Here is a 54,149-nt window from a genome sequence, read left to right on the forward strand (position 1 = left end):
GCGGATCCGGCGCTGCGCCGGTCAGCGCCGGCGTGCCAGGAGGCGCCCGACGCCCGTGGCGAACGAGCCGAGCAGCAGCACGAGCCCCAGCTGGGAGGCCGCGCCGACCGCGAGGTAGAGGTAGTTGTAGAGCGCGACCGGCAGCGGGGTGAGGAGGCCGCCGTCGTAGGCGACCGCGTCCCCGCCCGCGGGCGCGACCCCGATGACGAGCCCCGCCAGCAGCACCAGGGCGAGCCCGGCCAGGCCCGTCCAGAGCAGTCGGCGTCCGCGCCGCAGCTGGTGCCGGATCAGCGCGGCGGCGATGCAGAACAGCCCGGCGACGAACACGAGCGTCGCGACGACGAGCAGCAGGTCGAAGGCCGGCGGCAGCAGGAACCAGACCAGCACGAGCCTCGGCAGCATCAGGGCGACCCCGACGACCAGCAGCCGCCGGACGGTGCGCGCACCCGCGACCGGCGGCTCCCCGACCGCGGTCACGGGTTCGGGGCCAGGGCGAGGCGCGCGCGCACGACCTCGGCCAACGACTCCGCCACGGTCTGCGCGGTCGCGTGCTCGGCGGCCTCCACCATCACGCGGACCATCTGCTCGGTGCCCGACGCGCGCACGAGGACCCGCCCGGAGTCGCCGAGCGAGGCCTCCGCCTCCGCGATCGCGGCGAGCAGCTGCTCGTCCGACGTCCGGGTCCGGTCGACCTCCCGCACGTTCACCAGCACCTGCGGGAAGATGGCGATCTCGCCGGCCAGCGCCGCGAGCGAGCGCCCCGACCTCGCCACCTCCGCGGCGATGTGCAGGCCGGTGAGCAGGCCGTCGCCCGTCGTCGCGAAGTCGCTCATGATGACGTGGCCGGACTGCTCGCCGCCGAGGGAGAGCCCCCGCGCACCGAGCTCCTCGAGCACGTAGCGGTCGCCGACCCGGGTCTGCACGACCTCGATGCCCGCGCCGCGCATCGCCCGGTGCAGCCCGATGTTGCTCATCACGGTGGTCACGAGGGTCGACTGCCGCAGCACGCCGCGCTGCAGCATCGACTTCGCGAGGATCGCCATGATGCGGTCGCCGTCGACCACCTGCCCGGTGCCGTCGACCGCGAGGCAGCGATCGGCGTCCCCGTCGTGCGCGATGCCGAGGTCCGCGCCCTCCGCGAGCACCGCCGCCTGCAGCGGGCCGAGGTGCGTGGAGCCGACTCCGTCGTTGATGTTCACGCCGTCGGGGTCGTTGCCGATGGTGACCACTTCCGCGCCCGCGAGGTGGAACGCCTCCGGCGACACGCCTGCGGCGGCCCCGTTCGCGCAGTCGAGCACGATGCGCAGGCCGTCGAGGCGGTGCGGCAGCGTCTCGACGAGATGGACGACGTAGCGGTCCTCGGCGTCGGCGAACCGCTGGATGCGCCCCACCTCGGCCCCGGTCGGCGCGAGCGGAGGCAGCGCCATCGCCGCCTCGATCCGGTCCTCGACCTCGTCCGGCAGCTTCCTGCCGCCGCGGGCGAAGATCTTGATCCCGTTGTCCGGGGCGGGGTTGTGCGAGGCGCTGATCATCACCCCGAAGTCGGCGCCGATGTCCGCGATCAGGTACGCGGCCGCGGGGGTCGGGATGACGCCCGCGTCGTAGACGTCGACGCCCGAGGCGGCGAGCCCCGCCGCCGTCGCCGAGGCGATGAAGTCCCCCGAGATCCGCGGGTCGCGGGCGAGGACGGCGAGCGGCCTGCGCCCCTCCCCCCTCGGCTCGGCGCCGAGGACATGGGCCGCGGCCTGCGCGAGCGAGAGGGCGAGGGCGGGCGTGACCTCGCGGTTCGCGAGGCCACGCACGCCGTCGGTGCCGAAGAGCCGGGCCATCGATCAGGTGGTGCCGGCGCGGATCAGCGCTTGGAGAACTGCGGCGCCTTGCGGGCCTTCTTGAGGCCGGCCTTCTTGCGCTCCTTGACGCGCGCGTCGCGGCTGAGGAAGCCGGCCTTCTTCAGGCCCGGACGGTTGTTCTCCGCGTCGATCTCGTTCAGCGCCCGCGAGATGCCGAGGCGCAGCGCACCGGCCTGGCCGGAGGGGCCGCCGCCCGAGATCTTCGCGATCACGTCGTATGCGCCGCCGAGCTGCAGGACGGTGAACGGGTCGTTGATCAGCTGCTGGTGCAGCTTGTTCGGGAAGTAGTCCTCGAACGTGCGGCCGTTCACGGTGATCGTGCCGGCGCCCGGGATCAGGCGGACGCGGGCGATCGCCTGCTTGCGGCGACCGACGGCCGCGCCGGGGACCGTCAGCGGCGGGCGCTCGACGGTGGTCGCGGGCGCCTCGGAGGCCGTGCTGAAGGTCGCGGGGGTGTCGATGGAGTCTGCGATGCGTGCCATGTTCGTGTCTGTCCTGTCCGGCGCTCTACTGGGCGACCTGGTCGAGCGTGTACGGCGTGGGCTGCTGGGCGGCGTGCGGGTGCTCGGCCCCGGCGTACACCTTCAGCTTCTTGATCTGCGCACGGCCGAGCGAGTTCTTCGGCAGCATGCCGCGGATGGCCTTCTCGACCGTGCGGGCCGGCTGCTTCTCCAGCAGCTCCGAGTAGCTGGTCGCCTTCAGGCCGCCCGGGTAGCCCGAGTGGCGGTAGGCCATCTTCTTCTCGTTCTTCGAGCCGGTGAGCGCGACCTTGTCGGCGTTCACGATGATGACGAAGTCGCCGCTGTCGAGGTGCGGGGCGAAGGTCGCCTTGTGCTTGCCGCGGAGCAGGGCGGCGGCGTGGCTGGCGAGGCGGCCGAGCACGACGTCGGTCGCGTCGATGACGACCCAGTCGTGGGTGATCTCGGCAGCCTTGGGGCTGTAGGTGCGCGTCACGGTGTCACGCTTTCTGTCGAGGTGGTCGTGGATCCCGCTCCGATGCCCGTTCCATGCCCCTGCCGGAGCGGAACGAGCGGGTGGAGGGCTCGAGCCCGTGCGCGAGCGTCCGCAACACGAGCCGTACCAGGGTAGCGGATGTCAGGCGCGTCGTGCGCGGGCGCGGTCCGCCTGCGCCGCGAGCCCCTCATCGGGCGGGTAGCCGACCTCGACGAGCGTGAGGCCGTGCGGCGGCGCGAGCGCGAACTCGTTCGATCGCGCGGTCGCGGCGAGCAGCTCGCCGATGCGGGCGGGTTGCAGGCGCCCGCCCCCGACCGCGAGCCCGGCGCCGACGAGGGCGCGGACCATGTTGTGGCAGAAGGCGTCGGCCAGCACCTCCGCGACGAGCACGCCCTCCTCGCGCCGCCAGGTGAAGGACCGCAGGTCGCGGATGGTCGTCGCGCCGGGGCGCGGCTTGCAGAAGGCCGCGAAGTCGTGCAGCCCGGCGACGTCGGCGAAGGCCTCGGCGATCGCCCCGTCGTCCAGCCGCCGCGGGTGGTGGAGGGTGCGCCCGCGCTGCAGCGGGTCCTGCAGCGGCAGCGAGTCGGCGATGCGGTAGCGGTAGCGGCGGAACGACGCCGAGAAGCGCGCGTCGAAGCCGGCGGGGGCGAGCGAGGACCGGTGGACGACGACGTCGCCGTCGGTCATGCCGGTGAGGCGTGCGGCGATCGCGTCGATCCCGCCGCGACGGCCCGCGAGCGCCGCCGCCTCCGCCGGCGCGAGGTCGACGTGCGCCACCTGACCGGTCGCGTGCACCCCGGCGTCGGTGCGGCCCGCGACGGTCAGTCGCGGCGGGTCGCCCTCGGCGCGGGACGCGATCGCGAGCGCCGCCTCGAGCACGCCCTGCACCGTGCGCAGGCCGGGCTGCGCCGCCCAGCCCGAGAACGCGGTGCCGTCGTACGCGAGGTCGAGCCGCACCCGCATCCGGTCCTCGCCCACGCCTCCATGGTGTCGGACTCGCGGCAGGATGTGCGCGTGGTCACCGTCGACGCGTCCCTGGAGCCGATGCTCGCGAAGGCGGTGACCGGCGTGCCCGCGACCGCGCCCGGCGGCGGCGCGCTGCTCTACGAGCCGAAGTGGGACGGGTTCCGGGGCGTCGTCGCCTGGGACGGGGAGCGCCTCGAGATCGGCAGCCGCGGCGGCAAGTCGCTGACCCGGTACTTCCCCGAGCTCGTCGAGGGGCTCGCCGCGGCGCTGCCGGGGCCGTGCGTGCTCGACGGCGAGGTCGTCGTGCCGGCCGGCGACCCCGGGGACCAGCGGCTCGACTGGGAGGCCCTGTCGCAGCGCATCCACCCCGCGGCCTCGCGCGTCGCGCGGCTGGCGGAGGAGACCCCGGCGCGCTTCGTCGCCTTCGACCTGCTGGCGGACGGCGACGAGTCCCTGCTCGACGTGCCGTTCGGCGAGCGCCGGCGCCGCCTCGAGGCGCTGCTGCCCGCGCCGTCGGGCCCGCTGTCGGTGACGCGGGTGACCGACGACCCCTCGCTCGCGGAGCGCTGGCTTGCCGAGTTCGAGGGCGCAGGGCTCGACGGCGTGGTCGCGAAGCCGGTCGACGCCGTGTACGAGCCCGGGAAGCGGACGATGCTGAAGGTGAAGCACCACCGCACCGCCGACGTGATCGTGACGGGGTACCGGATCCACAGGAGCGGCCGCGGCGTCGGCTCCCTGCTCGTGTCGCTCTTCGACGCCGACGGCGGGCTGCGCCAGATCGGCGGCATCTCGGCGTTCACGACGCGGAAGCGCGACGAGCTGATCGACGAGCTCGCGCCGGTGGTGCTGCGCGGCGACGACGGCGAGGCCATGACCGGGGAGAGCGACCGCAACCGCTTCTCGTCGAACAAGGACACCTCGTTCGTGCGCCTCCGTCCGGAGCGCGTCGTCGAGGTGCGGTACGACCAGATGGAGGGCGACCGCTTCCGGCACACCGTCCAGTTCGAGCGCTGGCGCCCGGACCGCGAGGCGCGCTCCTGCACCTTCGCGCAGCTGGAGGTCCCCCACGCGTACGACCTCGGAGCGATCCTGACCTGATCGCGCCGCTCCCCGGTCCCGGCCAGGCGGCGGCCGGTAGACCGGAGGCATGGACGGTGGACGGGCTCTGGTGCTGGGCGGCGGCGGAGTCGCCGGGATCGCGTGGGAGACCGGGATGCTCGTCGGCCTCGCGGAGGCGGGCGTCGACCTCGGCTCGGCCGACCGCGTGATCGGCACCTCGGCCGGCTCGGTCGCGGGCGCCCTGCTGCGGTCGGGCGCGAGCGCGGCGGCGTGGCAGGCGGCGATCAGCGAGGACGAGCCCGTCGAGTCGTCGGCGCTCGGCGCGTCCCCCGACACCGACCGGTTCATGCAGGCGGCGGCCGAGGCGCTCGCCTCCCCCGCCGCGTCGCCCGAGGAGGCCCGCTCCCGCCTCGGCGCGCTCGCCCGACGGGTCTCCGCAGACGGGCAGGCGGAACGCGTCGCGGTGTTCGCCGGGCTCATCGGCGGCACCGAGTGGCCGGAGGGCGACCTGCGGGTGACCGCCGTCGACGCCGAGGACGGCGCCTTCCGCGTCTTCGACCGCGGCTCCGGCGTGCCGCTCGCGGCCGCGGTCGCGGCGAGCTGCGCCGTCCCGGTCGTCTACCCGACCGTCGAGATCGACGGGCGCCGGTGGATGGACGGCGGCATGCGCTCGGCGACCAACGCCGACCTCGCCCGCGGCGCGGAGCGCGTCGTCGTCCTGGCCTGCGGGCCCGAGATCCCGGGGAACCCGCTCGGCCCGGGGCTCGAGGACGCGGTCGCCGAGCTGCGCCGCGACGCCGAGGTCGTCGTCGTCCTGCCCGACGCGGCGTCGGCGGCGGCCTTCGGCACGAACTCCCTCGCGCAGGCGTCCCGCCGGCCCGCCGCGCTCGCCGGCCGCGCGCAGGCGGCGTCGGTCGCCGAGCGCGTGCGCGCCGTCTGGGGGTAGCGGCGCGCGGTCAGGGGACGCGGTTGCCGTCGCCGTCCCAGTGGTCCGCGACCTTCTTCGACGGCTGCACCCGGGGCGGCTCCCCCGGCATCTTCGGGTAGTCCGGCGGGAAGTTCAGCTCGCCGCCCGGCAGCGTCTCCCACAGCTCCAGCAGCGCATCGATCGAGTGGTGGACGTCGTCCATCGACGCCCACGGGTCGCCGGCCGCCAGGTGGTCGCCGACGGTGAACAGGTTGAAGTCCCGCGGGTCGTCGGCGACCTCGAGCTGCTCCCACGTCAGCGGCGTCGAGACGGGCGCACCCGGGCGCGGCCGCAGGCTCCAGGCGGAGGCGATGGTGCGGTCCCGGTTGTTCTGGTTGAAGTCGACGAACAGCCGCTCGCCACGCTCCTCCTTCCACCACGCCGTCGTGACGCCCGGGTCGCGGCGCTCCAGCTCGCGGCCCAGGCCGATCGCCGCGTGGCGCACCTCCTCGAACGTCCAGCGCGGCTCGATGCGGACGTAGACGTGGACGCCGCGGTTGCCGCTCGTCTTCACGAACGGCTCGACGCCGACCTCCTGCAGCACGGCGCGGGCGAGGAACGCCACGCGCTTCGCCTCGGCGAACCCGGTGCCCGGCTGCGGGTCGAGGTCGATGCGCAGCTCGTCGGGGTGCTCGACGTCGTCCGCGCGGACCGCCCACGGGTGGAGCGTGAGCGTCCCCATCTGCGCCGCCCACACCGCGGCGGCGGGCTCGGACAGCCGCAGCTCGTCGATCGGCCGGCCGTTCGGGCTGGACACCCGGGTGGTCGCCACCCAGTCCGGCGCACCCTTCGGCAGCCGCTTGGAGTAGAAGCCCTCCCCGTTCTGCGGCTGGCCGTTCACCGCCGTCGACAGCGTCATCCCCTCGCGCCACCCGCCCGGCCAGCGCTCGAGCGCGGTCGGCCGGTCCCGGCAGGCGTGCATCAGCGCGTCGCCGACGGAGGCGAAGTACTCGCACACCTGCCGCTTGGTGACCTCGGGCGTGCGCTCGGTCGCCTCGTACACGACGCGGTCGGGGCTCGTGACGCGGACCTCGCGGTCCCCGACGCGGACGGTGGTAGCGGGCGCGGCCATGGCCTTCATCTTGTAGGCAGATCGCGGTTCGAGACCGAGATCTGCCTACAAGATGAAAAGGGCCGCGCACCGAGCGGTGCGCGGCCCTCTCGAAGGGTCGATCGTTAGCGGGTGACGGTCGGCGGGGCGTCGTCGTCCGGGGCGGGCTCGCCCTCGGCGGGGCCCTCGGCCGGCTCCGTGCCCTCGGCGGTCTCGGCCGCCTCGGACTCGACCTCGGTCGCGGCCGGCGTCTCCGCCTCGGACTCGACGGGAGCTGACTCCTCGATCGTGTTCGTGTCCTCGACAGGCACGTCGCTCGCGGCGGGCGCGGAGGCCGACGGCGAGGTGGTGCGGGACGCGCGGCGCTGACCGGCGACCGGCTCGAGCACGAGCTCGATGACGGCCATCGGCGCGTTGTCGCCCTTGCGGAAGCCGGTCTTCACGATCCGGGTGTAGCCGCCCTGGCGCTCCGCGACGAGCGGGGCGATCTCGGTGAAGAGCTCGTGCACGACGGTCTTGTCGTTGATCGTGCGCATCACGCGACGACGCGCGTGCAGGTCGCCGCGCTTCGCGAACGTGACGAGCCGCTCGGCGACGGGGCGCAGACGCTTGGCCTTCGCCTCGGTCGTCTGGATGGACCGGTGCTCGAACAGCTGCGAGGCGAGCTGACCGAGCAGCATGCGCTCGTGCGCGGGACCGCCACCGAGGCGGGGACCCTTGGCGGGCTTCGGCATGATCAGTTCTCCTCGTCGTCGTAGCCGGAGTAGAAGTGGGTGCCGTCGAAGCCGGGCACGGCGTCCTTCAGCGACAGGCCGAGCTCGACGAGCTTGTCCTTCACCTCGTCGACGGACTTCTGCCCGAAGTTGCGGATGTTCATCAGCTGCGTCTCCGACAGCGAGACGAGCTCGCTGACGGTGTTGATGCCCTCGCGCTTCAGGCAGTTGTAGGAGCGGACCGACAGGTCCAGGTCCTCGATCGGCATCGACAGCTCGGAGGACGGCACCTGGTCGAGCGGAGCGGGGCCGATCTCGATGCCCTCGGCCGCGCTGTTCAGCTCGCGGGCGAGGCCGAACAGCTCGGTCAGCGTGCGGCCGGCGGACGCGATCGCGTCGCGCGGGCTGATCGCCGGCTTCGTCTCGACGTCGACGACCAGGCGGTCGAAGTCGGTGCGCTCACCGGCGCGCGTCGCCTCAACGCGGTAGGTGACCTTGAGGACGGGCGAGTAGATCGAGTCGACCGGGATCTGGCCGGCCTCGCTGAACTCGCTGCGGTTCTGCGTCGCGGAGACGTAGCCGCGGCCGCGCTCGACCGTCAGCTCGAGGTCGAAGCGGGCCGACTCGTTCAGCGTCGCGATCAGCAGGTCGGGGTTGTGGATCTCCACGCCGGCCGGCGCCGAGATGTCGGCGGCCGTGACGGGGCCCTCGCTCTGCTTGCGCAGGTAGGCGGTAATGGGCTCGTCGTGCTCGGACGACACGACCAGCTGCTTGATGTTCAGGATGATCTCGGTGACGTCCTCCTTCACACCGGGGATCGTCGTGAACTCGTGCTGCACGCCCTCGATGCGGATGGACGTGACGGCCGCGCCCGGGATGGACGAGAGCAGGGTGCGGCGGAGGGAGTTGCCGAGCGTGTAGCCGAAGCCCGGCTCGAGCGGCTCGATGACGAACCGCGAGCGGAACTCGCTGATCGGCTCCTCGGCGAGGGTGGGGCGCTGTGCGATGAGCACGGTTGGTGTCCTTTCGCGTCCGCTATATGACGCTTCGAGGTGGGTTGGAGAGGGTCCCGCGGATCAGGAGTCCCTCGCGCCGGAGGCGAGGGGCTCCTGATCCGCGGAGGGAGGCGTCAGACGCGGCGGCGCTTCGGCGGGCGGACGCCGTTGTGGGCCTGCGGCGTCACGTCGTTGATCGACCCGACCTCGAGGCCGGCGGCCTGGAGCGAGCGGATCGCGGTCTCGCGGCCCGAGCCCGGGCCCTTGACGAAGACGTCGACCTTCTTCATGCCGTGCTCCTGCGCCTGACGCGCGGCGGACTCGGCGGCCAGCTGCGCGGCGAAGGGCGTCGACTTGCGCGAGCCCTTGAAGCCCACGCCGCCGGAGGAGGCCCAGCTGATCACGGCACCGGTGGTGTCGGTGATCGAGACGATCGTGTTGTTGAACGTCGACTTGATGTGCGCCTGGCCGATGGCGACGTTCTTCTTCTCCTTGCGGCGCGGCTTGCGCGCGGCGCTCTTGGGGGTAGCCATGTGTGTCTCCTCGTCCGCGAGCGCTTACTTGCGCCCGGCCTTCTTCTTGCCGGCCACGGTGCGCTTCGGGCCCTTGCGGGTGCGCGCGTTGGTCTTCGTGCGCTGACCGCGCACCGGCAGGCCGCGGCGGTGACGCAGGCCCTCGTACGAGCCGATCTCGACCTTGCGGCGGATGTCGGCGGCGACCTCGCGGCGGAGGTCGCCCTCCACCTTGTACGTGCCCTCGATGTGGTCGCGCAGCGCCACGAGCTCGTCGTCGGTGAGGTTGCGGACGCGGGTGTCCGGGCTCACGCCCGTCGCCTTCAGCGTCTCAGCGGCACGGGTGCGCCCCACGCCGTAGATGTAGGTGAGTGCGACCTCCACGCGCTTCTCGCGCGGGATGTCGACGCCGGCGAGTCTCGCCATGCGGATCTCCTGTCGGGATCACGGAGGTGTGGAGCGGTGCCGGTGCCCGGGCCTCCGTGCCCGGGGTGTCCCCCGCCGGCCGCAAGGACCGGCGGGTTCTGGTTCCGCCTGTACGTGTTCAGTTGTCGGCGGGACCCTCGCGGGGTCCCGGGTCAGCCCTGGCGCTGCTTGTGACGGACGTTCACCGAGCAGATGACCATGACCCGGCCGTGGCGGCGGATCACGCGGCAGTGCTCGCAGATGGGCTTGACGGAAGGCGCGACCTTCATGGGATTTCCTCTTCTCGCTGTCCTCGTACCGCGCAGCACCGTGCGGTGCGGCGCGGCCGTTACTTCCCAGCGGCGGCGACGAGGCCGGGGTCTACTTGTAGCGGTAGACGATCCGGCCGCGGGTCAGGTCGTACGGGCTCAGCTCGACGATGACGCGGTCCTCGGGCAGGATGCGGATGTAGTGCTGTCGCATCTTCCCCGAGATGTGGGCGAGCACCTTGTGCCCGTTGCTCAGCTCCACGCGGAACATCGCATTGGGCAGTGCTTCGACCACTGCGCCCTCGATCTCGATGACACCGTCCTTCTTGGCCATGGCCTCACTTCGTCACTGCGGTCGGGCCGCGGCTCAGCGCCGCGGCGCACGACCGATCACTGGTCATGCGGGGATGATGACGTCCTGAGGGACCGGGCCGGGCCCGGAGCCTGCGCATGCCACGAGGACATGCGACGACGCCAACGGGCCACGATACCAGTCTTTCGGCGCCCGCCCTGCCGCGTCCGGCACCGCCGGCCCCGGTCGCGATCGGGGCGGCTCAGCCGATGACGCGGCCGCCGATGGCGGTGAGGATGCGCTCGGTGACCTCGTCCGGGTCCCCCACCGCGTCGACGCTCACGAGCAGTCCGCGGTCGGCGTAGACCGCGACCAGCGGGTGCGTCTGCTCGCGGTAGACCTCGAGGCGGGTCCGGATCACGTCCTCCGTGTCGTCGCTGCGGCCCTGCAGCTCGGCGCGCTTCAGCAGGCGCGTCACGACCTCGTCGGACTCCGCGACGAGCTGCACGACGGCGTCGAGCGCCCCGCCCTGCTCGGCGAGGCAGTCGTCCAGCGTCGACACCTGCGGCAGCGTGCGGGGGAAGCCGTCGAGCAGGAAGCCGCTCGCGGTGTCGTCCTGCGCGAGCCGGTCGAGCACGAGGGCGTTCGTGAGCTCGTCGGGCACGTACGCGCCGCGATCCATGAAGTCCTTCGCCTGCCGCCCGAGCGGGGTGCCCTGCGACACGTTCGCGCGGAAGATGTCGCCGGTCGAGATCGCCGGGATGCCGTACCGCCCGGCGATGCGCTCGGCCTGCGTGCCCTTGCCGGCCCCGGGAGGGCCGATCACCAGCATCCGCATCAGCGGAGCAGGCCTTCGTAGTGCCGCTGCTGCAGCTGCGAGTCGATCTGCTTCACGGTCTCGAGCCCGACGCCGACGATGATCAGCAGGGAAGCGCCGCCGAACGGGAAGTTCTGGTTCGCGCCGATCAGCACGAAGGCGATGAGCGGGATCAGCGCGAGCAGCCCCAGGTAGATCGCCCCGGGCAGCGTCACGCGGGTCAGCACGTAGTCGAGGTACTCGGCCGTGGGGCGCCCGGCGCGGATGCCGGGGATGAACCCGCCGTACTTCTTCATGTTGTCGGCGACCTCCTCCGGGTTGAAGGTGATCGCGACGTAGAAGTAGGTGAACCCGACGATGAGCAGGAAGTAGAGGGCCATGTACAGGGGGTGGTTCCCCTGCGTCAGGTAGTTCTGGATCCAGGTCACCCAGGCCGCAGGCGGCTGGCCGTTGCGCGGCTGGTTGAACTGCGCGATCAGCGCAGGCAGGTACAGCAGGCTCGAGGCGAAGATGACCGGCACGACGCCCGCCATGTTCACCTTGATCGGGATGTAGGTGTTGTTGCCGCCGTAGGTGCGGCGACCGACCATCCGCTTCGCGTACTCCACGGGGATGCGCCGCTGCGACTGCTCGACGTAGACCACGAGGCCGACGATCACGACGCCGATCGCGACGACCAGGACGGCCACCTCGATGCTCTGCGCCTGGCCGATCGCGATGATCGACTGCGGGAAGCGGGCCGCGATGGCGGTGAAGATCAGCAGCGACATGCCGTTGCCGACGCCGCGCTCGGTGATCAGCTCGCCCATCCACATGATGAGGCCGGTGCCGGCGGTCATGGTCAGCACCATCAGGACCGTGGCCCACGGGGCCGCGTTGGTGATGAGGTTCGTGCACGCCGCGGAATCGGTCGTGCCGAACAGCGCGCCGCTGCGCGCGACGGTGATCAGCGTCGTGGACTGCAGGACGCCGAGCGCGATGGTCAGGTAGCGCGTGTACTGGGTGAGCTTCGCCTGCCCCTCCTGGCCCTCCTTGTACAGGGCCTCGAAGCGGGGGATGACCACGCGCAGCAGCTGCACGATGATCGAGCTCGTGATGTAGGGCATGATGCCCAGCGCGAAGATCGACAGCTGCAGCAGCGCACCGCCGCTGAACAGGTTGACCAGCTCGTAGAGGCCGCTCGTGCCCGCCTGCTGGCTGCTGAGGCAGGCCTGCACGTTCGCGAAGCTGACGAACGGCGCCGGCACGAACGAGCCGAGCCGGAAGATCGCGATGATGCCGAGGGTGAACAGCACCTTGCGGCGCAGGTCGGGCGTGCGGAATATCCGCGCGACAGCACTGAGCACTGGCTTCCACCTTCCGTGGCCCGGTTCATGGGTACCCGGCGCGCTCGCCGGACATGGAACGGGGCCCCTGCTCTCCAGCAGAGGCCCCGATCGTTCAGGTGGTCAGGCGACCGAGCCGCCCGCGGCCAGGATCTTCTGCTGCGCCGACTCGGACACCTTGTCCACGGCGACAGTCAGACTAACCGCGATCTCGCCGGTCCCGAGGACCTTCACCTTCTCGTTCTTGCGCACCGCGCCCTTGGCCACGAGATCGGCGACCGTCACGTCGCCGCCCTCGGGGTAGAGGACCGCCAGCTTGTCCAGGTTCACGACCTGGTACTCGACGCGGAACGGGTTCTTGAACCCCTTCAGCTTCGGGCTGCGCATCACGAAGTTGAGGTTGCCGCCCTCCAGGCCCGGGCGGACCTGGTAGCGGGCCTTCGTGCCCTTGCCGCCGCGACCGGCGGTCTTGCCCTTCGAGCCCTCACCGCGGCCGACGCGGGTGCGGTCCTTCTTCGCACCCGGAGCCGGGCGGAGGTGGTGCACCTTCAGCAGCGAGACCTTCTCGGCCCGCTCGTTCTTCTCATCACTCATCAGTCGATCTCCTCGACCTTCACGAGGTGGGCGACGGTGCGGACGTAGCCGCGCGTCTGCGGGGTGTCCTCGCGCTCGACCGACTGGCCGATGCGCTTGAGGCCCAGCGAACGCAGCGTGTCGCGCTGGTTCTGCTTCTCGCTCACCTTGGACTTGATCTGGGTCACACGCAGGGTGGCCATCAGGCACTCGCCTTCTGGACGCGCTGCGCAGCGGCCTGCTCGCGGAGCAGGCGGGCCGGGACGACCGCGTCGATGTCGAGCCCACGACGGCCGGCGACGGCACTCGGCTCCTCGAGCTGCTTCAGGGCCGCCACGGTCGCGTGGACGATGTTGATCGTGTTCGACGAGCCGAGGCTCTTCGACAGCACGTCGTGGATGCCCGCGCACTCCAGCACGGCGCGGACGGGACCGCCCGCGATGACGCCGGTACCGGCGGCGGCGGGACGCAGCAGCACGACGCCGGCCGCGGCCTCGCCCTGGACGGGGTGCGGGATGGTCGCGGCGACGCGGGGGACGCGGAAGAAGTTCTTCTTCGCCTCCTCGACGCCCTTGCTGATGGCCGTCGGGACCTCGCGGGCCTTGCCGTAGCCGACCCCGACGGTGCCGTTGCCGTCGCCCACGATCACGAGGGCGGTGAAGCTGAAGCGACGACCGCCCTTCACGACCTTGGAGACGCGGTTGATCGTGACGACGCGCTCGAGGAAGTTGCTGTCCCCGCCGCGGTTGTCGCGACCGCCGCGACCGCCGCCGTCACGGCCGCCCCGGCCGCCGCCGCTGCGGTCGCCCTGACCGCCGCGACCGCGCGAGAGGCGGTTGTCGCGGCTGATCGAGTCGGTCCCCGCAGCGGTCTCGACGGGTGCTTCGGCGAGGGCGTCGCCCGCACCGGTCCCGGTGTTCTTGGTGTCGGTCACAGGCTCAGCCCTCCTTCACGGGCGCCGTCCGCGATGGCCGCGACGCGGCCCGCGTACTTGTTGCCGCCGCGGTCGAACACGGCGGAGTCGATGCCGGCGGCCTTCGCGCGCTGGGCGAGCAGCTCGCCGACCCGCTTGGCCTTCGCGGTCTTGTCGTCGTCGGACCCGCGCAGGTCGGCCTCCATGGTGGAGGCGTAGGCGAGGGTCCTGCCGACCGTGTCGTCGACCAGCTGGACGAAGACGTGACGGGCCGAGCGGTTCACCACGAGGCGCGGCGTGCTGCCGGTGCCGGAGATGCGCTTGCGCAGCCGGGCGTGACGCTTGTCACGCGCGGCGCTGCGAGACGTGTTCGCCATGACTACTTCCCACTCTTCCCGGCCTTGCGGCGCACGTTCTCGCCGGCGTACCGGACGCCCTTGCCCTTGTAGGGCTCGGGCTTGCGGATCTTGCGGATGTTCGCGGCGGTCTCGCCGACGGCCTGCTTGTCGATCCCCGACACGGTGAGGCGGTTGTTGCCCTCGACCGTGAAGGTGATGCCGGCCGGCGGCTCGACGACGACGGGGTGGCTGAAGCCGAGCGCGAACTCGATGTTCGCGCCGCGCGCCTGCACCCGGTAGCCGGTGCCGACGACCTCGAGGCCCTTGCTGTAGCCCTGCGTCACGCCCAGGATCTGGTTCGCGATCAGGGTGCGGGTGAGGCCGTGCAGCGACTTGGAGCGGCGCTCGTCGTCGGGGCGCGACACCACGACGCGGCCGTCCTCGACCGCCGCCGTGAGCGGAGCGGGCACGACGTGCGCGAGCTGGCCGCGGGGGCCCTTCACCGTCACGGTGCTGCCGTTGACGGTCACGTCGACGCCGGAGGGGATGTCGATGGGGAGTCGTCCGATTCGGGACATGTCAGATCACCACACGTAGGCGAGTACTTCCCCGCCCACGCCCTTCTCGGTCGCCTGCCGGTCGGTCAGCAGACCGGAGGAGGTGGACAGGATCGCGACGCCGAGGCCGCCGAGCACCTTGGGGATCTCGGTCGACTTCGCGTACACGCGGAGGCCGGGCTTCGACACGCGCTTGATGCCGGCGATCGACCGCTCGCGGTTCGGGCCGTACTTCAGGGACACGTTCAGGGTCTTGCCGACGCGGGCGTCCTCGACGCTCCAGTCGGTGATGTAGCCCTCGGCCTTCAGGATCTCGGCGATGTTCGCCTTGAGCTTGGAGTGCGGCAGGCTGATCTGCTCGTGGAACGCCGAGTTGGCGTTGCGCACGCGGGTCAGCATGTCCGCGACCGGGTCGGTCATCGTCATGGGTGTGCTTCTTTCGTCGGGTTTCCGGCCGATCGGCCGGACCTGCTACGGAGCCCCGCGCGCCTCAGGAGGCGGCGCGGAACGGGAAACCGAGGGCGCGCAGCAGGGCGCGGCCCTCGTCGTCGGTCTTCGCGGTCGTCACCACGGTGATGTCGAAGCCGCGGACGCGGTCGATGCGGTCCTGGTCGATCTCGTGGAAGACGGACTGCTCGGTGAGGCCGAACGTGTAGTTGCCGTTGCCGTCGAACTGGCGGTCCGACAGGCCGCGGAAGTCGCGGATGCGGGGCAGCGCCAGGGACAGCAGGCGGTCGAGGAACTCCCACGCCCGGTCGCCGCGAAGCGTGACGTGCGCGCCGATGGGCTGGCCCTCGCGCAGCTTGAACTGGGCGATGGACTTGCGGGCCTTGGTGACCTGCGGCTTCTGACCGGTGATCTTGGTCAGGTCCGCCACGGCGCCGTCGATGATCTTGCCGTCGCGGGCGGCCTCGCCGACGCCGGTGTTCACGACGACCTTGACCAGGCCGGGGACCTGGTGGACGTTCGCGAACCCGAACTCCTGCTTGAGGTTCGGCAGGATCTCGTCGCGGTACTTCTGCTTCAGGCGCGGCTGAACTTTCTCAGCCGGCGCAACAGTCGTGTCGCTCATGTCTCTACAGGTCCTTCCCGGACTTCTTCGCGTAGCGGACGCGCACCGTCTTGGTGACGCCGTCCTTCTCGACCTGCTCGACGCGGTGACCGACGCGAGTCGGCTTCTTCGTCTCGGGGTCGACCAGCGCGACGTTGGAGATGTGGATGGGGGCCTCGACGGTCTCGATGCCGCCCTCGCGGGAGCCGCGCGCCGACTGGCCGACGCGGGTGTGCTTCGTGACGAAGTTGACGCCCTCGACGACGACCCGGTCGCTGTCCTTCAGGACCTCGAGCACGGTGCCCTGCTTGCCGCGGTCGCCGCCGCGGTCCTGCTTGGCGCCGGTGATCACCTGGACGAGATCGCCCTTCTTGATCTTGGCCATGTTCAAATCACCTCCGGGGCGAGCGAAATGATCTTCATGAAGCGCTTGTCGCGCAGCTCGCGGCCGACCGGGCCGAAGATGCGGGTCCCGCGCGGGTCCCCGTCGTTCTTCAGGATCACGGCGGCGTTCTCGTCGAACTTGATGTAGGAGCCGTCGGGGCGACGGACCTCCTTGCGGGTGCGGACGACGACCGCCTTGACGACGTCGCCCTTCTTCACGTTGCCGCCCGGGATCGCGTCCTTGACCGTGGCGACGATCACGTCGCCGAGGCCCGCGTAGCGACGACCGGAGCCGCCCATGACACGGATGGTCAGCAGCTCCTTGGCGCCCGTGTTGTCGGCGACCTTGAGGCGGGACTCCTGCTGGATCACTTGGCCTTCTCCAGGACCTCGACGAGGCGCCAGCGCTTCGTGGCGGACAGGGGGCGCGTCTCGCTGATCACGACGAGGTCGCCGACGCCGGCGGTGCCGGCCTCGTCGTGCGCCTTCACCTTGCTGGTGCGGCGGATGACCTTGCCGTACAGCGGGTGCTTCACGCGGTCCTCGACCTCGACCACGATCGTCTTCTGCATCTTGTCGCTGACCACGTAGCCGCGGCGGACCTTGCGGTAGCCGCGCGCGCTGTCGTCGCGGACGTCGTGCGCCGCGTGCTCGTGACCGGCAGCGGCGGTCTCGTCGACCTTCGCCATCAGTTCGTCTCCTCAGTCGCCGTCTCGGCGGCGGTGTCGTCGGCCTTCTTGCGCGACCGCTTCGGCTTCGCCTCCGGGAGGGCGGCGGGAGCCGGCGTCGCGCGGATGCCGAGCTCGCGCTCGCGCATCACCGTGTAGATGCGGGCGATGTCGCGCTTGACCGCGCGCACCCGCCCGTGGCCCTCGAGCTGGCCGGTCGCGGACTGGAAGCGCAGGTTGAACAGCTCCTCCTTCGCGCGACGGAGCTCGTCCGTCAGCCGCGAGTCCTCGAACGAGTCCAGCTCGGCGGGCGCCAGGTTCTTCGATCCGATCGCCATGTCAGGCGTCACCCTCCTCGCGCGCGATGATCCGCGCCTTGAGCGGAAGCTTGTGGATGGCCCGGGTGAGCGCGCCGCGGGCGAGCTCCTCGTTCACGCCGGCGACCTCGAAGAGGACGCGGCCGGGCTTGACGTTCGCAACCCACCACTCCGGCGAACCCTTCCCGGAACCCATGCGGGTCTCGGCGGGCTTCTTGGTCAGCGGGCGGTCCGGGTAGATGTTGATCCAGACCTTGCCGCCGCGCTTGATGTGCCGGGTCATGGCGATACGGGCGGACTCGATCTGCCGGTTCGTCACGTACGCGGGGGTGAGCGCCTGGATGCCCCACTCGCCGAACGACACCTTGGTGCCGCCGGTCGCCTGGCCGCTGCGGCCCGGGTGGTGCTGCTTGCGGTGCTTGACGCGCCTCGGGATCAGCATCAGGCGTTCGCTCCTTCCAGAGCCTCGTTGCGGCGGCCGCCGCGGCGGTCGCCGCGCTCGGGCCGACGGCCGGGCTGGCTCGCCTGCTCGCGCGCCAGCTCCTTGTTCGTGATGTCGCCCTTGTAGATCCAGACCTTCACGCCGATGCGGCCGAACGTCGTGCGGGCCTCGTAGAAGCCGTAGTCGATGTTCGCGCGGAGCGTGTGCAGGGGCACGCGGCCCTCGCGGTAGAACTCGCTGCGGCTCATCTCCGCGCCGCCGAGGCGGCCGGAGACCTGCACGCGGACGCCCTTGGCGCCGGCGCGCTGCGCGCTCTGCAGGCCCTTGCGCATCGCGCGGCGGAACGCCACGCGGGCCGAGAGCTGCTCGGCGATGCCCTGGGCGACCAGCTGCGCCTCGGCCTCGGGGTTCTTGACCTCGAGGATGTTCAGCTGGATCTGCTTCTTCGTCAGCTTCTCGAGCTCGGCGCGGATGCGCTCCGCCTCGGCGCCGCGACGGCCGATCACGATGCCCGGGCGGGCCGTGTGGATGTCGACGCGGACGCGGTCGCGGGTGCGCTCGATCTCGATCTTCGCGACACCGGCGCGGTCCAGCGTCTTCAGCAGCAGCTGGCGGATCTTCACGTCCTCGGCCACGAAGTCCTTGTAGCGCTGACCCTCCTTCTGCGAGTCCGAGAACCAGCGCGAGGTGTGGTCGGTCGTGATGCCGAGGCGGAATCCGTACGGGTTGACCTTCTGGCCCATCAGCGGTTCCCCTTCTTGTCGGTGTCGACCGCCGGGGTCGACACGACGACGGTGATGTGCGAGGTGCGCTTGTTGATGCGGAACGCACGGCCCTGCGCTCGCGGCTGGAACCGCTTGAGCGTGGTGCCCTCGTCCACGAACACGCGCTGGACGAACAGGTCCTGCTCGTCGAGGTAGGTGTTCTCGGCGTCCGCCTTCACCTTCGCGTTCGCCATCGCCGAGGCGAGCAGCTTGTACACGTCGGTCGCCGCGGACTGCGGCGAGAACTTGAGGATCGCGAGGGCCTCCGCGGCCTGCTTGCCGCGGATGAGGTCGACGACGCGACGGGCCTTCTGCGGGGTGATGCGGACCTGCCGCAGCCGCGCGGTGGCTTCCACCATGACTGTCTCTCCTAACGCCACCGCGGTCAGCGGCGGCGGCCCTTCCGGTCGTCCTTCTCGTGCCCGCGGAACGTGCGGGTCGGGGCGAACTCGCCGAGCTTGTGCCCGACCATCGCCTCCGTCACGAAGACGGGGATGTGCTTGCGTCCGTCGTGCACGGCGATGGTGTGGCCGAGCATCGCGGGGATGATCATCGAGCGGCGCGACCAGGTCCGGATGACCTGCTTCGAGCTGTTCGCGTTGGCGTTCTGCACCTTCGTCAGCAGGTGGTCGTCGACGAAGGGGCCCTTCTTGAGGCTGCGAGGCATCTCGACCTACTCCTACTTGCGCTTCTTGCCGGCGGTGCGGCGGCGGACGATGAGCTTGTCGCTCTCCTTGTTCGGGTGCCGGGTGCGCCCCTCGGCCTGACCCCACGGGCTGACCGGGTGGCGGCCGCCGGAGGTCTTGCCCTCGCCACCGCCGTGCGGGTGGTCGATCGGGTTCATCGCGACGCCGCGGACGGTCGGGCGGACGCCCTTCCAGCGCTTGCGGCCGGCCTTGCCCCAGTTGATGTTCGACTGCTCGGCGTTGCCGACCTCGCCGATCGTCGCGCGGCAGCGCGCGTCGACGTTGCGGACCTCGCCCGACGGCAGACGCAGCTGCGCGTAGGGGCCGTCCTTCGCGACCAGGCGGACCGAGGCGCCGGCGGAGCGCGCCATCTTGGCGCCGCCGCCCGGCTTCAGCTCGATCGCGTGCACGACCGTGCCGACGGGGATGTTCTTCAGCGGCAGGTTGTTGCCCGGCTTGATGTCCGACCCCGGGCCCGTCTCGACGACGTCGCCCTGGCCCAAGCGGTTCGGCGCCAGGATGTAGCGCTTCTCGCCGTCCACGAAGTGCAGCAGCGCGATCCGCGCGGTGCGGTTCGGGTCGTACTCGATGTGCGCGACGCGGGCGTTCACGCCGTCCTTGTCGGAGCGACGGAAGTCGATCACGCGGTACTGGCGCTTGTGGCCGCCGCCGATGTGGCGGGTCGTGATCCGGCCCTGCGCGTTGCGGCCGCCGGTCTTCGGCAGCGGGCGCAGCAGGCTCTTCTCGGGGGTCGACCGGGTGATCTCGGCGAAGTCGGCGACGGAGGAGCCGCGACGACCGGGAGTGGTCGGCTTGTAGTTGCGGATAGCCATGGTGTGTCCCTTCCGCCCGTCAGCTCGCGGCCGTGAAGATGTCGATGGAGCCCGACTTCAGCGACACGATGGCGCGCTTGGTGTCCTTGCGCTTGCCGGTGCCGAAGCGGGTGCGACGGGTCTTGCCCTGCCGGTTCGCCGTGGTGATCGAGGCGACCTTGACGTCGAAGATCTTCTCGATGGCGAGCTTGATCTCGGTCTTGTTCGCGCGGGGGTCCACGAGGAACGTGTACTTGCCCTCGTCGATCAGGCTGTAGCTCTTCTCGGAGACCACCGGGCGGATGATGATGTCGCGCGGGTCCTTGTAGTCGATGGCGCTCATTCGGCGGCCTCCTCGGTGCTCCCCGTCTTCGCCTCGATGAAGGACGACAGGGCGGTGGGGGTGAAGACGACGTCGTCGGCGAGCAGCACGTCGTAGGCGTTCAGCTGGTCGACGAACAGCACGTCCACGCCGGTGAGGTTGCGGACGCTCTTGATCGCGACGGTCTCGTCGCGGGCGAGGACGACCAGCTGGCGCTTGCCGCTCTTCGCCTCGGCGAGCGCGGCCGCCGCCTGCTTCGTCGACGGGGCGCCGTCGATGCCGAGGGTCACCTCGTGGATGCGGCCCGCGCGGGCGCGGTCCGAGAGGGCGCCGAGCAGCGCCGCCGCGATCATCTTCTTCGGGGTGCGCTGGCCGTAGTCGCGCGGCTGCGGGCCGTGGACCGTGCCGCCGCCGCGGTGCTCCGGGGCGCGGACCGAGCCCTGGCGGGACCGGCCGGTGCCCTTCTGCTTGAACGGCTTGACGCCCGAGCCGGAGACCTCGCCCCGGTTCTTGGTCTTGTGCGTGCCCTGGCGCGCGGCGGCGAGCTGCGCGGTGACCACCTGGTGGAGCAGCGGGACGTTGGTCGGCACGTCGAACAGCTCGACGGGCAGGATCTGCGGCTGAGCCATGGTCAGTTCCCCTTCACGGCGTCGCGGACGAAGACGAGCCGGCCGCGGGCGCCGGGGACGGCGCCCTTGACCAGCAGGAGGCCGCGCTCGGCGTCGACCGAGTGGACCGTCAGGCCGAGCACGGTGACGCGCTCGTTGCCCATGCGGCCGGCCATGCGCATGCCCTTGAAGACGCGCGACGGCGTCGAGGAGGCGCCGATCGAGCCGGGCTTGCGGTGGTTGCGGTGCGAGCCGTGGCTGGCCGAGACGCCCTTGAAGTTGTGGCGCTTCATGACACCGGCGGTGCCCTTGCCCTTGCTGGTGCCGACGACGTCGACCTTCTTGCCGGCCTCGAACACGTCGACGGCGAGCTCCTGGCCGAGCGAGTACTCGGCGGCGTTCGCGGTGCGCACCTCGGTGAGGTGGCGGCGCGGGGTGACGCCGGCGGCGGAGAAGTGGCCGGCGGTGGGCTTGTCGGCCTTGCGCGGGTCGATGGCGCCGGCGGCGATCTGGACGGCCTCGTAGCCGTCCTTCTCCGCGGTGCGGATCTGGGTGACGACGTTCGGGGTCACCTGGATGACGGTGACCGGGACCAGGCGGTTGCCCTCGCCCCAGACCTGCGTCATGCCGAGCTTGGTGCCGAGGAGGCCCGAGAACGTGCGGGTCGCGGTGGACATGTCGTTCCCCTTCCTCAGAGCTTGATCTCGATGTTGACGTCCGCCGGCAGGTCGAGCCGCATGAGCGAGTCGACGGCCTTCGGCGTCGGGTCGATGATGTCGATGAGCCGCTTGTGGGTGCGCATCTCGAAGTGCTCGCGGCTGTCCTTGTACTTGTGCGGCGAGCGGATGACGACGACCACGTTCTTCTCCGTGGGCAGCGGCACCGGGCCGACGACCTGGGCGCCCGCGCGGGTGACCGTGTCGACGATCTTCCGCGCGGAGCTGTCGAGCCCCGCGTGGTCGTACGACTTCAGTCGGATGCGGATCTTCTGTCCCGCCATGGATTCCTCGTTCCTTGCGCGCTCGCGCGCGCGAGCAAGTGGGTGGCCTTCCGGTCGAGCCGCTCCGCGCCTCCGGTGAAGGAGGGCGGCGCGATCCGCACCGCTGTTCTGCTGTGGGTGCCGGCGGCTCCGGTGCAGCGGGCGCACGGCATGCACGTCATGCGGATCCCGTCCGCCGCGCACCCGCGCGCTCGCACGACCTCGAGGGCCGATGGCGTGAGCGCCGAGCTGTTCTGCTGCCCGCGGCCCGACCCTGCGGTCGTGCACTGCCTGGCAGTGATCCGGGGCCGCGCACTCGGCGCACCACCCGAAATGTGGAACCCCGACATCTTGCCATGCCCCACAACGGGCTGCAACCCGGGCGTGTCGCGCTCGCGCGGTTCTCCCGCCACCTCGCGCGGTGGTTCGGCCTCCGCGCGGTGGGTGCACCCACCGCGCGGAGGCCGGAGTACCGCGCGGGTGAAGGCGGACGGCACGGAGGCGTGAGGGCGAGCACGCGGAGCATCGACGACACCGCTCCTCCCCAGGCGCGATCTCGCCGGATCCTCGTCTTGGGAGCGTGAGCGCCGTGCTCGGGGCCCGCGAGAGGGCCATCGTCCCCGGCATGAGCACCGATCACCTCTTCCGTCGATCCGAGCTGGAGGGAACCGGCCTCCGCCCTGAGCGCGATCCCTCCCTGTCCCGCGAGCGGAGGTCGGTCTACGCGTCGTCGGCCGACCTCGAGGAGGGCGCCACCGCGCGGTACCTGCGCAAGGTCCGCGCCTCGCACCTGACCTTGACCGGCGCGCACGTCTGCTCCCACGAGTCGGCTGCCGCGCTCCTCGGTCTGCCGATGCTCGGAGCCTGGCCGGACCGGGTCCACCTGATCGACGAGCGGAGGACCGGCGGCCGGTCGCAGCTCGACGTCGTTCGCCACTGCGTGGGGCTCGAGCACGTCGATCCCGTCGTCGTCGACGGGATGCTGGTCACGTCGCCGGCGCGGACGGCGTTCGACCTCGCGCTGAGCCGCCCCTTCGAGCTGGGGGTCGTCGTGGCCGACGCCGTGATCCGCGACTGGCCTGGCGCCGCGGAGGAGCTGCGGGCGCTCGCGGACGCGTACGGGCGGCGTCGGGGGTGGCAGAGGCTCGGCCGCGTCCTCGCCTTCATGGACGCCCGCAGCGGTTCCGCGGGAGAGTCCCTCAGCCGCTGCCGCATCGACGCGCTGGGCTTCATCCGGCCTGAGCTGCAGGTGCCGATCACGACCGACGGCCGCACGGAGTTCGGCGACTTCGGCTGGGAGGAGGTGCTCGGCCTCGGGGAGTTCGACGGCGAGGTGAAGTACAGGCTGGACCGGTACCGGCAAGGGGGCAGCGTCGAGGACGTCGTGATCCGCGAGAAGAGCCGCGAGAACCGGCTGCGACGGCAGCGGCCCCGGTTCGCCCGCTGGGACTGGACCGACCTCCTGCGGGACCGGCTGGAGTCGATCCTGGTCGCTGCGGGCATCCCGAAGCGCTCTCGCGGCGCACGTCGACCCGTGCCGGTCGGCACGCGTTGATCCCACGACGCGGTGGCACGACCCGTACGCGGTGGGTGGACCCACCGCGCGATGGTGCGGGTACCGCGCGAGCGGGGCGGTGCTCAGGTCGGAGCGGGAGGCTGCCGGGATGAGCGCGGAGCAGGCCGAGGACCTCGTCGAGCAGCGGGTCGGGGAGGTGGTCGATCGGCTCCGGGCGACGCATCGCCGCGGCGTGACGAAGCCGCTCGCCTGGCGGCACGCGCAGCTCGACGCGCTGGCGGCGCTGCTGCTCGAGCAGCGGGACACCCTCTACGCGGCGCTGAAGGCGGACCTCGGCAAGTCCGCGGACGAGTCCCTCGTCACCGAGGTCGGGCTGCTGCAGCGCGAGGTCGCGCACACCCGGAGGCGCCTGAGGGGCTGGCTGCGCCCCTCCCCCGCCGTCGTCCCGCTCCCGGTGCAGCCGGGCACGGCCGCCACCGTGCTCGAGCCGCTCGGCGTCACGCTGATCATCGCGCCGTGGAACTACCCGCTGCTGCTCGCGCTCAGCCCGCTGATCGGCGCGATCGCGGCCGGCGACGCCGCGGTCGTGAAGCCGAGCGAGCTCGCGCCCGCGACCTCCCGCACGATCGCGGACCTGCTGCCGCGGTACCTCGACGCCCGTGCCTTCGCCGTGGTGCAGGGCGACGCGGAGACGACCTCCGCACTGCTCGAGCAGCGCTTCGACCTCGTCTTCTACACCGGCGGCGAGCACGTCGCCCGGATCGTCATGCGGGCCGCCGCGGAGCACCTGACCCCCGTGGTGCTCGAGCTGGGCGGCAAGTGCCCGGTCTACGTCGACGAGTCGGCGGACCTCGACGTCGCGGCGGACCGGATCGCCTGGGGCAAGTGGATGAACGCGGGCCAGACCTGCGTGGCGCCCGACCACGTGCTCGCGACCCGGCGCACCGCGGAGGCGCTCGCGCCGAGGCTCGCCGCCGCGGCCCGCCGCATGTTCGGCGACGACCCGCTGCGGAACGACGCCTACTGCCGGATCGTCAGCGAGCGGCACTTCGACCGCCTGCACGGCCTGCTCGACCCCGCGAAGACGGCGTCCGGCGGCGGAGCGGATCGGCCCGCGCTCCGCATCGAGCCGACCGTGCTGACGCGGGTCGGCGACGCCGACCCCGTGATGCAGCAGGAGGTCTTCGGCCCGATCCTGCCGATCGTCGAGGTCGCGAGCGAGCGCGAGGCGATCGAGCGCGTGGCGGACGGCCCGAAGCCGCTCGCGCTCTACGTCTTCACGAGGCGCTCGTCGCGCCGCGCCTGGACCACCGGGACGAGCAGCGGCTCCATCGGCTTCGGCGTGCCGCTGCTGCAGCTGGCGGTGCCGGGCATCCCCTTCGGCGGGGTCGGCGCGTCGGGGATGGGCGCGTACCACGGGCGCCGCAGCCTCACGGCCTTCAGCCACGAGAAGGCGCTGCTGACGAAACCGACCCGGCCGGACACGGTGCGGCTGCTGTCGCCGCCGTTCACCGAGCTGAAGCGGCGCGTGCTCGCGCGGTTCACCGGGTAGCGGGCCGCGGGCGGGGGTGGTCTCGAGGCTCGCTGGGCTCGCACCTCGACCGGCGGCGAGCCACCGCTGCGCGGACGGAGCGGCCGGGTGTCAGGCGTCGGCGGCGGCGGCGGCGTAGGCCTCGAGCTCGGCGAGGAAGGCGTCGCGGCGGAACGGCGCCAGCCACGACACCGCGAAGGCGTTGCGCTGCAGCTGCACCAGCTCGTCCGGCGTCAGCCCGGCGGCACGGGTGAGGGCGACGAGGTTCTCCGCGACGTACCCGCCGAAGTAGGCCGGGTCGTCGGAGGCGACGGTGACGCGGACGCCGGACCGCAGCAGCGACGCGATCTCCGTCGCCTTCATGTCGTCGGTGACGAAGCCGTTCGAGATCGGGCAGCAGGTCAGGCCGATGCCCCTCTCCCGCAGCAGGTCGACGAGATCGGGCGCCTCCACGACGTTCGTGCCGTGGTCCACGCGGTCGACCTCGATCTCCGTGAGCGCCGTGCGGATGTTCTCGATCGAGCCGGGCTGATCGATGTCGCAGTGCATCGTGAGCAGGAAGCCCTCCGCGCGGGCCCGGGCGAAGACCGCCGCGAACTTCTGCGGCGGGTTGTCCCGCTCGTCGCTGTCGAGGCCGACGCCGACGATCCAGTCGCGGTACGGCAGCGCCTCCATCAGCGTCGACATCGCGTGCTCGGCGGACAGGTCCCGCAGGAAGCAGAGGATCAGGTCCGCGTGCACCCCCAGCTCGCGCTCCGCCCGGACGATCGCCCGGCGGTAGCCCGCGACGACGGTCGGGAACGGGACGCCGCGGCCGGTGTGCGCCTGCGGGTCGAAGAACAGCTCCGCGTGGCGGACCCGCTGCGCGGCGGCCCGCTCCAGGTAGCCCCAGGCGAGGTCGAAGAAGTCCTGCTCGGTGACGAGCGCCCGCATCGCCGGGTAGTACTGCGCGAGGAAGCTCGTGAGGTCGGTGAACCCGCCCTCGGGCAGGGGCACGTCGACGCCGTTGCGCTCGGCGAGCCGGATCAGCAGATCGCGCTCGAGCGTGCCCTCCAGGTGCACGTGCAGCTCGGCCTTGGGCATGTCCGCGACGAAGCGCTCGAGATCCATGGCCCGATCATGCCGGTTCGGATGTTTCGTCCGCGGGTCGGAGCTCGTCGGCGGCCTCCTCGAGCACCTCGCCGTCGTCGGGCTCGCTGAGCGGCTCGTCCGGCGACTCGAACAGCAGCGACCGCACCTCGGCCTCGGCGGAGGCGACGCGGGCCGGGTCGATCGTCTCCCCCGCGCGGTACCGGTCGACGACGCGCGGGTCGACGTAGCTCGCCTTCGCGACCGTCGGCGTGTTCGACAGATCCTCCGCGGCGTCGCGCATCGCCTGCGCGATGGCCCGCTTCTGCGCGCCCTTCTTCTGCTCCGGCCCGTGCTTCGCGAGGCTCACCGCCGCGCTGACGGTCCCGCGCAGCGTCCGGAAGTCCTTCGCGGAGAACTTGCCGTGGAGCCGCTTGCGCACGTACTTGTTCACGTCCGACGGGGACAGCGTGTGCCAGTGCCCGTCCTGCTCGTACGCGAGCAGCCGCTCCCCGTCCCCGCGGCCCTGCAGCTCGCGCACCAGGGCGGCGAGGTCCGCGTCGCGCATCGTCGAGTCCCACACCTTGTGGCTCTTCGCCGGGAAGCAGAGCCGGACCGAGTCGCCGTCGACCGTCGCGTGCTCGCAGTGCAGCGTGGTCAGCCCGTAGCTGCCGTTCTCCTCCTCGTACACGCTCGACCCGATGCGGAGGCCGCCGAGGTCGAGCATGCGGAAGGCGCCGGCGAGCACACGACGCCGCGTCAGCCCCTCGTCCCGCAGATGCCGGCGCACCGTGCCGCGCGCGCCCGGCAGCGACTCGGCGAGCAGCAGCATGCGCGCGTACTTGCGCTTGTCGTTCCGCTCGCGCCAGGTCGGGTGGTAGATGTACTGCTTCCGACTGGCGGCGTCGTAGCCGACCGCCTGGATGTGCCCGTTGTCGTACGGCGCGATCCACACGTCGGTCCAGGCCGGCGGGATGCCGAGCGCGTCGAAGCGCCCCCGCAGCTCACGGTCCGTGACGGTCGAGCCGTCCGGCGCCTTGTAGCTGTAGCCCTTGCCGCTCCTGACCCGGTGGTACCCCTTGCCGAGGGGGTTGCTCTTGCGCAGGCGGACCTTCTCGGCGACGGGTGCGGGCATGCGGGGAGTGTAGAAGCGCTCGGCTGGAGCCCAGGTGCTCCTCAGTCCGTGCCGAGGCGACGCGCAGCAGAGGCGGGCTCCCGGGCACGGACGCGCGTCGGGCTCAGCCGTCCGCCCCGTCCGATCGACGTGCGCCCGCGCCACGACGAGGGGCCGCCGAACGCGGCGGCTGCCGGTGCATGTGTGCACGCACCCGACCGAGGACGTCGGCCAGCGCGCGGACGTCCTGATCCGACATCGGATCGAGCAGCAGACGCTGCAGGGCCTCGAGGTGCCCGGGGAAGACGGCGGCCAGCCGGGCACGCCCCGCCTCCGTGATCGTCACCATCGTGCTGCGCTCGTCGTCCTCCGCGGGCCCGCGGGCGACGAGACCGGCCCGCTCGAGCAGCCCGGCCTGGTAGGTGATGCCGCTCCTCGAGTAGACGACGCCGTCGGCGAGGTCCGTCATCCGGGCGCGGCCGTCGGGGCGGTCGCCCAGCGTCGCCAGCAGCTGGAACTGGACGTAGCTGAGCGAGCCGGCGTCGCGCAGCTGCTGCTCGATCGCGTGGCGCAGGAGGCTGCTCACCTCGATCAGCGCGAAGTAGGCCTTGAGCCGGACCGGGTCGATCCCCGGGGCGCCGTCCGTCATCTGCGCAGCCTAGCCGTGGATCAGGCGCTTGCTTCGAATTCAAACGAGGTGTATCGTCCGTCAAGCACTTCGATTTCGAAGCATCAGTGGAGAGGACGACATCATGAAGGCAGTGCGGTTCGAGCGGACGGGAGGACCCGAGGTCCTCCAGGTCGTCGAGATCCCGGTCCCGGCGCCGACGGCCGGGACGGTGCGGCTGCGGGTCGCCGCGTCCGCCTACAACGCGGCGGACGCGGGGATGCGGGCGGGGAATCTGCCCATCCCGGTCGTGCTGCCCCACGTGCCGGGCTACGACGTCTCGGGCGTCGTCGACGCCGTCGGCGAGGGCGTCGACGGCCTGTCGGTCGGCGACGAGGTCGTCGGCTTCCTGCCGATGGAGCGCGACGGCGGTGCCGCCGAGCAGGTGATCGCCCCCGCGGACGCGGTCGTGCGCGCACCCGTGTCCATCGCGCTGCCCGACGCCGCGGCCCTCCCCTCGGTCGCGCTGACCGCCTGGCAGGCCCTCTTCGACCTCGGCCGCCTGCGCGCCGGGCAGCGGGTGCTCGTCGTCGGGGCCGGCGGCGTCGTGGGCAAGTACGCCGTCCGGCTGGCGAAGCGCGCCGGGGCCGACGTCGTCGCGACGGCCAGCCCGCGCAGCGCCGACGCCGTGCGGGCCGCGGGCGCCGACGTCGTCGTCGACCACACCCGCCAGGACCTGCTCGGGACGGTCGAGGGGCAGGTGGACCTGGTGCTGAACCTCGCGCCGCTCGAGCCCGAGCGCTTCGCCGCGCTGGTCCCCCTCGTCCGCGACGGCGGCGCCGTGGTGAGCACGACCGCCTGGATCCCGACGCCGGGCGATCCCGATCGCGGCGTGCGCGCAGAGACGGTCTTCGTGCTGCCGGACCGGGACCGGCTGCAGGAGCTCGTCCGGCTCGTCGACGCCGCCGAGCTCCAGGTCGAGGTGACCCGCCGGATCCGGCTCGACGAGCTGCCGGCGCTGCACGCCGAAGCCGCGGAGCGCGGGATCGCGGGCAAGGTCGTCGTCCTGCCGGCGTGACGCCCGCCCCCGAGGGGCTGCGGCGTCAGATCCGGCGCAGCCCCTTCTCGGCGGCCGCCCGCGCCTTCTCGACCGTGCTCGCGTGCTTGCTGCCGGTCGCGCGGTTCGCCGCGTCCGCCGCCCTGCCGAGGGCCGCCCGGCTCATCCGCTGCCCGCGCTCCGAGCGCAGGAACCGACGGATGATCGGCAGGACGGCGAGCAGGCGGCGCATCCGCCGACCATAGCCGCGGCCGTGCGGGTCAGCGCTGGAGGTCGCGCGACTCCGCGGCCTCGTACCCCGCCTCGCGGAGCGCGGCGCGGGCCTCCCGGCGCGCGGAGTAGTCGGTGCGCACGCCGCGGATGTCCCGGTAGTTCTGGTGGCCGGGTCCCGCCCAGAGGATGGCGTCGCCGGGCTCGACCAGCGAGACGGCGAGCCGGATGGCCTTCTCCGGCTGCCCCTCCTCGTAGAGCGGGTGGTCGGGCGCGACCTCCCGCGCCGCTGCGAGGAGGGTCGCGCGGATGCTCGCCGGGTCCTCGAAGCGCGGGTGGTGGTCGGTGATCACGAGCACGTCGCTGCCCTCGACCGCGGCGCGCGACATGTCGGCGCGCTTGGTCGCGTCGCGATCGCCGTCCGCGCCGAAGAGCATCAGCACCTTGCCCGGCGTCACGGCCCGCACGGCGGCGAGCGTCTCCTGGAACGCGTGCGGCGAGTGGCCGAAGTCGACGTACACGGCGGGAGCGCCGGCGCCGGAGACGAGCTCGGTGCGGCCGGGCAGGGTCACGGCCATGCCGCGCGGCCCCTCGACGGCTCGGCGGATCCGCTCGACGTCGTAGCCGGCCTCGAGCAGCATCACGATCGCGAGCCCGGCGTTCGCCGCCATGTGGGCGCCGAGCACCGGGATCCGGGTCTCGAACCGGAGTCCGCCCGGGCCGGTCAGCACGAAGGCGGTGTGCGCCTGGGTCTCCTCGACGACCACGACGTGCCAGTCGGCCTCACGGGCCTCTCCCTGGACGATCGTCGCCACCGGGACTCGGGCGTCGGCGACGACGCGGTCGCCCCACGCGGTATCGAGGGACACGACCGCGCGGGCCGTCCGGTCCGGCTGGAAGAGCACCGCCTTGGCCCGGTAGTACTCCTCCATGTCGGCGTAGTCGTCGAGATGGTCGTGGCTCAGGTTCGTGAAACCGGCCACGTCGAAGTGCACGCCGTCGAGCCGGTGCCGGCTGAGCCCCTGGGCGCTCACCTCGACCGCCGCGGCCTCGACGCCGGCCTCGCGCATGCGTGCGACCAGCGCGTGCAGCTCGGTCGCCTCCGGCGTCGTGAGCCCGGCGACGCGGCGCTCCTCCCCCACCCGGCGCTCGGCGGTGGAGCTGAGGCCGTTGGGCACGTCGAGCAGGTCCAGCAGGCCCGCCAGCAGGTGCACGGTCGAGGTCTTGCCGTTGGTGCCGGTGACGCCGAGCAGCAGCGGGTGGTCGTCGCGCGTGCCGTAGAGGGCCGCGGCGAGGTCGCCCAGGACGTTGCGGGGCTCGGCGGTCACGAGCACCGGGAGGCCCGCCGCTTCGGCGCGCTCACGCCCGGCCTCGTCCGTCAGGATCGCGGCAGCACCGGCGTCGGCCGCCTGCTGCGCGTAGTCGGCGCCGTGCCCCCGGACGCCCTGCAGCGCGACGAAGAGGTCGCCGGGCCGGACGGCGGCGGTACCGAGGCTGATGCCGGTGACCTCCGCGTCGCCCGCGTCGCCCTCGAAGCCGAAGCGCTCGGCGAGATCGGCGAGCCGCACGGGCGTCGGATGCTCGGGCAGGAACGGCGACGGCACAGGCGCTGGCATGACCGGCTCAGCCTACGCGGGCTTCATTTCGTAGGCAGTTCTGCCGCTCCGCGGGAGAACTGCCTACAAGATGCAGAAGGGGCCGGGTGCGTCAGCACCCGGCCCCCTCGGTCAGCAGCGAAGGACTACTTGATGATCTTCGTCACCGTGCCGGCGCCGACGGTGCGGCCGCCCTCGCGGATCGCGAAGCGCAGGCCCTCCTCCATGGCGACGGGCTGGATCAGCTCGACCGACATCTCCGTGGTGTCGCCGGGCATGACCATCTCGGTGCCCTCGGGCAGCGAGATGACGCCGGTGACGTCGGTGGTGCGGAAGTAGAACTGCGGGCGGTAGTTCGCGTAGAACGGGTTGTGACGCCCGCCCTCGTCCTTGGACAGGATGTACGCGTTCGCCTCGAACTGGGTGTGCGGCGTGACCGAGCCCGGCTTCACGACGACCTGGCCGCGCTCGACCTCCTCGCGCTTGGTGCCGCGGAGCAGCAGGCCGACGTTCTCGCCCGCGCGGGCCTCGTCGAGCAGCTTGCGGAACATCTCGACGCCGGTGACCGTGGTCTTGATGCTGGTCGGCTTGATGCCGACGATCTCGACCTCGGAGTTGACCTTGAGGACACCGCGCTCGACGCGGCCGGTGATGACCGTGCCGCGACCGGTGATGGTGAAGACGTCCTCGATCGGCATCAGGAACGGACGGTCGACGTCGCGCTCCGGCTCCGGCACGAACTCGTCGACCTTGTCCATCAGGTCCGCGACCGTGGCGCCCCACTTCTCGTCGCCCTCGAGCGCCTGCAGCGCCGAGACGCGGACGATCGGCGCGTCGTCACCGTCGAACTCCTGGCTGGAGAGGAGCTCGCGGACCTCGAGCTCGACGAGCTCCAGGATCTCCTCGTCGTCCACCACGTCGCTCTTGTTCAGCGCGACGACGATGTAGGGCACGCCGACCTGGCGGGCGAGCAGCACGTGCTCGCGCGTCTGCGGCATCGGGCCGTCGGTGGCGGAGACCACGAGGATCGCGCCGTCCATCTGGGCCGCGCCCGTGATCATGTTCTTGATGTAGTCCGCGTGGCCCGGGGCGTCCACGTGCGCGTAGTGGCGCTTCTCGGTCTGGTACTCGACGTGCGAGATGTTGATCGTGATGCCGCGCTGACGCTCCTCGGGAGCGTTGTCGATCTGGTCGAACGCGCTCGCGGTGTTGAGCGCCGGGTACTTGTCGTGCAGCACCTTGGTGATCGCTGCGGTGAGCGTCGTCTTGCCGTGGTCGACGTGCCCGATCGTTCCGATGTTCACGTGCGGCTTGGTGCGCTCGAACTTGGCCTTGGCCACTAGATGTCCTCCCTTAGGACGGTTGGTCGAGGTGTCCTACCTCGGTCGGACGGCCGCGCGATCGCGCGCCGAGGGACCGGGCAAGGTTACTCGCTTTGTTTTCGACTTGTTACAGGTGCCGTCTCCGCCGACAGCGATCGATCGGCGCCTGCCGGCTGAGGTGGTCTCGAGGCTCGCTGCGCTCGCACCTCGACCAGCGAGGGCGGACGGGCGAGCGCAGCGGGCCGGAGCCCGGAGCGGCAAGGGGCCGAAGGCCCCCGGCGCCTCATGGCGCCGAACGCTGCGGCGCGGCGGAGCCGCTTGCCGCCGGTCCGCGAGGCGGCCCCGGAGGGGTCGCCGAGCGGACCGGCTTGCAGCGGATCAGCACAGCGCGGACCGGCTTGCAGCGAGTGGAATCAGCCCTTGGTCTTCTGGACGATCTCCTCGGCGACCGCCTTCGGCACCTCGGCGTAGCTGCCGAACTGCATCGAGTAGACGGCGCGGCCCGAGGTCTTGGACCGCAGGTCGCCGACGTAGCCGAACATCTCCGACAGCGGCACCTGGGCGGTGACGACCTTGACGCCGGAGGCGTCCTCCATCGCCTGGATCTGCCCGCGGCGGCTGTTCAGGTCGCCGATGACGTCGCCCATGTACTCCTCGGGCGTGCGGACCTCGACGGCCATGACCGGCTCGAGCAGCACGGGCTGCGCCTTGCGGGCCGCCTCCTTGTAGGCCATCGACCCGGCGATCTTGAACGCCATCTCGGACGAGTCGACCTCGTGGTACGCGCCGTCGAGCAGCGTCGCCTTGACGCCGACCGTCGGGTAGCCGGCGAGCACGCCGACCTGCATCGCGTCCTGGATGCCCGCGTCGACCGAGGGGATGTACTCGCGCGGCACGCGACCGCCGGTCACCTTGTTCTCGAACTCGTACGAGGTCTCGGCGGTGACGTCGAGCGGCTCGAGCGCGATCTGCACCTTCGCGAACTGACCGGAGCCACCGGTCTGCTTCTTGTGGGTGTAGTCGAACTTCTCGACCGTGCGGCGGATCGTCTCGCGGTACGCCACCTGGGGCTTGCCGACGTTCGCCTCGACCTTGAACTCGCGCTTCATGCGGTCGACCAGGATGTCGAGGTGGAGCTCGCCCATCCCCTTGATGATGGTCTGGCCGGTCTCGACGTTCTGCTCGGTGCGGAACGTCGGGTCCTCCTCCGCGAGCTTCTGGATCGCGGTGCCCAGCTTGTCCTGGTCGCCCTTGGTCTTGGGCTCGATCGCGACCTCGATCACCGGCTCCGGGAAGGTCATGGACTCGAGGATGACCTGGTTCGCCGAGTCGGACAAGGTGTCGCCCGTGGTCGTGTTCTTCAGACCGATGACCGCGTAGATGTGGCCCGCGGTGACGAAGTCGACCGGGTTCTCCTTGTTCGCGTGCATCTGGAAGATCTTCCCGATGCGCTCCTTGTTGCCCTTCGTCGAGTTGACGACCTGGCCGCCGGACTCGAGCCGGCCGGAGTAGACGCGGATGTAGGTGAGGCGCCCGAAGAACGGGTGCGCCGCGATCTTGAAGGCGAGCGCGGAGAACGGCTCGGTCGAGTCGGCGTGCCGCTCGATGACCTTCTCCTCGTCGCGCACGTCGTGGCCCTCGACCGCCGGCACGTCGAGCGGGCTCGGCAGGTAGTCGACGACCGCGTCGAGCATCGGCTGGACGCCGCGGTTCTTGAACGCGGAGCCGCAGAACACCGGGTAGATCTCGGAGTTGATGACCATCTTGCGGACGGCCGCCTTGATCTCCTCGGGGGTGATCTCCTCGCCGCCGAAGAACTTCTCGAGCAGCGCGTCGTCGGTCTCGGCGACGGTCTCGAGCAGGGTCTGGCGGTACTCCTCCGCGCGCTCCTGCAGGTCCGCCGGGATCGGCTGGATCTCGTACTTCGCACCGAGGGTCACGTCGCCCTTGGCGTCGCCCGGCCAGACCAGGGCGCGCATGTAGACGAGGTCGATGACGCCGACGAAGTCGTTCTCGGAGCCGATCGGGATCTGCATCACGAGCGGCTTCGCGCCGAGGCGCTTCACGATCGTGTCGACGGTGAAGTAGAAGTCGGCGCCCAGCTTGTCCATCTTGTTGACGAAGCAGATGCGGGGCACGTCGTACTTGTCGGCCTGGCGCCAGACGGTCTCGGACTGGGGCTCGACGCCCTCCTTGCCGTCGAACACCGCGACCGCGCCGTCGAGGACGCGGAGGTTGCGCTCGACCTCGACCGTGAAGTCGACGTGGCCGGGGGTGTCGATGATGTTGAGCTGCGTGCCCTCCCAGAAGCAGGTCGTCGCGGCGGACGTGATCGTGATGCCGCGCTCCTGCTCCTGCGCCATCCAGTCCATCGTCGCGGCGCCGTCGTGCACCTCGCCGATCTTGTGGTTGATGCCGGTGTAGAAGAGGATCCGCTCGGTCGTCGTCGTCTTGCCGGCGTCAATGTGCGCCATGATGCCGAAGTTGCGGACCTTGCTGAGGTCGGTGAGGACGTCCTGGGCGACTGCCACGGGAGAACCTTTCGTGGAGGTGTACGGGAGGCGGGTCCTCACGACAACGCGCGAGCACCCCGTTTCATGCCGGAGGCCGCGGACCCCGTCGTGTGGACGGAGCCGCGGCCGCGGCGAGGTGGGAGCCTTCGACTACCAGCGGTAGTGGGCGAAGGCGCGGTTCGACTCGGCCATCTTGTGCGTGTCCTCGCGGCGCTTCACCGCGGCGCCGAGGCCGTTCGACGCGTCGAGGATCTCGTTCGTCAGGCGGTCCGTCATCGACTTCTCGCGACGGGCCTTGGCGTAGGAGGTGAGCCAGCGCAGCGCGAGGGTGTTCGCGCGGTGCGGCTTGACCTCGACCGGCACCTGGTAGGTCGAGCCGCCGACGCGGCGGGACTTGACCTCGATGGTCGGGCGGACGTTGTCGAGCGCCTTCTTCAGCGTGACGACGGCGTCCTGGCCGTTCTTGCTCGCGACGTTGTCGAGCGCGCCGTAGACGATGCGCTCCGCGAGGCCCTTCTTGCCGTCGACCAGGATCTTGTTGACCAGCTGGCTCACGACCGGGGCGGAGTAGACGGGGTCGGCGACGACGGGTCGCTTCGGGGCGGGTCCTTTACGAGGCATTACTTCTTGTCCATCTTCGCGCCGTAGCGGCTGCGAGCCTGCTTGCGGTTCTTCACGGCCTGGGTGTCGAGCGCGCCGCGCACGATCTTGTAGCGCACGCCCGGGAGGTCCTTCACGCGGCCGCCGCGGACCAGGACCATCGAGTGCTCCTGCAGGTTGTGGCCCTCACCCGGGATGTAGGCCGTCACCTCGGTGCCGTTCGACAGCTTCACGCGGGCGACCTTGCGCAGCGCCGAGTTCGGCTTCTTCGGGGTGGTGGTGTAGACGCGGGTGCAGACGCCGCGCTGCTGCGGGTTCGCCTTCAGCGCCGGCGCCTTGGTCTTGACGACCTTCGGCGAGCGGCCCTTCCGGACCAGCTGCTGGATGGTGGGCACTCTTCAACTCCTCGTTCCGCGGTTCTCGCGGGCCGGACGGCTGCACCGGGAGGCGGACCCACCGGTGCCGGATGATCGACGGCGGGATGCGCGGGGCATCCCGGGTCCCGCACATTCGCCCTCTCGGGCTGATCGCGGAACGGACGGTGCGCCGAAGAGCGGCACACACGGTCGATCATCGTACCCGCTGGCGCGGGGGCTGTCGAACACGGGGCGGCGGGCCCGGCGGTCAGGGCTCGTCGCGGCCCTCCCACGGCCAGCGCGGGCGGTCGGCGCCCGCATCCGCGGCGCGGACGAGGAGCAGGACGACGAGGCCCTCGATCGCCGCCAGCACGGCGGCCGCGACCGAGAACCACGAGATCGCGAGCCGGCCCGCGGTGAGCAGCGCTCCCTCGGGGCCCGACAGGAGCGCGACGAGCGCCGCACCGACGACCGGCACGAGGTAGCCGATCAGCAGGAGCTCCAGCGGCAGCAGCACGCTGGACGCGGTCGCCCGGGCCGCGCGGACGGCGAGCAGGACCGCGGCGAGCGCGACCCCGACCGGCAGGGCGAGCGGCCCCGCCTGCGGGACCGGCAGCACCTCCGCCCCGGTGAAGAGGCTGATGAAGCCGTTCGCCGCGATCACGGACGCGACCCACGCCGCGGTGGCGAGGACGGCCGTGGCCGCCCCCGCGCTGCGCTGCTCCGGCTGCTGGTCCGTCAGCGCTCCGCGAGCTCGTCGCGGTACGCCTGCTGCGCGGCCCGGTTGCGCTTGCGCACCCGGGTGCCACGGGCGCCGATCGCGACGCCCGTCCACAGCATGACCTCGCGGGCGACCAGCCCGACCAGGATGAACTGCGGCACGAGGAAGGTCTGCTCGAGCGTCGCGGTGTCCCCGATCGAGCCGCGCGTGAGGATCGAGATCAGCAGCACCGACGCGACGTACGTCACGACGCCGACGACGAGGCTGCTCACCACGTAGAAGAAGCGTCCGGCCCGGTCGAACAGCAGCACGGCGAGCTCGAACAGCAGGAAGAAGAAGAGGACCGGGAGCCAGGCGAACGCGGATCCCAGGTACTGCTGCAGCTGCGCCGAGACGACCGGTCCGACCTGCGCCCAGCCGGCCTGCGGCAGCACGAGCAGCGCGATCAGGCCCGCGAGCGCGGCGAAGTAGACGACCTGGAACAGGCCCGCCGCGAGCAGCGCCCAGGCGGTGCCGACGAGCCGGTTGCCCTCCCGCTTCGGCGCGACGGGCGCGGACTCGCGGGCCGGTTCGAGCACCGGCTGCTCCTCCGCCGCGACCGGCGCCCCGGTCTCCTCGCGGCGCTCCGCGAGCGCCCGGTCGGCGGCGCGGTCCTCGGCCGCCTCGTCCTGCGGGGTCGGCTCGGCCGCGTGCCGGCCCTCCGCGTCATCGTCCGGCGCCGTCTCGATCACCCGGGTGCGCTCGGGGTCCTCCGCCGCCTCGTCCGCCCGCTGCTGCTGCCGGACGTCGGCGGCGCGGACGCGCTCCGCGTCCTCGTCGGCGGGCGTCGCGGTCCCCGGGTCGCGCTCGGGGTCGTCCTCTGGCCCGCGCTGCGGGTCGGTGTCGGCCATGTGAGTCCTCCCTGGATGACCGGACGAGCCTACGCAGGCCGGACGCGGCGGGAGTGGGAGGTCGTGGCGGCGGTCACCGCGCCCGCGCGGCGCACCGTGACCCGGACCGCGATCCGGTGGCCGGCGTCGCGCGCACGGAGGTGCAGGGTGCGCGAGGTGGCGCCGGCGATCGGGCGGCCGTCGCGCAGCCAGAGGTACCGCACCGCGGCCGGCTCGGGCCGCCATCGCCCGGCGCGCGCCTTCAGCACCGAGCCGGGCCGCCAGGTCCCGGTGACCCCGACCGGGTCGGCGAGGACGAAGCGCCGGGCCGCCCCGACCAGCGAGCCGGCGTTCACGATGCCGGCGCCGCAGATCGTCGGCGTGCAGGCGCTGCGGGCCGGGAAGCGGGTCGCGGTCGCGCCCAGCCGGTCGGCGACCTGCGCCGGCGTCAGCCCGGGCCGCACCGACAGCAGCAGCGCCGCGGCCGCGGCGACCCGCGGCGCGGCCATGCTGGTGCCGACCGCGAGGCGCAGCACCGGCGTGTTGCCCGCGGCCCGGGCGGTGGTGCGGGAGGTCCAGCCGGCGCCGACGACCGGGTCGCCGCCCGATCCGCCGGGCGCGGCGATCGCCGGGGCGAGGCGCCCGGTGCCGCGGTTCGAGTAGCCGGCGAGCAGGCCCTGCCGCGTCGTGGCGGTGACCGCGACGACGCCCCTGCAGTTCGCCGGCGACGACGACGCCACATCGTCCCCGTCGTTGCCGGCGGCGGCCACGACGACCGTGCCGCGCGAGACCGCGCCGTCGAACGCCGCCTGCAGCGCCGCGGGGCAGCGCCCGTCCGCGCTGCCGAGCGACATGGACAGCACGTCGGCCCGCCGAGCGGCGTCGGGGACGCCCGGCACCTGGCCGCCGGAGGCCCACGTGATCGCCGCGATGGCGTCGGACTCCGCCCCGCCGCAGGACCCGAGCACCCGGACCGGCATCAGCGAGACGCCGGGCGCGGCACCTGCGGCGCCCCCGCCGAGTCGTCCCACGACCTCGCCGGCGACGAAGGTGCCGTGCCAGCTGGAGGGCTCCCCCGCGTCGCGGCACGCGTCCCCCGGGTCGGACGGGTCCGCGTCCCAGCCGTCCCCGTCCCCCGTGCCGATGTCCTCCGCGCCGGAGACGAAGTCGTAGCCGGGTACCAGGGAGGCGCCCCGCAGGTCCGGGTGCGGGGTGATCCCGGTGTCGAGCACGGCGACGACGACGTCCGGCGACCCGAGCGTGCGGGTCCACGCGCGGGACGCGTCCATGCCGTACCCGCCGGCCCGGCGGGTGCTCCGCGCGTCCCACAGGTCCCACTGCTTCGCCGCCGCGCGTGCCCCGGAGGCGACCGGGGCGACGGTGCCCGCGATGCGCAGGCGCCGGTCGAGCGCGGTGTCGACGACCTGCCGCGAGCGCTCGAGCGCCGCGCGGACCGCCGAGGTCGTGGCCGACGAGCGGACCGTCACGACGGCGGTGTGCGGCGCGAGCCGGCGGACCGCGGCGAGCCGGACGGCGGGCACCGCGCGCTGCAGGGCGACCCGCGAGGGCGCCTCGGCGCGGGTGCGCACGACCAGATCGACCTCGTGCGACGGAGCGGCGTGCGCGGCGGCGGCCGCCGGTGCTGCCAGCAGCAGCGCGAGCGCCATGGCCGCCCGTCGACGGGCCCGCCGGGGGACGGCGGCCCCGTCCCCCGGGCGGCTCACCGCTGCAGCGTGTAGATCGCGCCGGAGAGCACCGCGGTGACGGTGCCGTCGTCGTTGCGCGACGTGGTCGGGTTGGTGATGAGGAACACGCGCTCGTCGTCCTGGATGGCGGTCGAGAAGCGCAGCACCGAGTCCTGCGTGCCGGTCACCGTCACCGAGGCGGGGACGACCGCGAAGTTCGCGGGCGTGATGAGCGGATCGGTCTTCGCGGTCGTCGGCGTCGCCGCGACCGGCGCCGCGGGCGCCGCGGACGGGCTCGCGGAGGCGGCCGGGGTCGCCGCGTCCTGGGTCGCCGGCGCGGCGGACCCGGCCGGCGAGGTGTAGGCCGCCGCCTTGCCGAGCTGGACGGAGGCGACGGTCACGCCGTTCAGCGCCGCGACCTCGTTGATCCGGCGGTTGAAGGTGTTGTCCTTGAGGATCGAGGGCACCTTCTTCTGCAGCACGGCGTCCTCCGCCTGCATCGACTCGAGCTTCGCGGCGCGCTTCGACAGCGTCAGCAGCTTCAGCTGCATCGTCTGCGCCTGCGCCTCCGCGCTCGCCGCCGACTCGTCCGCCGTCGCCGCGGCGGCGAGCTGCGGCTGCACGCCGAGGAAGAAGCCGCCGGCCAGCACGGCGACGATCGCCGCGGTCGCGACCATCACCCAGATGCGGAGCGTGCTCACTTCGCGGCCTCCTGCTGGTTCACGAGGGCCCGCTCGTCGAGGTGGACCGTGAGGGTGATGTTCACGCCGGAGCCGCCGCTGCTGCTGCTGCCGTCGGCCCAGGACGCGGTCGCGTCCGCATAGGCCGGGATGGAGCGCAGCTCGCGCAGCCACCCCGGCAGCTGCGCCGTGTTCGGCGCGTCGACCGACAGCACGACGGTCGCGACGCGGGGCCGCTCGAGCGGGCTGTCGCCCTGCCCGTACGGGGTGGTGACGGTGGCGGAGTCGGCGGTCATCGACTCGACGGAGTAGCCGAACGGCATGTCCGCGGTGATGGCGTCGTACTGGGCGCGCCAGTCGATCTGCGTCGAGGAGCCGACCGCGGCGGCGGCGGTCCCGACCGCGATCTGCTGGTCGAGGCGCGCGACGTCGGAGAACTTCGCGATCTGCGCGGCGAGGCCCTGCGTGCGGTCGTTCGCGGCCGTCAGCCGGTCGTTCGAGGCGCCGGCGACGGCGCCGGCGAGCAGCACGCCCGCCAGCACGGCGCCGACGGACGCGGCGACCGAGCCGATGAGCACTCGCCGGACGACCGTCACCCGGGCGGCGTCCCGGATCTCCGGCGGGAGCAGGGAGACGCGCGGCAGGCCGCCGACGGCGGGCTCGCGGCGGCGCTCGCCCTTCACGACGCGCGCCGCGGTCTCGGCGGCGGTCTCCGGCTCGGGCTCCGGCTTGCGGAGGATGTCCTCGAAGCTCATGCCGCGCTCCCCACGGTCAGGCCGAGCGCGACGGCGGGCGCCGCGCCGGCGGCCACGAACGAGGGCTCGTCGATGCGGGCGCCCACGGTGAAGCGGCCGTCCGGCCGCGACACGGTGACCGGCAGGCCCGTGTGCTCGGCGATCTCGGCGCTCAGCCCGCGGAGCATGGCCCCTCCCCCGCTCAGCACCACGCCGTCGACGTGGTCCTCCGGGTGGCCGTTCTGGTAGAACGCGATGGTGCTGGCGACGGCCTGCACGAGGTCGCGGGCGGCCTCGGCGCTGACGTCGGCGGTGAGGCGCGACTCGGGCACCTCCTCGTCGGCGACCAGGCCGAAGCGGCGCTTCAGCTCGTCGGCGCGGTCGGCGCGGACGCCGAGGCGGTCCGCGAGCGCCGCGGTGAGGTCGTTGCCGCCGCTCGGCAGCATGCGCACGAACTGGGGCACGCCGCGCTCGGCGACGATCACGTTGGTGGAGACGGCGCCGACGTGCAGGTACACCTTGACCCCGGCGAGGTCCTCGTCGACGTGCGAGCGGATCACCGCGAAGGGGATCAGGTCGACGTCCACCACCTTCAGGCCGGCGGCCGCGGCGGCCGACGTGTTCGCGGCGACGGACTCCCGGGTCGCGGCGACGAGCAGGCCGCGCAGGTGGGGCTCGCCCTCGTGCTCGACCTCCTCGACCGGGTAGTAGTCGAGCACCGCGTGCTCGACCGGCAGCGGCAGCATGTCCTGCACGCGGAACGCGAGCGTCTCGCGCAGGTGCGCCATCGGCATCGACGGCAGCACCAGCTCGCGGATCAGCACCTGCTGGCTGCCCATGCCGAGCACGACGCGCTTGGTCGAGAACCCGCCGACCGCCCAGAGCCACTTGAGGGCTGCGACGACGGCCGGGGTGTCGGCGACGACGCCCTCGCGGATCGCGTCGACGGGCACCTCCACCTCGTGGTACCGGTGCAGCACGGGACGCTGCCTGCCGCCGGGGCTCACCTCGGCGGCACGGATCACGCCGTGGCCGAAGTCGAGGCCGACGATGCTCTTCGCCATGGTGGGGAGGTCCTTCGGATCAGGTGATGGTCAGGAGTGTCGTGGAGCGGGGACGAGCGGTGCAGTCCCCAGTGGAGGTGCGCCCGGAAGGGGTCACGAGAGGCCGACCAGCCGCAGGTAGCCGGCCGCGACCGGCTGGCCGGCGAGCACCCCGACCCAGGCGCCGAGCAGCATCCAGGGGCCGAACGGGATCGCGGAGGAGCGGCTCGAGCGGCGCGTGACGAGCAGCAGCGCGCCGAAGACGCCGCCGAGCAGGAAGCCGGCGGCGACGCCGACGACGAGCTGCGGGACGCCGAGGAAGCCGAGGAACAGGCCCAGCACGCCGGCGAGCTTCACGTCGCCGAGCCCCATTCCGCCCGGCTTGAAGAACCAGAGGGTGAAGTAGAGGAGGAAGGCGGCTCCGGCCCCGGCCGCGGCGGTCCCGAGCGGCACCAGGTCGCCGCGCAGCAGGGCGACCGGGCCGAGCAGGGCGGGCCCGACCGCGTAGGCCGGCAGCACGATCGCGTTCGGCAGCCGCTTGACGTCGAGGTCGATCGCGGCGAGCGCGATGGAGATCGCGGCGAGGTAGAGGAAGGCGACGACCTCGAGGGTGGTCGCCAGCAGCGTGCGGACGTCGACCGCGCGGTCGAGGTCCGCGGCGAAGGGCAGCACCGCGACGGCGAAGGCGACCGCGGTGCCAGCCTCGATCAGCGGGTAGCGGGCCGAGATCGGCATCCGGCAGTGCCGGCAGGCGCCGCGGAGCGCGAGCCAGGACAGCACCGGCACGTTGTCGCGCTTGGCGATGCCGTTGCCGCATCCGGGGCAGCGCGACGCGGGCCGCACGACGGAGAGGCCGGCGGGCACCCGGTGCGCGACGACGTTCAGGAAGGATCCGACGACGAGGCCGAGCACGGCCGCCATCACGACGACGAGGCCGCTCACGGGTTGCTCCCGTCCGCCTTGAACGCCGCGGCGACGGCCGCGTAGTAGCTGACGGTGAAGGTGGTCGAGCCGGCCGCGAGGAACTTCGGCGGGCTGACCGTCTTCAGCAGCGGGTCGTACTCGTAGGACTTGTCGTAGCCGGTGTCGGGGAACTGCGCCGCCACGATCCCGCGGAACTTCTGGCCGATGGAGCCGTACACCTTGAGCACCCCGCGCTGCGTGCCGCGGTCGAAGTTCTGCACGCTGAAGGTGTGCGCCGTCGACAGGATCGCGGCGTCGATCTCGCGGTTCGTGTCGGTGAGGATCGGCCGGAACGGGTTCAGCAGGTCGAGCGAGTAGGACTTCATCGGGTTCCACACGATGACGCCGTTCTGACCGACGATGCCGAGCACGTTCGCCGTCCTGTCGGCGTAGACCACGTCGCCGGTGACGTAGACGTAGTTCGCCGCGGCCGCGGTCGTCTGCCCGGTCACGGTGCCCTGCAGGTACAGGTCGCCGCTGCGGCAGCCGTACGCGGGTCGCGTGGTGTCCCACTGGTCGCTCGACGTGAACGCCTTGATGGTGGCGGGCACCTCGTTCGTCCGCGGGTAGCGGATGGTGGCGCCGCCGCTCGACAGCTGCCACCCGATGCCGTCCGCCGCGGTGGTCGTGCTGCCGTTCGCGTCGACGCAGGACAGGTTCGCCGGCTTGTCGGCGCTGCTGCGGTAGTTCGGGTCGGACGAGTCGAGCGGGACCGCCTTCACGTAGAGCGCGTCGTGGTCGAGCTGGGACACGGTCGCGCCGCTCGGCGAGCCGAGCTGGGCGACCGACCCGCACCTGGTCGCGTTCGAGGTGACGCGGGTCCACGGCGAGACGACCGTCATCGTGCCGCCCGGGTTGTACGTGACCTGCGTCGGCCCGACGTAGACGCACGCGGCGTCCTGCTCCATGGTCGTGTTGGTGGGGGGCAGCGGCAGCTCGTCCGCGTGCGAGATGTTCGTCATCGAGGTCGTGCCGGTGCCCGTCGGGCAGCCGGTCCTCGACCAGAGCGGGTTGCCCGTGTAGTACGTCGTGACACGGCCCGTGAAGGTCGCCCCGCAGATCGTCATCAAGTCGTTCGAGTGCACGTCGCCCGAGATCGCGTCGTCCTTCAGGAACTTGACGGAGGCCGCCTTGCACGAGGAGGGGCGCGGGGCGCGGACGGCGCACGAGGCGGCGTCGCCGGACGTCACCGGGTCCTGCATCTCGAGGTCGGTGAAGTAGCTGTAGTCGACGAACCCGCGCACGCGCAGGTTCACGAGCAGCGTGCGGGTGCTGTCCCCTGCCGCGCCGGTGACGCGCAGCCGCACGGTGCCGGTGGTCTTGTACGCCGAGTTGTCGATCTCGTACCGGAAGCGCGAGTTGCCGCCGCTGCCGGGCACGGCGGTCCACTTCCAGTTGCTCGAGCCGGGCGCGCTGCTGGCGACGGTGCCGCCCGCGCCCATCGCCGCGTTGTAGACGTCGGGCTTCTTCACGGTCGCAGCGCTGCCCGAGGCGATCGTGAACGGGGAGAGCGCGTTGCCGTAGGCCACGTACGAGTCGTCCGCGTTCACCCGCGCCACGTACTCCTGCACCCCGGCGAACGCCGCGTCCAGCGCACTGGTCGACCGCTGCGAGGTGACCGCCTGGCGCAGCCCCGAGGAGGCCGCGGTCAGGGCGGTGCCCAGCAGCAGCACCGAGATGAAGCCGAGGACGATCACCATCACCAGCGCCACGCCGCGGTCGTCCTGCATCCGGCGGCGCATCAGCCGAGCCCTCGCGTCGGCGTCGGCGTGGGAGTCGGCGTCGGGGTCGGTGTCGGCGTCTGGGTGGCCGTCGGCGTGGGCGTCGGCGTCTTGGTCGCGGTCGGCGTCGGGGTGGGCGTCGCGGTCGCGGTCGGTGCCGGCGCGGTGGCCGTCGGCGTCGCCGTGGGCGTCGCGGTCGGCGTCGCGCTCGCGGTCGGCGCGGGCGTCAGGGTCACGCTCGGCACGGGCGTCGGCGTCGGCGTCGGCGTCTTGGTCGGCGTCGGGAGCGGCGACGGCGTGATCGACGTCGACACGTCGCGCTTGACGTTCGGCATGCTGAGCCAGGTGGTGACGACGACGTCCTGGTCGTCCGAGGTCAGCCCGGCGGAGCGGGTCGTCGTGGTGACCATGATGTAGGTGACGTCCTTGCGTCCCGAGGCGCTCAACCCGTTGCCCACGGACAGCGGGGTGCTGCTCTGGCTGTTCAGGTACTGGAAGAAGGGCGTGGGCGCGGCCATCAGGAACGGCCCCGCCATGCGCCGGGTGGTCGTGCCGCCGGTGAAGGTCCAGAAGCCGGTCGCCCCGGAGGACGTGCCGAGCTGCCGGGTCTCGGTGAGCCAGCCGACGGTCGGGTCGACGGAGTCGGCGACGAGCGAGAAGGTCACCTTCGTCGGGGTCGCCGCGGCGGTCGTCGTGTTGGAGTACGCGTAGACCGTCATCGAGTTCGACTTCGCGACCGCGATCGACGAGGGGTCGGAGGGCGCCGATGTCGTCGGGTTGTCGATGGCGACGCGGATGACGGCGCGCAGCTGGTCCATGGCGACCCCGGCCTGCCCGGTGGCCTCCCGGTCCCGTCCGGCCCAGCTGGTCAGCCGCGTGACGTTGACGAAGAAGGTGCCGACCATCGCGAGCACGATCCCCGTCACGAGCATGGTGACGATCAGCTCGACGAGCGTGAAGCCCGAGTCGTCGTCCGCGCCCTCCTCGTCGACGCGGCGACCGAACATCCCGTTCACTGCCGGCGCCTCGGGTCGAGCACGACCGTGCCGTCGGAGCCGACGGCCCAGGGCGCGTCGTTCGTCACGATCTTCAGCTGGCCGCTGCCGAGCAGCGTCGCGTTGTTGACGCTGGTGCCCGCGTAGATCCGCCACGAGCCGTAGGGCAGCCCGATCAGCCGCGGCGAGCCGTCGGAGACGAAGCCGTAGATGTAGGTGCTGGAGACGTCGCAGGACGGCGTGCCGGCCGCGGACGGCGCCTGCGTCGCCCCGACGTAGGTGCCGGCGGGCGCCGTCACCAGCACCGCCCCCATGGGCACGTAGGCGTAGGTGCTGTCCCCGGAGGCTGCGTACGCGGTCGCCCGCTGGGGCGCGCCGCTCTGCAGCTGCGTCGTCCCGACCTTGCCGGCGCCCCAGGCGGCCGGGTCGACCGCGGCGCAGGTCTTCGTGCCGTCCGGCGACTGCAGGCGTCCGGCGATCACCCCGTACCCGGCGGCGTACGGGTACCGCGGCGTGATCTTGCTCTGCGCGGCCGAGGAGTCCACCGAGATGTTGTCGCCGCTCATGAAGGTGGTGTCGAACGAGGTCGGCAGCTGCATCGAGTAGCCGGAGGGGATGCTCGCGACCGCCGGGCGGGGCTGGAAGGCGGTGCGGTAGGACGCGGCCTTCGCGTAGGGCGCGAACTGCGGCACGGTGGTCGCGCCCTTCGTGACCGAGACGGTCTTCGTCGGGGTCGCGTCCTGGTTCCCGTCGATCCAGCCGTTCTTCGACAGGGTGACGTCGTAGTTGCCGGGGGCGAGGTTGCCGGCGTAGCTGCAGCCCTCGCTGTCGGTGTCGGCGGGCTGCTGCGCGGGCGTCGTGCCGCCGGTATTCGCCTTCACGGTCACCCCGACGCCCTGCTGCGGCGCCGACTGGTCGTCCGTGATCGAGGTGACGATGCCGCCGGTCGTGTCGTTGCTCAGCCCGGCGGTGGGCGCGAGCAGGGTGTCGTCCTGCACGGGCGCGGTGTTCGCGAGCATGCCCGGCCAGGTGACGCGGACGTTGATGCGAAGGGCGAAGAGGGCGGAGCTGCCGCCGCAGGAGGCATCGACGCCGGCCTGCGTGATCCACGAGACGCCGCGCTTGACGGTGTAGGTGCGGCCGTCGACGGTCCAGGCGACCCCGGCGCGGTCCGCTGCGGTCGTGGCGGCCATGACCTTGAAGGGGTCGGCCAGGGCGCGCATCCGGTCGATCTCGCGCGAGGCGAGGTTCTGGGCGGTCACCCGGGCGCGGTCGTCCGCGGTCATCCGGGTGATGGTCGAGAGGCCGGCGACGATGCCGGTGGAGAGGATCGCGAAGACGAGCATCGCGACCATGACCTCGATGAGGGTCAGGCCCTCGTCAGAGGCGGTGCGTCGCTGATGCACTGTCTTCTCCATGGCGTCGGTGCGGGCCTGCACTGGCGCGGCGACCGGGTCGCCCCGGTCGCCGCGTGAACTTCAGTAACGGATCACCACTTCGCTTCGGTGAGCGTCGTGCAGTCGCCCGAAGCGACCGAGGTGTTGGTCGAGATGCGGAACTTCGCGTTGGTCGCGCTCACGCCGTCCACGCACCAGGTGGCAGCGGTGGTGTTGGCCGTGCCCGACTTCACCGCGTAGGTGAGCGAGGTCGTGTTGGCGCTCTTCGACCAGCCGTACTTGGTCAGGTCCACGGCAGCGACGTTCGGCGTGATCGACGTGTTGGCCGCGACGTTGCCGGTGGCGTCGATCGCTGCCGGGATGTACCCGTTGGCGTCGACCGCGTAGCCGGTGATCGCCGTCTTGGCGTTGGTCAGGTCCGACTTGGTCGAGGAGTCCTTGGCGCCGTTGGTGACGCCGAGGTAGATCGGGATCGCGATCGCGGCGAGGATGCCGATGATGATGACGACGACCAGGAGCTCGATGAGCGTGAAGCCGGCCTCGCGCTCGCGCAGAGCGTCTCGGCGGGCCTCGAGGGCGGTGGTGATGGACATGACGGGTTCGTTTCCCTCTTCAGGATGTGGAGTGGTGGTGACCCGCCGCGGATAGGCCGCGGCGATTAAAGGAAAAGATATTGAGCACTGAATTCCTTTATCAGACCCCGACCGGGGGTGTTTAGCGTGCACAATTCACCCCATTCGGCGGGGTGCATTCCTCGTCGAGGTGCTGCACTGACCGTCGTGCTCCAGCGCGATCACTCTGACGGGGGGACACGCCGCAGCGCCGGAGGGAAACGCCCCCTTTCCGGGGGCCGCACGAGGAGGACGCGCCGAGCGCGGGCGGATGCTCAGTAGTTCGCGGCGCTGAGCCCGGCGCAGTCGCCGCTCGCGACCGAGGTGCGGGTCGAGATCCGGTACCGCGCACCCGTCTCGTTCTCGCCGTCGACGCACCAGCGCGCACCGGCTCCGCTGCCGGCGGGGCGGTAGACGAGGGAGACGGTCGACGCGCTCTTCGACCAGCCGAGCGGAGCGAGCTCGGTGCCGTCGGCGTCGACGCGCCCGACCTCGTCGTCGGAGATCGCGTCCGGGATCACGTCGGCGTGGTCGATGCCGTACGCCACGACGGCCTGCTTCGCATGTGCGAGATCCGCCTGCGTCGCCGCCTTCTTCGTGCTCAGCTGCGCACCGATCAGCGTTGGGACGGCGATGGCGGCCAGTACGCCGATGACGAGGACCACGACGAGCAGCTCGACCAGGGTGAAGCCGGCGTCGCCGCGGCGGTTCGGCACTGCGGTACTCCTCGGGTGATCGAGCGGGCAGCCGGGTGAGATCGCCCGCTCGGGCGGCCTCACCCGGAGATCAGTGGACCGCCGACGCGATCGAGAAGATCGGCATGTAGAGCGCGACGACCATGCCGCCGACGACCCCGCCCAGGATCACGATCATGATCGGCTCGATGAGCGAGGTCAGCGCCGCGGCGGTCGCGTCGATCTCCTCGTCGTAGAAGTCGGCGACCCTGCCGAGCATGGTGTCGACCGAACCGGACTCCTCCCCGACCGCGATCATCTGCACGACCATCGACGGGAAGTGCTTCTCCTCGGCCAACGGGCCGGCCATGGATCCGCCGACGCGGACGGACTCGGCGACCCGGTTCGCCGTCTGCTCGATTACCCAGTTGCCCGAGGCGGCACCGACGATCTGCAGGGCCTTCAGCAGCGGAACGCCTGCGGAGGTCATGTTCGAGAGGTTCCGCGCGAAGCGGGAGACGGCGACCTTCGTCATCAGCGGTCCGAAGATCGGCACCCTCAGCAGCAGCGGGTGCGTCAGCCGTCGGAACCAGTCCTGGTTCTTCTGCGCCCGGTAGAAGGCCGCAGCCGCGATCGCGCCGACCACGCCGAGCGGCAGGATCCAGACCATGTTGTTCGACAGGTTCACCAGCAGCTGCGTCGGAGCGGGCAGCTGGCTGCCCATGCCCTCGAACATGTCCTTGAAGATCGGGACGATGAACAGCAGCATCCCGACGACGGCGAGCAGCGCGATCATCAGCACGACGACCGGGTAGGTCATCGCCGACTTGACCGTCGCGCGCAGCTTCGCCTCCTTCTCGAAGGTCGTGGCGACCGCGGCGAGCGCGATGTCGAGGAAGCCGCCGGCCTCACCGGCGCGGAGCATGCTGACCATGATCAGCGGGATGTCGCGGTGCTTCGCGAGCGCTTCCGAGAAGGACGTGCCGGTCTCGATCTCGCGACCGACGTCCTGCAGCATCGCCTTCAGCTTGGTGTTCTCGGTCTGATCCGCCACCACGGTGACCGCCCGCAGCAGCGCGAGCCCGGAGGCGGTCATGGTCGCGAGCTGCCGAGTCATGACCGCGAGGTCGTTGATCTTGAAGCCGGGGCCGAGGAAGCCGAGGTTGATCTCGCGGTTCAGGCCGGTGCCCGGCTGACGCTCGACGAGCGTGATGGGCGCGAGCCCCATCGCCGTGAGCTTCGCGACGGCGGCGCTCTCGCTCGCGACCTCGATGTTCCCCTTGACCAGCTTGCCGGCGCGGCTGCGGGCCCGGTAGTCGAACGTCTTCTGACCGGTGGACGTCTTCGCGGGCGCGGCCGCGGCAGTCGTCGCCATCAGCGGCCGCCCATGGACGACATCGAGAAGAAGTCGTTGGACGCGCCGGCGAAGCGGGGCTTGGTGATCAGCTGCCGGACGGTCTCCACGTCGTGCGCCTTGCCCTCCGCGGCCTCCTGCGTGATCGTGCCGTCGGAGGCGAGCGCGGCGAGGTGCTGGTCCATCGTCTGCATGCCGAGGTTCGAGCCGGTCTGCATCGCGCTGACGATCTGGCTGGTCTTCGCGGCGCGGATCAGGTTCGACACGGCCGGTGTGATCTTCAGCACCTCGACCGCGACCGCGCGGCCCTGGCCGCTCGCCTTCGGGACGAGCGTCTGGCAGACGACGCCCTGCAGCACGAGCGACAGCTGCATGCGCACCTGCTGCTGCTGGTGCGCCGGGAAGACGTCGATGATGCGGTCGATCGACTGCGACGCGTCGGAGGTGTGCAGGGTCGCGAACACGAGGTGGCCGGTCTCCGCGGCGGTGAGCGCCACCGAGATCGACTCGAGGTCGCGGAGCTCGCCGAGCAGGATGATGTCCGGGTCCTGCCGCAGCACGTGCTTCAGCGCCGCGCCGAAGCTCTGGGTGTCGGCGCCGACCTCGCGCTGGTTCACGAGCGCCCGCTTGCTCGAGTGCACGAACTCGATCGGGTCCTCGATCGTCATGATGTGGTCGGCCCGCGTCTCGTTCGCGCGGTCGATCAGCGCGGCGAGCGTCGTCGACTTGCCGGAGCCGGTCGGGCCGGTCACGAGCACCAGGCCGCGGGGCAGGTCCGCGAACTCGCCGATAGACGCGGGCAGGCCCAGCTGGCCGAGCGACTTGATCTCGGTCGGGATCAGACGGAAGGCGGCGCCCCAGGCGTCGCGCTGCCGATAGACGTTCACGCGGAAGCGGCTGTCCGCCGACAGCGTGTAGGCGAAGTCGAGCTCGAGGTCCTCGGCGAAGGCCCGCCGCTGCTTCTCGGTCATGGCGGCCGACAGGATCGTCTCGACCGCGTCGGCGTCCCACTCCCCCACGCCCTGGATCGGACGGAGCTCGCCGGAGACGCGCACGGCGGGGGCGCGGCCGGCGGCGATGTGCAGGTCGGAGCCGCCTCGCTCGACGACCTCCGTCAGCGCGGCGTTCAGCAGGGCGATCGGGTCGTCGTGCACGGGTCTTCCTGTCGTATCGGTGGAGCGTGTGAGCCGTGCGCCTAGACGGCGACGCGGAGGACTTCCTCGATGGAGGTGAGGCCGGCGGCGACCTTGTTCCAGCCGTCCTGCCGCAGCGAGACCATGCCCTCCCTGACGGCGGCGCGACCGATCTCGCTGGCGGAGGAACGGGCGACCGTGAGGCGCTCGACCTCCTCGGAGACCGTCATCACCTCGTGGATCGCGAGGCGGCCGCGGTAGCCGGTGTTCGCGCAGTGCGAGCAGCCGACGGGGACGAACACCTCCTCGTCCTCCTCGATCAAGAGGCCGATCTTCGCGAGGTAGTCCTCGTCGTAGTGGGTCGGCTTCTTGCACTTGTCGCAGAGCCGGCGGGCGAGGCGCTGGGCGACGACGCCGACGAGCGCGGAGCCGACCAGGTAGGGCTCGATGCCCATCTCGACGAGGCGCGTCACCGCGGACGGGGCGTCGTTCGTGTGCAGCGTCGACATGACGAGGTGGCCCGTCAGCGCGGCCTCGACCGCGATCTGCGCCGTCTCGTGGTCGCGGATCTCACCGATCAGCACGACGTCCGGGTCCGAGCGCAGGATCGAGCGGAGCGCGGACGCGAACGTCAGGCCGGCCTTCGCGTTGATCTGCACCTGGTTGATCCCCGCCATGCGGTACTCGACCGGGTCCTCGACCGTGATCACGTTCACGGACGGCTTCGCGACCTCCTGGATCGCCGTGTACAGCGTCGTCGACTTGCCGGAGCCGGTCGGGCCGGTGACGAGCAGCATCCCGTTCGGGCGCTCGTACGACGCCTTGAAGGCGTTGAGGTTGCGGCCCATCATGCCGAGCGCGCCGATCGACTTGGCGGACCCCGATGAGTCGAGGATCCGCATGACGACCTTCTCGCCGTACACGGTCGGCAGCGTCGCGACGCGGAGGTCGATCTTGCGGCCCTGGTGCAGGACGGCGATGCGGCCGTCCTGCGGGCGGCGGCGCTCGGCGATGTCGAGCTCGGCCATGATCTTCAGCCGCGAGATGACGCCGGCCTGGATCGAGGTCGGGACCGACTGCACCTCCTTCAGCACGCCGTCGATGCGGTAGCGGACGCGCAGCGCCTTCTCGCCCGGCTCGACGTGGATGTCGCTCGCGCGGTCCTGCACCGCCTGGCTGATGAGCAGGTTCACGAATCGGACGATGGGCGCGTCGTCCTCGTCCGTCGCGTCCTCGTCGAGGGAGGCGGCCTCGCTCTGGCCGCCGAGCGTGTTCGACAGGTCCGAGAGCTCGTCGTCGGCGCGGTGGTACCGGTCGATCGCGGTCGCGAGGTCCTTCGGGTCGACCGCGACGGGACGGGCGCGGCGGCGGGTCGCGGCGGAGACGTCGTCGAGGGCGAGGATGTCGCCCGGGTCGGCCATCGCGACGATCAGCGTCATGCCCTCGCGGGCGATCGGCAGCACTCGGTGCCGGCGGCAGAGGACGGCGGAGACGCTGAGGGCGGCCTCGCGGTCGATCGGGTACTCCAGGATCTCCACGAAGGGCACGCCGAAGACGTCGTTGTCCTTCGACGTGATCATGCTCATGTGTCGACTCCCGACGTCGTCCGGCGCGGTGGGAGACCGTCGTCCACCCCGTGATCCGGTTCGCTCGAGAGTAGGAAAGGGCAGCGAGGGGTCGAAAACCCCCAAGCAAGGCGCCCCAGAGCAGGGGCCAGGTGCGCGCGGCATCATCGACCGGGTGAAGTCCGCCGAGTACACGGTCCCCGGTCTGCACGTGATCGAGCACGAGGTCGAGGTGCCGCTCGACTGGGCCGCACCGGAGGGTCCGGGCATCACCGTGTTCGCGCGCGAGCTGGTCGCGCCGCACCGGCGGCGGGAGGACCTGCCCCTCGTGCTGTTCCTGCAGGGCGGTCCGGGTGGCGCCTCGCCGCGCCCCCTCGACGCCTCCGGGTGGATCCGGGTGCTGCTCGAGCGGTACCGCGTCGTGCTGCTCGACCAGCGGGGCACGGGCCGCAGCACGCCGGTCGACGCGGCCCGCATGGCGTCGATGACCGCCGAGGACGGCGCCGCCCACCTGGCCTGCTTCCGCGCCGACTCGATCGTGCGCGACGCCGAGCACCTGCGCACCGCCGTGTACGGCGGCCGGCGCTGGACGACGCTCGGGCAGAGCTACGGCGGCTGGATCACGCTGGAGTACCTGTCGAGCGCGCCCGAGGGGCTCGCCGCCTGCATGGTCACCGGCGGGCTTCCGGCGCTCCGCCCCGACGCCGCGGACCTCTACCGCCGCACGTACCCGCGCGCGCTCGCGAAGAACCTGCGGTTCGAGCGGCGGTACCCGGGCGACGTCGAGACCGTCTCGCGGATCGCGGACCTGCTGGCGGCCGAGGACGTGCGGCTGCCCGACGGCGACCGCTTCACCGTCCGGCGGTTCCAGTTCATGGGCAGCCGCTTCGGCATGCAGCACGGCTTCGAGGAGCTGCACTGGGCGCTCGACACCGCCTTCGGCTCCGACGGCGGCCTGTCCGACGCCTTCCTCGCCGAGGCGCTCGACCACACCTCGTTCGCGGTGAACCCGCTCTGGGCGGCGCTGCAGGAGGCCGCGGAGTACACCGACGACACCTCCGGTGCGACGCGCTGGGCGGCGCAGGCGGAGCACGACCGGCACCCGGAGTTCGCGGAGACCGCCCGCCCGCTGCGCTTCACCGGCGAGATGTTCTTCCCCTGGATGTTCGAGGAGATCCGGCTGCTGCGCCCCTTCGGCCCCGCCGTGGACCTTCTGCAGCGGCGCGAGGAGTGGCCGCGCCGCTACGACCTGCCGCGGCTGGCCGCGAACGAGGTGCCGGTCGCCGCGGCCGTGTACTTCGACGACCTCTACGTCGACGCGGACCTGCAGCGCGAGACCGCCGCGGCGATCGGGAACGTCACGACGTGGGTCACCGACGAGTGGGAGCACGACGGCATCGGCGCCTCCGGCGGCGAGGTCGTGCGGCACCTGCTGCGCCTGCTCGACGAGCGCGGCGGAGCGCTCGCGTGACCGGGTCGCCGCCCGGCCTGCACGTCGTCGACCGGGTGGTCGAGGTGCCGCTCGACCGCTCCGGACGCCTGCCCGGCACCCTCCGCGTGTTCGCGCGCGAGGTGACCGCCGCGCACCGCCGGCACGAGGACCTGCCGCTGCTGCTGTTCCTGCAGGGCGGCCCCGGCGGCGCATCGCCGCGTCCGCTCGACGCGTCCGGCTGGCTCGGCGCCCTGCTCGAGCGCTTCCGCGTGGTGCTGCTCGACCAGCGCGGCACCGGCCGCAGCACCCCGGTCGACGCGGCGCGGATCGCCGCGCTCGGCACCGACGGCGGCGCGTACCTGGCGTGCTTCCGGGCCGACGCGATCGTCGAGGACGCGGAGCACCTGCGCCGCACCGTCTACGGCGGGCGCCGGTGGGCGACGCTCGGCCAGAGCTACGGCGGCTTCGTCACCCTCGCCTACCTGTCCCGGCACCCGGAGGCGCTGACCGCCTGCCTCGTGACGGGCGGGCTGCCCGCGGTGCGCCCCGACGCCGTGGAGGTCTACCGGCGCACCTTCCCCGCGGTGCTCGCCGCCGGCGACCGGTACGACACGCGGTACCCGCAGGACGTCCCGGTGCTGGCCCGGATCGCGGACCGGCTGGCCGAGGACGACGTGCGGCTGCCCGACGGCGACCGGCTCACCGTGCGCCGGCTGCAGCTGATCGGCACCGACCTCGGGATGCAGCACGGCGCGGAGCGGCTGCACGCGCTGCTCGACACCGCCTGGAGCGGCGACCGCCTGTCCGACGCGTTCCTGCACCGGGTGCTGGCGCTCACCGCGTACGCCGCGAACCCGCTGTACATGGTGCTGCAGGAGGCGATCTACGGCGACGGGAGCGCGACGGGCTGGGCGGCGGAGGCCGAGCGGCGCCGGCATCCCGCCTTCGCGGAGGGCGCGCGGCCGCTGCGGCTCACGGGCGAGGCCGTGTTCTCGTGGATGTTCCGCGACATCCGCCTGCTGCGGCCGTTCGAAGCCGCGGCCGAGTCGATCGCGACGCGAAACGACTGGCCCCCGCTGCACGACCCGGACCGACTCGCCGGCAGCGCCGTGCCCGTGGCGGCCGCGGTCTACGCGGACGACCTGTTCGTGCCGCTCGAGCTGTCGCTTCGCACCGCGGCCGAGGTCGGCTCCGTCACCCCCTGGGTCACCGACGAGTGGCAGCACGACGGGCTGCGCATCAGCGGCGACCGCGTCGTGCGGCACCTGCTGCGCCTGCTCGACGAGCAGGGCGCGCTCGCGCCTCAGAGCTCGAAGGCCGCCGGCGTGTAGGTCAGCGACCAGCCGTCCCGCAGGCGCGTGACGGCGCGGTCGTAGGAGGCGAGCAGGTCCATCGTCGGCCGCACCATGGCCTGGACCTGCAGCCCCTCGTACAGCGCGATCAGCTGCTCCGCGCCGCGGGCCGGCTTCATCGTCTCCGGCTCGCGGCCGACGA

The 54,149-nt window shown here is 72.0% G+C and carries 66 protein-coding genes (1 of these 66 cut by a window edge); 7 read left to right on the forward strand and 59 right to left on the reverse strand.

What is annotated here, in order from left to right; translation table 11 throughout:
* Positions 1–21 precede the first annotated feature (21 nt).
* The 5 genes from ACFSBI_RS06125 to ACFSBI_RS06145 all read right to left on the reverse strand — a co-directional run bounded on the left by ACFSBI_RS06125 (position 22) and on the right by ACFSBI_RS06145 (position 3,782).
* On the reverse strand, positions 22–477 hold the full coding sequence (locus tag ACFSBI_RS06125) for a hypothetical protein (protein ID WP_377933075.1): 456 nt from the start codon (positions 475–477) through the stop codon (positions 22–24).
* Positions 474–1,829 carry a phosphoglucosamine mutase gene (glmM, locus tag ACFSBI_RS06130; protein ID WP_377933077.1) on the reverse strand — a complete coding sequence of 452 codons (1,356 nt, stop codon included), beginning with the start codon at positions 1,827–1,829 and terminating at the stop codon, positions 474–476. The genes ACFSBI_RS06125 and glmM overlap by 4 nt, the downstream gene beginning before the upstream one ends.
* Positions 1,830–1,852: 23 nt before the next feature.
* Positions 1,853–2,332 carry a 30S ribosomal protein S9 gene (rpsI, locus tag ACFSBI_RS06135; protein ID WP_377933079.1) on the reverse strand — a complete coding sequence of 160 codons (480 nt, stop codon included), beginning with the start codon at positions 2,330–2,332 and terminating at the stop codon, positions 1,853–1,855.
* Between the two features lie 25 nt (positions 2,333–2,357).
* The gene (gene rplM / locus ACFSBI_RS06140; RefSeq protein WP_377933081.1) at positions 2,358–2,804 is read right to left on the reverse strand and encodes a 50S ribosomal protein L13; all 447 of its coding nucleotides are present in this window, start codon (positions 2,802–2,804) and stop codon (positions 2,358–2,360) included.
* 141 nt (positions 2,805–2,945) lie between these two features.
* Positions 2,946–3,782, reverse strand: coding sequence for a tRNA pseudouridine synthase A (locus ACFSBI_RS06145; RefSeq protein ID WP_377933083.1), 837 nt, complete (start codon positions 3,780–3,782; stop codon positions 2,946–2,948).
* Between the two features lie 6 nt (positions 3,783–3,788).
* On the opposite strand from ACFSBI_RS06145, the gene ACFSBI_RS06150 reads away from it, so the two are divergent.
* Both ACFSBI_RS06150 and ACFSBI_RS06155 read left to right on the forward strand, forming a co-directional pair.
* On the forward strand, positions 3,789–4,868 hold the full coding sequence (locus ACFSBI_RS06150; RefSeq protein WP_377933085.1) for an ATP-dependent DNA ligase: 1,080 nt from the start codon (positions 3,789–3,791) through the stop codon (positions 4,866–4,868).
* Between the two features lie 49 nt (positions 4,869–4,917).
* Positions 4,918–5,775 (forward strand): patatin-like phospholipase family protein, encoded by an 858-nt coding sequence (locus ACFSBI_RS06155; RefSeq protein WP_377933087.1) that lies wholly within the window; start codon positions 4,918–4,920, stop codon positions 5,773–5,775.
* A 10-nt stretch (positions 5,776–5,785) separates the two neighbouring features.
* On the opposite strand, the gene ACFSBI_RS06160 is transcribed toward ACFSBI_RS06155, so the two are convergent.
* The 29 genes from ACFSBI_RS06160 to rpsJ all read right to left on the reverse strand — a co-directional run bounded on the left by ACFSBI_RS06160 (position 5,786) and on the right by rpsJ (position 21,610).
* On the reverse strand, positions 5,786–6,868 hold the full coding sequence (locus ACFSBI_RS06160) for a DNA polymerase domain-containing protein (protein WP_377933089.1): 1,083 nt from the start codon (positions 6,866–6,868) through the stop codon (positions 5,786–5,788).
* 104 nt (positions 6,869–6,972) lie between these two features.
* Complete coding sequence (gene rplQ, locus ACFSBI_RS06165; protein WP_377933091.1) at positions 6,973–7,581, reverse strand: 50S ribosomal protein L17; 609 nt, start codon at positions 7,579–7,581, stop codon at positions 6,973–6,975.
* Positions 7,582–7,583: 2 nt separating this feature from the next.
* Positions 7,584–8,573 carry a DNA-directed RNA polymerase subunit alpha gene (locus ACFSBI_RS06170; protein WP_377933093.1) on the reverse strand — a complete coding sequence of 330 codons (990 nt, stop codon included), beginning with the start codon at positions 8,571–8,573 and terminating at the stop codon, positions 7,584–7,586.
* A 116-nt stretch (positions 8,574–8,689) separates the two neighbouring features.
* Positions 8,690–9,088, reverse strand: coding sequence for a 30S ribosomal protein S11 (gene rpsK / locus ACFSBI_RS06175; RefSeq protein ID WP_377933095.1), 399 nt, complete (start codon positions 9,086–9,088; stop codon positions 8,690–8,692).
* Between the two features lie 24 nt (positions 9,089–9,112).
* Positions 9,113–9,493, reverse strand: coding sequence for a 30S ribosomal protein S13 (gene rpsM, locus ACFSBI_RS06180; RefSeq protein WP_377933097.1), 381 nt, complete (start codon positions 9,491–9,493; stop codon positions 9,113–9,115).
* A 152-nt stretch (positions 9,494–9,645) separates the two neighbouring features.
* A complete protein-coding gene (rpmJ, locus tag ACFSBI_RS06185; RefSeq protein WP_119480711.1) occupies positions 9,646–9,762 on the reverse strand; it encodes a 50S ribosomal protein L36 in 117 nt (38 codons plus the stop codon).
* Between the two features lie 91 nt (positions 9,763–9,853).
* Positions 9,854–10,075, reverse strand: a complete 222-nt coding sequence (infA, locus tag ACFSBI_RS06190; protein WP_055965022.1) for a translation initiation factor IF-1 — start codon at positions 10,073–10,075, stop codon at positions 9,854–9,856.
* A 220-nt stretch (positions 10,076–10,295) separates the two neighbouring features.
* Positions 10,296–10,871 carry an adenylate kinase gene (locus tag ACFSBI_RS06195; RefSeq protein WP_377933099.1) on the reverse strand — a complete coding sequence of 192 codons (576 nt, stop codon included), beginning with the start codon at positions 10,869–10,871 and terminating at the stop codon, positions 10,296–10,298.
* Entirely contained in the window at positions 10,871–12,196 is a 1,326-nt protein-coding gene (gene secY / locus ACFSBI_RS06200; RefSeq protein WP_377933100.1) for a preprotein translocase subunit SecY, read from the reverse strand. The genes ACFSBI_RS06195 and secY overlap by 1 nt, the downstream gene beginning before the upstream one ends.
* 102 nt (positions 12,197–12,298) lie before the next feature.
* Positions 12,299–12,772, reverse strand: a complete 474-nt coding sequence (rplO, locus tag ACFSBI_RS06205) for a 50S ribosomal protein L15 (RefSeq protein WP_377933227.1) — start codon at positions 12,770–12,772, stop codon at positions 12,299–12,301.
* Entirely contained in the window at positions 12,769–12,951 is a 183-nt protein-coding gene (gene rpmD, locus ACFSBI_RS06210; RefSeq protein WP_377933229.1) for a 50S ribosomal protein L30, read from the reverse strand. The genes rplO and rpmD overlap by 4 nt, the downstream gene beginning before the upstream one ends.
* Entirely contained in the window at positions 12,951–13,682 is a 732-nt protein-coding gene (gene rpsE / locus ACFSBI_RS06215) for a 30S ribosomal protein S5 (RefSeq protein ID WP_377933102.1), read from the reverse strand. Before rpsE ends, rpmD begins: the two co-directional genes overlap by 1 nt.
* On the reverse strand, positions 13,679–14,038 hold the full coding sequence (gene rplR, locus ACFSBI_RS06220; RefSeq protein WP_377933104.1) for a 50S ribosomal protein L18: 360 nt from the start codon (positions 14,036–14,038) through the stop codon (positions 13,679–13,681). The genes rpsE and rplR overlap by 4 nt, the downstream gene beginning before the upstream one ends.
* 2 nt (positions 14,039–14,040) lie before the next feature.
* On the reverse strand, positions 14,041–14,577 hold the full coding sequence (rplF, locus tag ACFSBI_RS06225) for a 50S ribosomal protein L6 (RefSeq protein WP_377933106.1): 537 nt from the start codon (positions 14,575–14,577) through the stop codon (positions 14,041–14,043).
* A 6-nt stretch (positions 14,578–14,583) separates the two neighbouring features.
* Entirely contained in the window at positions 14,584–14,982 is a 399-nt protein-coding gene (rpsH, locus tag ACFSBI_RS06230) for a 30S ribosomal protein S8 (protein WP_377933108.1), read from the reverse strand.
* A gap of 64 nt (positions 14,983–15,046) precedes the next feature.
* Complete coding sequence (gene rplE, locus ACFSBI_RS06235; protein ID WP_377933110.1) at positions 15,047–15,628, reverse strand: 50S ribosomal protein L5; 582 nt, start codon at positions 15,626–15,628, stop codon at positions 15,047–15,049.
* A 4-nt stretch (positions 15,629–15,632) separates the two neighbouring features.
* Positions 15,633–15,992 (reverse strand): 50S ribosomal protein L24, encoded by a 360-nt coding sequence (gene rplX / locus ACFSBI_RS06240; protein ID WP_377933111.1) that lies wholly within the window; start codon positions 15,990–15,992, stop codon positions 15,633–15,635.
* Between the two features lie 2 nt (positions 15,993–15,994).
* Entirely contained in the window at positions 15,995–16,363 is a 369-nt protein-coding gene (rplN, locus tag ACFSBI_RS06245) for a 50S ribosomal protein L14 (RefSeq protein WP_377933113.1), read from the reverse strand.
* Entirely contained in the window at positions 16,360–16,680 is a 321-nt protein-coding gene (gene rpsQ, locus ACFSBI_RS06250) for a 30S ribosomal protein S17 (RefSeq protein WP_377933115.1), read from the reverse strand. Before rpsQ ends, rplN begins: the two co-directional genes overlap by 4 nt.
* Complete coding sequence (rpmC, locus tag ACFSBI_RS06255; protein ID WP_377933117.1) at positions 16,680–16,997, reverse strand: 50S ribosomal protein L29; 318 nt, start codon at positions 16,995–16,997, stop codon at positions 16,680–16,682. The genes rpsQ and rpmC overlap by 1 nt, the downstream gene beginning before the upstream one ends.
* A gap of 1 nt (position 16,998) precedes the next feature.
* Complete coding sequence (gene rplP / locus ACFSBI_RS06260) at positions 16,999–17,418, reverse strand: 50S ribosomal protein L16 (protein WP_377933119.1); 420 nt, start codon at positions 17,416–17,418, stop codon at positions 16,999–17,001.
* Positions 17,418–18,161 (reverse strand): 30S ribosomal protein S3, encoded by a 744-nt coding sequence (gene rpsC, locus ACFSBI_RS06265; protein WP_377933121.1) that lies wholly within the window; start codon positions 18,159–18,161, stop codon positions 17,418–17,420. Before rpsC ends, rplP begins: the two co-directional genes overlap by 1 nt.
* On the reverse strand, positions 18,161–18,541 hold the full coding sequence (rplV, locus tag ACFSBI_RS06270) for a 50S ribosomal protein L22 (RefSeq protein WP_377933123.1): 381 nt from the start codon (positions 18,539–18,541) through the stop codon (positions 18,161–18,163). The genes rpsC and rplV overlap by 1 nt, the downstream gene beginning before the upstream one ends.
* Before the next feature lie 26 nt (positions 18,542–18,567).
* Entirely contained in the window at positions 18,568–18,849 is a 282-nt protein-coding gene (gene rpsS, locus ACFSBI_RS06275; protein WP_377933125.1) for a 30S ribosomal protein S19, read from the reverse strand.
* Between the two features lie 12 nt (positions 18,850–18,861).
* Positions 18,862–19,701, reverse strand: a complete 840-nt coding sequence (gene rplB / locus ACFSBI_RS06280) for a 50S ribosomal protein L2 (RefSeq protein WP_377933127.1) — start codon at positions 19,699–19,701, stop codon at positions 18,862–18,864.
* 19 nt (positions 19,702–19,720) lie between these two features.
* Entirely contained in the window at positions 19,721–20,023 is a 303-nt protein-coding gene (gene rplW, locus ACFSBI_RS06285; RefSeq protein WP_377933129.1) for a 50S ribosomal protein L23, read from the reverse strand.
* Positions 20,020–20,631, reverse strand: a complete 612-nt coding sequence (gene rplD, locus ACFSBI_RS06290; protein WP_377933131.1) for a 50S ribosomal protein L4 — start codon at positions 20,629–20,631, stop codon at positions 20,020–20,022. Before rplD ends, rplW begins: the two co-directional genes overlap by 4 nt.
* Before the next feature lie 2 nt (positions 20,632–20,633).
* Positions 20,634–21,287 (reverse strand): 50S ribosomal protein L3, encoded by a 654-nt coding sequence (rplC, locus tag ACFSBI_RS06295; protein ID WP_377933132.1) that lies wholly within the window; start codon positions 21,285–21,287, stop codon positions 20,634–20,636.
* 14 nt (positions 21,288–21,301) lie between these two features.
* A complete protein-coding gene (gene rpsJ / locus ACFSBI_RS06300; RefSeq protein WP_279713116.1) occupies positions 21,302–21,610 on the reverse strand; it encodes a 30S ribosomal protein S10 in 309 nt (102 codons plus the stop codon).
* A 604-nt stretch (positions 21,611–22,214) separates the two neighbouring features.
* Between rpsJ and ACFSBI_RS06305 the strand changes: the two genes are divergently transcribed.
* Positions 22,215–23,144 (forward strand): hypothetical protein, encoded by a 930-nt coding sequence (locus tag ACFSBI_RS06305; protein WP_377933134.1) that lies wholly within the window; start codon positions 22,215–22,217, stop codon positions 23,142–23,144.
* A 109-nt stretch (positions 23,145–23,253) separates the two neighbouring features.
* Positions 23,254–24,657: an aldehyde dehydrogenase family protein gene (locus ACFSBI_RS06310; RefSeq protein WP_377933136.1), complete on the forward strand. Its 1,404-nt coding sequence runs from the start codon at positions 23,254–23,256 to the stop codon at positions 24,655–24,657.
* A 90-nt stretch (positions 24,658–24,747) separates the two neighbouring features.
* Here ACFSBI_RS06310 and add read toward each other — a convergent pair whose 3' ends face one another.
* From add to ACFSBI_RS06325, 3 genes are all read right to left on the reverse strand, one after another.
* Positions 24,748–25,746 (reverse strand): adenosine deaminase, encoded by a 999-nt coding sequence (add, locus tag ACFSBI_RS06315; protein ID WP_377933138.1) that lies wholly within the window; start codon positions 25,744–25,746, stop codon positions 24,748–24,750.
* A gap of 7 nt (positions 25,747–25,753) precedes the next feature.
* Positions 25,754–26,839: a DNA topoisomerase IB gene (locus ACFSBI_RS06320; RefSeq protein ID WP_377933140.1), complete on the reverse strand. Its 1,086-nt coding sequence runs from the start codon at positions 26,837–26,839 to the stop codon at positions 25,754–25,756.
* 103 nt (positions 26,840–26,942) lie between these two features.
* Positions 26,943–27,467, reverse strand: coding sequence for a MarR family winged helix-turn-helix transcriptional regulator (locus tag ACFSBI_RS06325; RefSeq protein WP_377933142.1), 525 nt, complete (start codon positions 27,465–27,467; stop codon positions 26,943–26,945).
* Positions 27,468–27,570: 103 nt separating this feature from the next.
* Between ACFSBI_RS06325 and ACFSBI_RS06330 the strand changes: the two genes are divergently transcribed.
* Positions 27,571–28,503, forward strand: coding sequence for an NADP-dependent oxidoreductase (locus tag ACFSBI_RS06330; RefSeq protein ID WP_377933143.1), 933 nt, complete (start codon positions 27,571–27,573; stop codon positions 28,501–28,503).
* 25 nt (positions 28,504–28,528) lie between these two features.
* Here ACFSBI_RS06330 and ACFSBI_RS06335 read toward each other — a convergent pair whose 3' ends face one another.
* From ACFSBI_RS06335 to ACFSBI_RS06435, 21 genes are all read right to left on the reverse strand, one after another.
* Positions 28,529–28,714 (reverse strand): hypothetical protein, encoded by a 186-nt coding sequence (locus ACFSBI_RS06335; RefSeq protein ID WP_377933145.1) that lies wholly within the window; start codon positions 28,712–28,714, stop codon positions 28,529–28,531.
* A 28-nt stretch (positions 28,715–28,742) separates the two neighbouring features.
* On the reverse strand, positions 28,743–30,308 hold the full coding sequence (locus tag ACFSBI_RS06340) for a Mur ligase family protein (RefSeq protein ID WP_377933147.1): 1,566 nt from the start codon (positions 30,306–30,308) through the stop codon (positions 28,743–28,745).
* A gap of 125 nt (positions 30,309–30,433) precedes the next feature.
* Positions 30,434–31,627, reverse strand: a complete 1,194-nt coding sequence (gene tuf, locus ACFSBI_RS06345; RefSeq protein ID WP_377933148.1) for an elongation factor Tu — start codon at positions 31,625–31,627, stop codon at positions 30,434–30,436.
* A gap of 395 nt (positions 31,628–32,022) precedes the next feature.
* Entirely contained in the window at positions 32,023–34,140 is a 2,118-nt protein-coding gene (gene fusA, locus ACFSBI_RS06350) for an elongation factor G (protein WP_377933150.1), read from the reverse strand.
* 132 nt (positions 34,141–34,272) lie between these two features.
* Complete coding sequence (gene rpsG, locus ACFSBI_RS06355; protein ID WP_377933152.1) at positions 34,273–34,743, reverse strand: 30S ribosomal protein S7; 471 nt, start codon at positions 34,741–34,743, stop codon at positions 34,273–34,275.
* Positions 34,743–35,117, reverse strand: a complete 375-nt coding sequence (gene rpsL / locus ACFSBI_RS06360) for a 30S ribosomal protein S12 (RefSeq protein WP_325517316.1) — start codon at positions 35,115–35,117, stop codon at positions 34,743–34,745. Before rpsL ends, rpsG begins: the two co-directional genes overlap by 1 nt.
* Positions 35,118–35,346: 229 nt before the next feature.
* Positions 35,347–35,742 (reverse strand): hypothetical protein, encoded by a 396-nt coding sequence (locus ACFSBI_RS06365; RefSeq protein ID WP_377933154.1) that lies wholly within the window; start codon positions 35,740–35,742, stop codon positions 35,347–35,349.
* 74 nt (positions 35,743–35,816) lie between these two features.
* Positions 35,817–36,689, reverse strand: coding sequence for a hypothetical protein (locus ACFSBI_RS06370; RefSeq protein ID WP_377933156.1), 873 nt, complete (start codon positions 36,687–36,689; stop codon positions 35,817–35,819).
* A 29-nt stretch (positions 36,690–36,718) separates the two neighbouring features.
* Positions 36,719–38,392, reverse strand: coding sequence for a S8 family serine peptidase (locus ACFSBI_RS06375; protein ID WP_377933158.1), 1,674 nt, complete (start codon positions 38,390–38,392; stop codon positions 36,719–36,721).
* A complete protein-coding gene (locus ACFSBI_RS06380) occupies positions 38,389–39,054 on the reverse strand; it encodes a hypothetical protein (protein ID WP_377933160.1) in 666 nt (221 codons plus the stop codon). Before ACFSBI_RS06380 ends, ACFSBI_RS06375 begins: the two co-directional genes overlap by 4 nt.
* The gene (locus ACFSBI_RS06385) at positions 39,051–39,788 is read right to left on the reverse strand and encodes a hypothetical protein (RefSeq protein ID WP_377933162.1); all 738 of its coding nucleotides are present in this window, start codon (positions 39,786–39,788) and stop codon (positions 39,051–39,053) included. Before ACFSBI_RS06385 ends, ACFSBI_RS06380 begins: the two co-directional genes overlap by 4 nt.
* Entirely contained in the window at positions 39,785–40,831 is a 1,047-nt protein-coding gene (gene pilM / locus ACFSBI_RS06390) for a type IV pilus assembly protein PilM (RefSeq protein WP_377933164.1), read from the reverse strand. The genes ACFSBI_RS06385 and pilM overlap by 4 nt, the downstream gene beginning before the upstream one ends.
* 93 nt (positions 40,832–40,924) lie before the next feature.
* Positions 40,925–41,752, reverse strand: coding sequence for a prepilin peptidase (locus ACFSBI_RS06395; protein WP_377933166.1), 828 nt, complete (start codon positions 41,750–41,752; stop codon positions 40,925–40,927).
* Positions 41,749–43,503, reverse strand: coding sequence for a hypothetical protein (locus tag ACFSBI_RS06400; RefSeq protein ID WP_377933168.1), 1,755 nt, complete (start codon positions 43,501–43,503; stop codon positions 41,749–41,751). Before ACFSBI_RS06400 ends, ACFSBI_RS06395 begins: the two co-directional genes overlap by 4 nt.
* 11 nt (positions 43,504–43,514) lie before the next feature.
* Positions 43,515–44,501, reverse strand: coding sequence for a PulJ/GspJ family protein (locus tag ACFSBI_RS06405; RefSeq protein ID WP_377933230.1), 987 nt, complete (start codon positions 44,499–44,501; stop codon positions 43,515–43,517).
* Positions 44,502–44,506: 5 nt separating this feature from the next.
* The gene (locus ACFSBI_RS06410) at positions 44,507–45,895 is read right to left on the reverse strand and encodes a type IV pilus modification PilV family protein (RefSeq protein ID WP_377933170.1); all 1,389 of its coding nucleotides are present in this window, start codon (positions 45,893–45,895) and stop codon (positions 44,507–44,509) included.
* 83 nt (positions 45,896–45,978) lie between these two features.
* Positions 45,979–46,479: a type II secretion system protein gene (locus tag ACFSBI_RS06415; RefSeq protein ID WP_377933172.1), complete on the reverse strand. Its 501-nt coding sequence runs from the start codon at positions 46,477–46,479 to the stop codon at positions 45,979–45,981.
* A 293-nt stretch (positions 46,480–46,772) separates the two neighbouring features.
* Positions 46,773–47,213, reverse strand: a complete 441-nt coding sequence (locus ACFSBI_RS06420; protein WP_377933174.1) for a prepilin-type N-terminal cleavage/methylation domain-containing protein — start codon at positions 47,211–47,213, stop codon at positions 46,773–46,775.
* Between the two features lie 70 nt (positions 47,214–47,283).
* Complete coding sequence (locus ACFSBI_RS06425) at positions 47,284–48,546, reverse strand: type II secretion system F family protein (protein ID WP_377933176.1); 1,263 nt, start codon at positions 48,544–48,546, stop codon at positions 47,284–47,286.
* On the reverse strand, positions 48,546–49,679 hold the full coding sequence (locus tag ACFSBI_RS06430; RefSeq protein WP_377933178.1) for a type IV pilus twitching motility protein PilT: 1,134 nt from the start codon (positions 49,677–49,679) through the stop codon (positions 48,546–48,548). Before ACFSBI_RS06430 ends, ACFSBI_RS06425 begins: the two co-directional genes overlap by 1 nt.
* 41 nt (positions 49,680–49,720) lie before the next feature.
* Entirely contained in the window at positions 49,721–51,244 is a 1,524-nt protein-coding gene (locus tag ACFSBI_RS06435) for a GspE/PulE family protein (RefSeq protein ID WP_377933180.1), read from the reverse strand.
* A gap of 154 nt (positions 51,245–51,398) precedes the next feature.
* Between ACFSBI_RS06435 and ACFSBI_RS06440 the strand changes: the two genes are divergently transcribed.
* Together ACFSBI_RS06440 and ACFSBI_RS06445 are read left to right on the forward strand one after the other, a co-directional pair.
* On the forward strand, positions 51,399–52,694 hold the full coding sequence (locus tag ACFSBI_RS06440; protein WP_377933182.1) for an alpha/beta fold hydrolase: 1,296 nt from the start codon (positions 51,399–51,401) through the stop codon (positions 52,692–52,694).
* Positions 52,691–53,986: an alpha/beta fold hydrolase gene (locus tag ACFSBI_RS06445; protein ID WP_377933184.1), complete on the forward strand. Its 1,296-nt coding sequence runs from the start codon at positions 52,691–52,693 to the stop codon at positions 53,984–53,986. The genes ACFSBI_RS06440 and ACFSBI_RS06445 overlap by 4 nt, the downstream gene beginning before the upstream one ends.
* Here ACFSBI_RS06445 and ACFSBI_RS06450 read toward each other — a convergent pair.
* A protein-coding gene (locus ACFSBI_RS06450) for a hypothetical protein (protein ID WP_377933185.1) crosses the window boundary here: on the reverse strand, positions 53,959–54,149 show its final stretch. The gene runs 454 nt beyond the window's last position; the window shows 191 of its 645 coding nt (coding positions 455–645); the start codon falls outside the window, past its right edge — the gene reads right to left on this strand; the stop codon is at positions 53,959–53,961. The genes ACFSBI_RS06445 and ACFSBI_RS06450 overlap by 28 nt on opposite strands.

The sequence above is a fragment of the Amnibacterium endophyticum genome (genome assembly GCF_042680685.1).
Taxonomy (GTDB): domain Bacteria; phylum Actinomycetota; class Actinomycetes; order Actinomycetales; family Microbacteriaceae; genus Amnibacterium; species Amnibacterium endophyticum.

Coding starts and splice junctions, on each gene's coding strand:
- glmM (WP_377933077.1), bottom strand. CDS start 1,829: ATGGCCCGGCTCTTCGGCACCGACGGCGTGCGTGGCCTCGCGAACCGC.
- rpsI (WP_377933079.1), bottom strand. CDS start 2,332: ATGGCACGCATCGCAGACTCCATCGACACCCCCGCGACCTTCAGCACG.
- ACFSBI_RS06150 (WP_377933085.1), top strand. CDS start 3,789: ATGGTGTCGGACTCGCGGCAGGATGTGCGCGTGGTCACCGTCGACGCG.
- ACFSBI_RS06155 (WP_377933087.1), top strand. CDS start 4,918: ATGGACGGTGGACGGGCTCTGGTGCTGGGCGGCGGCGGAGTCGCCGGG.
- ACFSBI_RS06160 (WP_377933089.1), bottom strand. CDS start 6,868: ATGGCCGCGCCCGCTACCACCGTCCGCGTCGGGGACCGCGAGGTCCGC.
- rplQ (WP_377933091.1), bottom strand. CDS start 7,581: ATGCCGAAGCCCGCCAAGGGTCCCCGCCTCGGTGGCGGTCCCGCGCAC.
- rpsK (WP_377933095.1), bottom strand. CDS start 9,088: ATGGCTACCCCCAAGAGCGCCGCGCGCAAGCCGCGCCGCAAGGAGAAG.
- rpsM (WP_377933097.1), bottom strand. CDS start 9,493: ATGGCGAGACTCGCCGGCGTCGACATCCCGCGCGAGAAGCGCGTGGAG.
- rpmJ (WP_119480711.1), bottom strand. CDS start 9,762: ATGAAGGTCGCGCCTTCCGTCAAGCCCATCTGCGAGCACTGCCGCGTG.
- infA (WP_055965022.1), bottom strand. CDS start 10,075: ATGGCCAAGAAGGACGGTGTCATCGAGATCGAGGGCGCAGTGGTCGAA.
- ACFSBI_RS06195 (WP_377933099.1), bottom strand. CDS start 10,871: ATGCGGATGCTGGTGATCGGCCCTCCCGGGGCCGGCAAGGGCACGCAG.
- rpmD (WP_377933229.1), bottom strand. CDS start 12,951: ATGGCCACCCTGCGTGTGACCCAGATCAAGTCCAAGGTGAGCGAGAAG.
- rplR (WP_377933104.1), bottom strand. CDS start 14,038: ATGGCGAACACGTCTCGCAGCGCCGCGCGTGACAAGCGTCACGCCCGG.
- rplF (WP_377933106.1), bottom strand. CDS start 14,577: ATGTCCCGAATCGGACGACTCCCCATCGACATCCCCTCCGGCGTCGAC.
- rpsH (WP_377933108.1), bottom strand. CDS start 14,982: ATGACGATGACCGACCCGGTCGCGGACATGCTGACCCGCGTGCGCAAC.
- rplE (WP_377933110.1), bottom strand. CDS start 15,628: ATGAGCGACACGACTGTTGCGCCGGCTGAGAAAGTTCAGCCGCGCCTG.
- rplX (WP_377933111.1), bottom strand. CDS start 15,992: ATGGCCAAGATCAAGAAGGGCGATCTCGTCCAGGTGATCACCGGCGCC.
- rpsQ (WP_377933115.1), bottom strand. CDS start 16,680: ATGGCGAAGGTCGACGAGACCGCCGCTGCCGGTCACGAGCACGCGGCG.
- rpmC (WP_377933117.1), bottom strand. CDS start 16,997: ATGGCGATCGGATCGAAGAACCTGGCGCCCGCCGAGCTGGACTCGTTC.
- rplP (WP_377933119.1), bottom strand. CDS start 17,418: ATGCTGATCCCGAGGCGCGTCAAGCACCGCAAGCAGCACCACCCGGGC.
- rpsC (WP_377933121.1), bottom strand. CDS start 18,161: ATGGGCCAGAAGGTCAACCCGTACGGATTCCGCCTCGGCATCACGACC.
- rplV (WP_377933123.1), bottom strand. CDS start 18,541: ATGGTGGAAGCCACCGCGCGGCTGCGGCAGGTCCGCATCACCCCGCAG.
- rpsS (WP_377933125.1), bottom strand. CDS start 18,849: ATGCCTCGCAGCCTCAAGAAGGGCCCCTTCGTCGACGACCACCTGCTG.
- rplB (WP_377933127.1), bottom strand. CDS start 19,701: ATGGCTATCCGCAACTACAAGCCGACCACTCCCGGTCGTCGCGGCTCC.
- rplW (WP_377933129.1), bottom strand. CDS start 20,023: ATGAGCGCCATCGACTACAAGGACCCGCGCGACATCATCATCCGCCCG.
- rplD (WP_377933131.1), bottom strand. CDS start 20,631: ATGGCTCAGCCGCAGATCCTGCCCGTCGAGCTGTTCGACGTGCCGACC.
- rplC (WP_377933132.1), bottom strand. CDS start 21,287: ATGTCCACCGCGACCCGCACGTTCTCGGGCCTCCTCGGCACCAAGCTC.
- rpsJ (WP_279713116.1), bottom strand. CDS start 21,610: ATGGCGGGACAGAAGATCCGCATCCGACTGAAGTCGTACGACCACGCG.
- ACFSBI_RS06305 (WP_377933134.1), top strand. CDS start 22,215: ATGAGCACCGATCACCTCTTCCGTCGATCCGAGCTGGAGGGAACCGGC.
- ACFSBI_RS06310 (WP_377933136.1), top strand. CDS start 23,254: ATGAGCGCGGAGCAGGCCGAGGACCTCGTCGAGCAGCGGGTCGGGGAG.
- add (WP_377933138.1), bottom strand. CDS start 25,746: ATGGATCTCGAGCGCTTCGTCGCGGACATGCCCAAGGCCGAGCTGCAC.
- ACFSBI_RS06320 (WP_377933140.1), bottom strand. CDS start 26,839: ATGCCCGCACCCGTCGCCGAGAAGGTCCGCCTGCGCAAGAGCAACCCC.
- ACFSBI_RS06325 (WP_377933142.1), bottom strand. CDS start 27,467: ATGACGGACGGCGCCCCGGGGATCGACCCGGTCCGGCTCAAGGCCTAC.
- ACFSBI_RS06330 (WP_377933143.1), top strand. CDS start 27,571: ATGAAGGCAGTGCGGTTCGAGCGGACGGGAGGACCCGAGGTCCTCCAG.
- ACFSBI_RS06335 (WP_377933145.1), bottom strand. CDS start 28,714: ATGCGCCGCCTGCTCGCCGTCCTGCCGATCATCCGTCGGTTCCTGCGC.
- ACFSBI_RS06340 (WP_377933147.1), bottom strand. CDS start 30,308: ATGCCAGCGCCTGTGCCGTCGCCGTTCCTGCCCGAGCATCCGACGCCC.
- rpsG (WP_377933152.1), bottom strand. CDS start 34,743: ATGCCTCGTAAAGGACCCGCCCCGAAGCGACCCGTCGTCGCCGACCCC.
- ACFSBI_RS06370 (WP_377933156.1), bottom strand. CDS start 36,689: ATGGCCGACACCGACCCGCAGCGCGGGCCAGAGGACGACCCCGAGCGC.
- ACFSBI_RS06385 (WP_377933162.1), bottom strand. CDS start 39,788: ATGAGCTTCGAGGACATCCTCCGCAAGCCGGAGCCCGAGCCGGAGACC.
- pilM (WP_377933164.1), bottom strand. CDS start 40,831: ATGGCGAAGAGCATCGTCGGCCTCGACTTCGGCCACGGCGTGATCCGT.
- ACFSBI_RS06400 (WP_377933168.1), bottom strand. CDS start 43,503: ATGCAGGACGACCGCGGCGTGGCGCTGGTGATGGTGATCGTCCTCGGC.
- ACFSBI_RS06405 (WP_377933230.1), bottom strand. CDS start 44,501: ATGTTCGGTCGCCGCGTCGACGAGGAGGGCGCGGACGACGACTCGGGC.
- ACFSBI_RS06415 (WP_377933172.1), bottom strand. CDS start 46,479: ATGTCCATCACCACCGCCCTCGAGGCCCGCCGAGACGCTCTGCGCGAG.
- ACFSBI_RS06425 (WP_377933176.1), bottom strand. CDS start 48,546: ATGGCGACGACTGCCGCGGCCGCGCCCGCGAAGACGTCCACCGGTCAG.
- ACFSBI_RS06435 (WP_377933180.1), bottom strand. CDS start 51,244: ATGAGCATGATCACGTCGAAGGACAACGACGTCTTCGGCGTGCCCTTC.